The organism is Paenibacillus sp. UASWS1643 (genome assembly GCF_008693195.1).
Classification (GTDB): domain Bacteria; phylum Bacillota; class Bacilli; order Paenibacillales; family Paenibacillaceae; genus Paenibacillus; species Paenibacillus amylolyticus_B.
The window spans coordinates 1-57,671 of the sequence record NZ_VXKZ01000111.1 but is presented as its reverse complement, the minus strand read 5'-3'; the positions used below and the strand labels follow the sequence as shown (position 1 = coordinate 57,671).

The window sequence follows — 57,671 nt, the reverse complement described above, 5'->3', positions numbered from 1 at the left end:
TTTATGCTGTTGTATCGCGTCGAACATGTCATGAATATCACGCTGGTCAGCAATGATCACAAGTGCTGCACCCGTCGCAAGTGCACCGAAAATATCATAGACTGACAGATCAAAGCACATTGAAGAGATACCAAGCATCCGATCTTGATCCGTCACTTCAAACTTCATATTGATATCCCGAATGGTATTCATTGCCGGGCCATGGGCAGTAGCTACCCCTTTTGGAGTTCCCGTGCTGCCAGACGTATAAATAATGTAGGCAAGATCGTCAGGTGCTGCGTTATTTTCCAGTGGCTCCACCGGAAATTCAGCCAGTCCCTCAAACGTATAAAGTTCGGGTAATAACATCATTTTGCAGTTACTATTTTGTAAAATGTATTGCTGACGATCTTCAGGATAATCGGGATCAACAGGCACGTATACCGCTCCTGCTTTGAGAATGCCGATGGTATTCACAATTGTCTCCATACCACGTTTGGCTAACAACCCCACCCGGTCTCCCCGTGTTATTCCTTGTTGCGTCAAGTAATGAGCGAGCTGATTGGAACGTTCATCCAGCTGTTGATAAGTCAATTGCTGATTACCGTAAATCAATGCTGTCTGATAAGGAGTCTTGGTCGCCTGCTCCATAAAAGACCCATGCAGTGTAGATATAGGAAATGATTGTGCTGTTGCATTAAATGCATTCCAGATGGCCTTATCCTGTTCAGGCAATTCTGGTAAAAACTCGATATTCTCTTGCTCACACAGATGAGTAATTATCGCTGTATAATCATCGAACATGGCGGAAAGTGTATCGTAATGAAAAAGATCCTGAATATAGTCCCAGTTAATGGTCAGTCTCCCGTCAGTCTCCATTACCTGATTATCAAGGTAGACTTGGGAGGTCTGACTGATACCCATTTTCAGATCTCCGATATGCTGCCAGCTTCCGATGGCATCCACAAATAATGTGCTGGTATATACAATCGGCATAATGGCGGAAGTACCCGCTTCTCGATGACGGGCCAGTTCTCGAATGAATTCCACGCCGTCATAATGTCGATATTCCAACATATTGAGCATGCCACTCTGCACGTCTCTTGCTTGTTCCCAAAAAGGTTTGTTTTTTTGTTCGTTAATTTCGAGCAACATGATGGATGTAAAATCACCGATAATTTGATTGGTTTCTTCATGAAATGGAAAGCGGTTGAACGCCGCCAGATTGATGGCAAGTCGATCCTGATTGCTCCAACGGGCCAAAACTCGAGCAAAGGCAGTACATAGAAGCGCGGAAGGTGTTACATTTTTTTGCTGCGCCTTCTGCTTTAATTGCTCCCACGGATCTTGTTCCAATATCCAGCTTAGCCGTGAAAATTGCGGTTTCTTGATATGTCTGGGCTCCTGCTTCAGCGGAAGTGCTGGAGCGGAAGGGAATGTGTCCAACTGATCCATCCAGTACTTCCTGTCACGTGCGTACATCTCACCCTTTTTCAGTTCTCCGTATGCCATCATATAATCCTTGAACGAAAACTTGAGTGCAGGAAGTTCCTTTTCCGGCTCACGGCAATAATGCACCAGGTCCTCTCCAAGGATCTGGATACTCGCACTGTCACAGATCAACAGATCATAACCGAATAACAGGTAATGCCGTGTATCATCTATTTTAAAAGCTTTGAATTCAAACAGCGGCCATTGGCTCGGCTCAAACACATGATGGGACATTCGATCCCGTTCCACCTCAATGTGTTTCCACTTTTCCTGCTCATTCAGATGGCACACGTCAACGATTTCCAGTTGATAGTCTGGTACCTGTGGCAATATTCGTTGTATGCCCTCCGGCAATATGACCGCTCGCAGCATTGGATGACGCTGAATCACTTTTTGCAATGCAGTCTGGAAATGCGTCATGTTCAATTTGGTTTCCAATTCCAGATAATAGTGAGTGGATGTTCCCCCCATCTCAAACCGCTCGTCTCGACCTAACAGATAAGCCATCTGTACTTCTGTCAAAGGGAAGTCCTCATACAGGGTCCCCGGTTCCGGCTCTTGCTGGGGATACTCAGATATCGCACCAGCTTCCTTGAGTGCACCAATCAGATGAATTGCAAGCTTCGCCAGATTCATACCTTCAAAGAACGTGTGATAGTTTAAGTGAACATGGTAGCGTACCCGTATTTCAGTAATAATGCGCATCATTGATATTGAATCAACGCCGAGTTCAAACAAATTGTCGTATACATCTAACAAGGTAAACCCGAGAACATGTCCCACCAGTTGGGCAAGTTCCTTCTCCGTAGTTGTATATATACCGTTATCTCGTCCAAGTAGTTCAACCTTTTGTTCATATTCAGTTCTCGTCAGCTGGTTGTTATGATAATTCAAATGATTACGTTCCTGTTGAATTCGAGCTGTCATGGCTTCCGAAAATCGAATAACCCTTGACGACTCTAACAACGGTAGGAGTTCACTCGCATAATTGGGCTCACCGATCAACACTCGGCGTATACGACGGCTCAATACCATGTCAAAAGCACTGATCGCTTGATGAGTCGCTAACGTCTTGAATGCTGTATCCACATTCAGACCAAATCTGGCAGCCATCCCGGTTTCCTTCCAGGCAGGCCAGTTAATGGTTAGCGTTCGGCCCGACCCGTTTGCACGGTAAGACGCAAAGCTATCCAGAAAACAGTTTGCAGCAACATAATCGCTCTGTCCCGGTTCTCCTAACATGGATATGCCAGAAGAAAACATAACGAAGAAATCCAGTGGTTCCTGTGCTGTTACTTGATTCAGAACCCAGGTTCCCTGAACCTTCGGTCTCAGAACCTCTTGGAATACAGTCTCTTCCTTACGGATAATCAAGCCATCATTGGCAACACCAGCGCTATTAATTACCCCATAGATTTGCCCATATTTTGTTCTCAACCTCTGCACAACCTGAGTCATCTGCTCCAGATCGGAGATGTCTGCACTGATTAATTCAACACTTGACCCTCCGGCTTCAAGCTCCATAATGGTTTTCATTCGTTCAATCATTTCCATGGATATTATCTTTGGATCTTCTTCTTGAATAAGCTTGTCCCACACAGTGCGATCAGGCATCGCCGTACGACTGATTAGTGCCAGACGAATGCAGCGTTCATCAGCCAGATGCTTCGCGAATTGCAAGCCAATTCCGCCTGTTCCACCAGCAATAAGATATAAACCGTTCTCACGAATAGTCACTTCCTCATGACTGGCTTCCAGAATGTTGGCAATATCCAATTCTTCAACGTATGACTGATTATGGCGATACGCTACTTGGAAACGGTCATGGGAGCTATTTAATTCTGCATAGATCGTATCCGCATCGGTATCTGAATCCACATCAATGAATCGGCAGGATATTTCCGGATACTCCTGTTCAATGACTTTTGCGAATCCGTTAAGCGTTGCATTTTCCGGTCTTACCTGACTTTCATAACCCGTAACTGCATTCGCTAGAGAGGATATGAATTGAAGCTGAAGTCCCTCTGTCATATGATGATGTAGAAGGGCACGAGTCAAGTAGAATGCACTCTGAATTCCACGGTCCTGGCTTAACTTTAATTGTTCCTCGCTTTGTAAATAATTATCTGAGTCTTTCTCTGCCAGAGTAAACCCGTGAATGATACGGGTTAGCCCCTGACCTTTCATATCATCCAATAACTGAATGTAATCACTTTCATCACCACGAATCACATAGTGCGCATCATCATACTTCTCGTAACGATCCCCCCAAGCTACCTGAATGACTCGTGCTTCGGACTCACGTTCCAATCGGACCGTCAAGGCAGCACTGACTTGATCGTTTCCGCGGAAGAGAAGTACGGTGCCTTTCGTTTTTGAGACGACAGAATCTCGAGATACGGGCGTGTATCGTTGCCATACAGCTTGATAAAACATGCCCTCTGCCTGTACCTTTTCTGATCTTCTGTTACGTTTTGGAATGTCGATCCAACATCTGTGCGTCTGAAATGCGTAGGATGGCAAACTGACCTTGAATACACTCTGATTCGCATAAAGCGCTTCCCAGTCAGCATCGCCCCCAGAGACATAGAATGAAGCAGCCTGATGTAACGCATTGACGTCTTGCTGCTCACTGTTCATGAATCTTCCAAGAGCTTGTCCCAGCGATACGCTCATCTCATGCCTGGATGAGAGCGACATTCTGAATTCCTGATCCGCTGCCTCCTCATCTTGAACCAGCTTGTGAAAACCGGTATAGATGTGCGAACCATGTGAAGTACCAAATAGCTGCTTTGAACGCTCCAGCTGGGTAAGTTTCTGATGCAAATCGATGTTGCTGTTCATTATGATTGCTACCCGATATGGGAATTTCCCTCTTCCCGTGTTGGCGGTATAACATATATCTTGTAATGTTGGCAGTTCATCTTTTTCAAGAAAATAGATATACTTACTGATCATCTGACGCAGCGATTCCTCAGACTTGGCGGACAACGTCAGAATGGATGGATCTGTTACAGAAGTGTTCGCTTTATGCTCTGCATTTGCCCGATCAGGCGCTTCCTCAAGCACAAGATGACAGTTGGTTCCCCCAATTCCAAAAGAACTGATACCACACCGTCTTGGAGTTGTTCCATCCGTGGTCCACTCTCGCAGTGTAGTATTCACGTAAACGGGTGATCCACTGAAGTCAATCGCTCTATTTGGCTTTTCAAAGTTCAAGGTTGGAGGGAGTTTTTTATTTTTCAGCGCCAGAATTGCTTTAATTAAGCCAGCAGTTCCAGCCGCTTCGTACAGATGACCGATATTGGTTTTAACCGAACCGATCGCACAAAATTGTTTCTTGGAAGTATATTTCTTAAACGCGTTCTGAATTCCCTTAATCTCAATGGGATCTCCCAATTCTGTCCCCGTACCATGCGGTTCGAAGTACGAGATCGTTTCGGGATCGATGTTACCGTCCTCCCACGCTTTTACAATCAACTCAGCCTGAGTGGACGGATTTGGTACAGTCAATCCGCCAGAACTTCCATCCTGATTGACGGCCAAACCTTTAATTACCGCATAGATCTGATCACCATCACGCATTGCAGCGTCTAGTGGTTTCAGCAATAAAGCAGTGACCCCTTCGCCCATTCCCGCCCCATTTGCAGAATCATCAAATGTTTTGGTCCGATAGTCTGGAGATTCCATCCCGATTTTCTCATTCTGATTCTCGCGTGTCATGAGATGAAGTTTCACACCGCCCGCAATTGCCATATCACATTCCTTGTTCCGTATGGCCTGACATGCCATGGCGACAGCTACGAGTGAAGAGGAACACGCTGTATCAACAACAATACTGGGTCCCTTCAGATTCAGAAGATACGAGATTCGATTGGATAATATGGAAGCCAAATTCCCGACAATGGACAGTGCACTTGTCTGCATCGTTTCGGTAATATATCGCATATACATATCTTTGATATTGTTGGAGAAGCCTACATAGACACCTGTATTGGTGCCCGATAATTTATCGTTACCGTATCCTGCATCCTCCATGGCATCCCATGCCGTCTCCATAAACAAACGCTGATTAACATCCGTTAAACTGGCTTCTTTGGGAGGCAAACGAAAGAATTCATGGTCGAATTGGTCAATATTGTCCAGGTACGCCGCTTCGTAATATTGAATATCTCCCTCAGGTATATCCATATAAGAGAGAATAGCGTCCATATCCGATTTTCGTGCCTTGGGAATGGGACGTATGCAATCTACACCACTCTGGATATTATCCCAGTAGTCATCCAGTGTTTCCATATTGGGCAACTTGGCTGAAATACCGATGATGGCGATATCCTTGACGGGTTTCTTTTCCCCTTCTTTTAGCATTTTCACGATCTGAGCCGCCGTTGTTTTGTTCATCTTCTGGTCCTTGACACTCTCTACCAGGAGCTTCAGAATTTTCTCCACGCTTCACGTCCCCCTACATCTTTTGAAGGTTGATGATTGCTTCATCCAGATCCATTGCTCCACGTTCGATCTCATCGAACAGATTCTCAAGATCTGTATCCCGTTCCTCTTCGAAAGTTTCCTTTTGAGGAGACTGGTGAGGCTTCTGCTTTTCTGTGGTGCTCATATAAGTAGTTAGTCTGGAGATACTTGGATATTCAAACAGATCGGTCAGTATGAGTTTTCCAGGGTAAGTTTTGTCCAATTTCAAGAAAATTTGCTTAATCATAATAGAGTCTGCACCGAGTTCGAAAAAGCTGTCATGTACATTCATCTCTTTAATGCCTAAATATGGTCCAACTATATTCGCAATAGTCCTGTCCATCTCCACGGAAGGTTCCAATTCAAGTTCATACTCTTCCGCTCGGATCTGAACAGTAGAAGCGGATTCCTTCTTCATTGATGTTTGCTTTGTCCTCTCAGGCATTCTCATCAATTTTTGTAACCTTTGTCCGATGTTGGCATCAAGATGAAAGTGGTAGTTATTCAAAATGTTTAAATAGGGTGAATTCCAGTTCATTTCCCCCACCAGCAGACGGTCGGTCCGTTTTCCCATTATTTCGAACAATCGATCCAATGCCCACTCTTTGGACATCGTTTTGAATAAGGTGTCAAAATCAAACCCGGCTCTGGAAGCCATGCCTACCTCTTTCCAGGTAGTCCAATTCAGCGTTATTGTACGCATCCCTTTGCGGTTCCGCATCGGGGCATAGGCATCCTGATATGCATTCGCGGCGGCATAAGCAGCCTGTCCAGTAGAACCAAATAACGTAGCGACGGACGAGAACATGACTAGAAAATCTGGCTGATCTTCGGCTGTTAACTGATCCAGCAGAGGAGTCCCCTTCACTTTCGGAGCCAGCATTGCTGTAAACTCTTCCTCAGTCATCTGGTCAGCTTGTTGTGTACTCCCAACGCCTGCTGCATGGATGATGCCACGTATACATCCAAATCGACTTCTTAATTGTTCAATGGCATGACTTAACTGATCTGCATCGGCAACATCAGCTCCAAGATACATCATCTGTCCGGCCCGTTTCTCCATATCAAGCAACCGAAGAAGCTTACTTTTTAGATCTGGTGAAGTATTTTTTGCATTTAGAATGATGTCCCAATTGTGACGTTTGGGCAGTGGCGTTCTTGCAATCAAAGCCAGATTCATACGTCCTAATGACAGTAAGCGTTCAGCAATCTCCATCCCCAGACCACCAAGTCCACCTGTAATAATATATACGCCGTCTTCTTTCCAGTTCATCTCAGCATCAGGCATGGAACAGACATCAGCAGGTGCGAATTCAGCTTGATATGCTTGTCCTTTTCTAATCGCCAAAGACTTCTTCTCCAACGGCCCCAAAATGTAACGCATATACTGAGAGGTATCCCAATCTTGGTCAACATCTATACAGAAGCATTCGAGATTCTGAATCTCACGCTGTACCGTATGTCCGAAAGCCAGCATCGCCGAATTATCCGGATACAGAACTTCCTCGTCACCCGTCACTTCATTAGCAAAGCTTGTCACCAAAATCATCTCAACTGGCTCTGCAATGACGTGTGAGCATGCCTTGGTAAGTCTCCATACAGACATAAGACCATTGTCCAGCCTGTTTTCCTTAGTTTCTACATGGTCAAGTGACGCTATATGCACGATCCGATAGGGACCTCCAAAGGACACTTCCTGCAAAAGTTTGATATAATCACTCTCGTAATTTCGAATTACATATGTCTGTGCATCCTGTTGAAGGTAAGATGTTCCCAATATCACTTCGATAACTGCTACTCCAGCTTCACGAATTTGGTTCACCAACTGGGTTGCATGTAGCTGTGTATCATCTCGTATTAATAAAACACGTTCAACATTATGGATGATGGATGAGTTAGTCTTGCCGATCTCGCTCCAAGGCTTCCATAACAATGAATAATACATCGCTTCTTCCTGAGTCTGTACCGAATTATCAGGGTTAATATCAATCCAGCACTTACTCTCCTCAAATGAATATGTGGGCAAGCTCAACTTGTTATAGGTCACATCTGGATAGATTCTTGACCAATTGATTTGAGCACCGCCTTGATAATGTGAGCACAACTCCTCTAGCACGGTTACTCTATCGCATCCTTCGATATGCCAGTTCGAGATAAGTTCTTCTGTAGTGGATAACTGATTCCTTTTCCTGAATGTATCTTGTTCATATTTACCGGTCTTGGGTTCTGCAAGAAAGTCGTTTAAATGCTGCCGCAATTGATCTAACGAATTGACCACCCACACCGCTCGGTGTGCATGATGCTGTCTTCCAGTAGCTGCTGTGCAGCATACATCCCTCACATCGGCCTTCGGGTTCTCATTGATCCACTTCACATACGATTGCACCTGACGGGAGAGATTTCCGGATGATACACTTGAGATCAAAAAGGGATAATGGTCATCGCGCCCCAATTCCACTGATATGTTCGGAGCTTCTTCCAGTACGACATGGCAATTGGTGCCGCTTAACCCAAATGAACTGACTCCACATCTTCGAGGAGTGGCCGCTCCTTCCCACTCTCTTGAAATGACATTGACATAGACTGGTGATTTATCAAATTCAAATTTTGGGTTTGGCTTATTAAAATGAAGTGTAGAGGGAATACGTTTGGATCTGAGTGCCATAATCGCCTTCAGCAGACCCGCTAATCCTGCACTGTCGTACAAATGGCCCACATTGGACTTAACCGATCCTATCGCACAGAATTGTTTTTTGTCCGTAAATCTGCGAAAAGCTGATTGGATTCCTTCAAGTTCAATCGGGTCCCCAATGAGCGTACCTGTTCCATGTGCTTCCAGATAGGAAAGACTCTCTGGATGAATTCCAGCATCACGCCAAGCATGCGTCAGTACTTTTTCATGAGCTACCGCATTGGGCGTTGTGATCCCTGCCGAATACCCATTCTGATTCACGGCTGTGCCTTTTATGACTGCATACACATGATCATGATCCCGCAATGCCTGTTCCACAGGTTTTAGTACAACACTTACTACACCCTCACCCATTCCTGACCCATCCGCATCTTCATCAAAGGTTCTTGTTGTCCCATCACTGGATTCAATACCGATTTTGTAATACTCTTTATCCAGTGGAATCATATTCAGCCTGATCCCTCCAGCGATAGCCATATCACAACTTCCTTCACGTAATGCACGTACTGCCATATCCAGAGCAACCAGCGAAGAGGAACATGCTGTGTCTACAACCATAGCCGGTCCCGTCAGATTAAGTAGATAAGCAATTCTTGCAGGAATGATGGACGAAAGATTACCTACGGTGGCGATTGGTAACATGTCCGGACTTAATTCCTCGACCATCTGTTTGTACTTGTAACCTTCTTGATCTCCGATTACACCCACGTACACCCCTGTTGAACTTCCAGCCAAACGGTCACCACCATAACCTGCATCCTCAACCGCACGCCATACCGTTTGCAAAAACAATCGTTGGACCGGACTCATCAGCTTGGCTTCCTGTGCACTCATACGGAAGAAGGAATAATCAAATTCATCGATTTCGTCCAAATAAGCTCCGTTCAAATAACGTACATGCTCCAATGAACCTTGCTTGTGAAGCAAGTATTGATCCAACTGGCCCTTTCGACGATTGGGCAATTCACGTATGCAATCAATTCCATAATCAAGCATCTTCCAAAATTCATCCATCGACTCTCCGGTCGGCAACTTCGCACCGATACCTATAACAGCTATATCATGTCTATTATCCGTTGTTATATCCAGTTCAATAGCAGTGTCCTGGTCATCTTCTTCTTCCCATTGCTCTCTGTCGAACAACTGATCAAGCATGGCCGTCCCCCTATGAAATTTCATTTCAATTCCGGTTGTACCAATAGTTGAAGTCCTCTCACATAATTGGCAATAAGACGTTTCACACGGCTCTGTTTTAATTTACGTCCATTAAAACGACAATTGCACTGCAGAATATCACCTTCGTCAGACACTAGGATAATCAGATCGTAATAGTTCAGTATATCGTCCGATGCCTTGAACAGATGCTGTTCACCATATAAAGGAATAATTGCCCACTCCGTGGTGCTTGTTCTGATCTGGCTCATCTGCTCGACAGGAAACGCTCGATCCGAAGGCACGGTTATGATCTGTTGATGAACATTTTGAAAGAGCTCTTTCATTGTCTTGTATTGATCGAAATTCAATCGTACAGGTGTGATCATTCTCGCTGTACCATAGGATACGTGCATATCAATAGAGGGTTGGTCTGACAAGGTGTGTAACAAGTAAGCATACATAGCTGATGCCAATACATGAATACTGATCGCTTCAGATTGTGCAATCAGTCGCATATCCTGTACCAATGAAGCCGGGAGAGTGAATTGATACGACAAGGCCTCGTAACCTCGATCCGCATGGAAGAAGCTCCGATCCATCCGTACAGGCTCCGGTTCCACTCTGTCTTGTCTGATCAGATTCCCCCATGAGACAATAGAGGTATGTGAATACAAGCTGGAAATTGCCATTTTGCCTGGAAATGCTTCATCGATTGCCTGATGAATCTGCGTTACTTTTAGCGAATCGAATCCAGCTTCAGCCAGGTTGTCCGTTACTCCGACATTCCTAAGTCCCGCTACGGACTCAACAATCTCAATCAGCTTTTGTTCGATATGATCACGAGCTGGTTGTACTTCTTTGATCTCATGCTTATGGCTTAACATGCTCTGAATGGATTGTTCCATTTCACTAAATTCTCCTGCTTGGTACCGCTCCTGAAGCCTGTAACGTTGAAATTTCCCACTCGTCGTTTTAGGAATTTGCTTAATGGGTAGCACGGACTTGAGTTCAATCCCCATCCGCTGTTGAATATGTGCTTTTGCTTCTCCAACTCTTGGAACAAAAGATGGCAAGTCCTTTTTATACAGTACAAACATTACAACGCTTTCCGATCCTGTAAGTGGATTGTAGACACCACATACAGCGACTTTCCCCAGATCAAATTGCTCCAGTTCCTCCGTTACACGTTCAATATCATGCGGATATACGTTTTGACCATTTATGAAGATAATGTCCTTGGTTCTGCCCGTAATGACTATTGCGCCATCATTCATAAATCCAATATCTCCAGTACGAATCCATCCATCGGCTGTACTTGCTTTTTCCGTAGCTGCCGCATTGTTATAATAACCGCTTGTTACACTCAATCCTTTAATTTGAATACTGCCCAGCACCAATTCCTCGACCGGCTTATCATCATCATCACATATTCGTACATCACAGTATTGAACCGGCTTGCCTACTTCGACAAAAGAAACAGCATGTTCCGAGCCCGGTTCAACTTCTATGAAGGGTTTCCCGGTCTCCAAATATCGTCTGTCCAGTACATAACAAGTCAAATCACCGACGTTACCAAAGGAAACACCAACGGTTGCTTCGGCCAAACCGTACGCCGTCAGCATTGTATTGGAGGCCAGTCCATAAGGACTCATCGCCTCCAAAAAATTGAAACATAGTGCCGGAGATATCGGCTCAGCACCGTTCATAATAAAACGTACCGAAGACAAATCCGTTGATGAAAAGGTTAGTGGATTATATGAATCCAGAAAATATTTATAAGCAAAATTTGGAGCATATAGTTGGGTGACACGGTGTTCAGAAGTTTTGGTTAACCATAATGTAGGGTGACGGATGAATAAGGAAGTCGGCATAATAAACTGTTGCAAACCTTGGAAGGTACTTGTAAGATGAAACGCAATCAGACCCATATCATGGGTCAGGGGTAACCAACTCAAAGAACGGTCATTAGAGGAGATTTGGGTTGCTATATTCATAGCTTGTATATTTATCATGACATTGCGGTGTGTAATTACTACACCCTTGGTTTGTCCTGTAGAACCTGAAGAAAATTGGATAAAGGCTATGTCATCCGGCTGGATGTTAGCTTCAATTCCCTCAACAATAGGTTCTTCTCGCACGTTCGAGATGTCCTCTACTATAAAGATTCGGGCATGCATTTCGCGGACAACCTCTTCCAATCCATTCTTCCGGGCAAACTTGTCCAAGCTTTCCGTGAGATCCTGATCAGCAGCAATAAACGGATGGTTCAACGTTTTCCACACATTGTAAAGCTTCATTCTTTGCTCCTGATTTCCGCCTACGGTTATCGGAACCGGTATGATTTTTCCAAGCGTGCAAGCCCAAAAGGTGACAATAAACTCTTCTTCCGAATTCAGTTGAAAGATCAATTCATTACCCGGCTGCATCCCAAATGCCTGAAGTTCCCCTAACCGGATTTTGGCTGATTGCAGAAGGGATTGGTACGATACAACCTTCTCTTCTTTGCTGCCATTCAGAAAAGTAATACCTCTGTCTGTGACTGAACCAAGGGAGTTAAATAATTGAGCCAAGTTATCCATGCTCATAACTGGAACACACTCCTTGTCAACTAGATTACGTAAGGTTGCAGTTTTTCATTTATAATTCTCGTTGTTTCCTGAATATTTTCCTGGATATAGAAGTGTCCTCCATCCAATTTGACAATGTCACATTGTGAACCAGCGTACTTTTTCCATCCGATCAGATCGCTAGATTTCACTCGAGTATCGCTTCGGCCAGTTAACACGGTAATATCACTCTGAACCTTGAAAAGCTTAGGTTGAAAACGATAGAGTTCGACAATCCTGAAATCGGCTCTAAGTACAGGGGCAAATAACAAAAAGAGCTCTTTATTGGTAAAGACCTCATCCGACGTTCCACCCATGTTCTGAATCGTCTCTCTGAACTCTTCGTCTGGTAATGCGTGAATATTCTCATCCTTGAAAATATGGGGTGCACGATTGCCTGAAAGCATCATATGTTCAGGCAATTGTTTCGTTGACTGTGCAAGTCGGTAATATAGTTCGAGCGCCATCCAGCTTCCCATGCTATGTCCGAAAATAGCATAAGGCCCATGAATTAGCGAGGAAACCGCAGGGTAGATATCTTCAATCGCTTCTTCAAAGCTTTCATAGAACGGTTCTCCCACTCGAGCGCCTCTTCCTTTTAATTCGATCGGTATTACGTCAATAAAAGGGCTTAAAGATGATTTCCAGCGATGAAAAATCATGGCTGATCCACCTGCATGAGGCAAACAAAAAAGTTGAATTTTCTTCATTAGCCCTATCATTCCTCGTATTCTTATTTTTATCGTAATTTATCATTTTACGTAAAAAAATACAATATTTTCTGTGTTATTGAATACATTATGTAGATTGAATAGATAGGGGGAAATCTCCCTTGTTGCTTCTGAATTGATTGCGATGTTCGGTTGGACTTTTGCCCACTTTTTTCTTGTACATTGCACTAAATTGTGTACTAGAACTGTACCCTAACTTCGTCGTAATTTCAGAGATTGGAAGATCCGTCTTGGTTACGTACTCCTGTGCCTTATCCACCCGAATCTGCTGTAGGTACTTCAGTGGCGAAACATTGAAAACCTTAGAAAACAGATTACACAGATACACTGGATTATAACCAACCATATCCGCCAGAAATTGCAGAGTAATTGGCTGCTCATAATTGTTTTGGATATACTTGCATATCATGACTAAGTTCCGTTTGACCGAGTCCTCCCGATCCGTTTCCGGTCGCATCAAATTAGCCAGATTCGTCTGATAGTAACTGGAGTATACTTCAAGAAAATCTCTTTCAGCTATTTCGATGTCTTCTCTACTCTCTACCGTTCGGTTCAACAGACTTACAGCAAGATCATAGTGTTTACTACCATTCTCACTTAATATGTGACAGCTTGGCAGTCGCTCAAGCAGATCCGATCCAAAAATAATACCTCTCATTTTCAGAACAGGTTTATCGTAGTTTTGCAGTCTTATTTTATTTGCCAGCAGCACAGCCCCTGCCTTAACCTGCACCGTTTTGCTAAACACACTGATTTCCAAGGCATCCATAACCTCAAATATGGCAATCTGTCTTCTGAGAGACAAGTCAAATAGATGTTTTTTTTCACGGACGACCATATCATAAGAAACAACAGAACGTAGTTGGAAATCCATTATCGTTAACCTCCTGATTGTTTTTCGGACGGTTTTGACAAGTACGGTGCTATACATTCATTCCTAATCTTGATCTAAGTTGTGTTGAATTTTTTAAGCTGATTACGAATGTAATCCAATAAATCTTTTTTTTCCTCAGGTGGTATCCACTCCGTTAGTCTGGCTGCAGCAATGGGAAGAACCCATCGATGTATCTCGCGAATGTCCATGCCCGAGAGAGACAAGTAATACTCGATATACGCTTTACTCATCCTGCTTTTGATTATCTTCAGCAGAACTTTCATCATCAATGGAGCGCCCTTGGGCAAATTTCCGTATTTTAATAACACTAGCGTCCTTGCCACATCTGCTGCTGGACAGCCCGATGCGCCTGTCATCCAGTCTATGATCCAGGATTCTTTGCCTGTAATCACATTATTGGGATGGAAATCCCCATGACATAGAGATCTGCCTTCCGGCAAACTATGTACATAGTCCATAATCTGTTGTTTCTCAATGTCCGATAGATCGCTTGCGTTTGATATATTCTTCTCTAATACAGTCTTATGCTTTTGTTGAATCTGTTCACCCGATTGCTGGTGTATTTGATGATGAAGTGCTGCCATCTGCCTTGCTCTGCGCTCAATAGACCATGGTTTAATAATCATCTCTTCCAAAAGTGTTCTTCCACTGGCCAACTCAAATATGATACCTTTACGATTATTGATCGTCACCATATCGATTGTTTGTGGGCATTTAACTCCAAGTTCCAAAACGATTCGAGTATTATCAAACTCATGCTGAATTGCTTCCGCAGAGAAATCTTCTCTGAAAAGTTTTAAAATTGAAGTTTCACCATGTCTGAATATTTCCGCTGTCTGTCCCTGCCCAATCCGTTTCAATCCTAATCAACTCCGTATCTTTCCTAAATCAATTATGGTAAAACATCAAAGAACCTAATGATCAAGCCCTTTTTTCATAGCATAATGAATGATCCTGCCTAATGCAAAAAAAGGGCTCTTCCTTAGGTCCTGCAATGCAAAATCTAAACGTTTCGATTCGCGCTATCCTTAACTTTTTCTGCTTTATTTGAACGTCTCATTTCACGGCGGTGTGTTACAACCTCCTGTGTTGCGATTAAAATCTCATGCATTTGAGTCGTGCCTTCAATAATTTCATTAATCCGGGCATCCCGATAATATCTCTCTACGGGATAGTCTCGATGGCAACCATTGGCACCATGAATCTGCACCGCATCACTGGCAACTTTATTCACCATGGTTGAAGCAAAGTATTTGGCAGTCCAAGTTTCCATAATGCTCTCTGGATCACCCACATCTCTTAAATATCCTGCTCTGTAACACAGCATCCGTGCCGCTTTCATATTCACTGACATTTCAGTGATCATTTTTTGTATCATTTGATTCTCGCGTATAGCTCTTCCGAATTGGATTCTGGAATTGGCATAATGAACCGATGCATCCAGACATGCCTTGGCTAAACCGACACAGCCACATGCAATCGTGTATCTTCCATAATCCAGACAAGGTAAAGCAACATGTGATAACCCTGTACCAACTTGACCCAGGAGGTTTTCCTTCGGAATACGACAAGAATCCATTTTCAGTTCAGCAATCATCGATGCTCTCGCTCCAAGCAACCCGCTCATAGGTTCAACGCTGAACCCAATGGAATCTCTCTCCACGATAAACGCTGTCGGCTTGTTCTCACATTGGGCAAGAATCAAAAATACGTCTGCAAGCTGCCCCATGGTAATCCATTTTTTATGACCGTTAAGTATGTATTCGTCTCCGTCTAATACGGCCGTTGTTTCAATGCTTTTGGCATCGCTTCCAACACTCGGTTCTGTCAATCCGAATGAACCCAAAGTTGTCCCCGTAGCTAATGCAGGTAACCAGTACTGTCTTTGTTGCTCCGTTCCCCAACGCAAGATCGCTAAACCCACCATCCCCTGAACGGTTAACAAACTTCTGACAGAGGAGCACCCACGTCCAACCTCTTCGTTAAGAATCCCGATAGTGATATTGTCCAGTTCCATCCCGCCATATTCTTTTGGCAACATGGAGCCCAGATAACCAGCCTCAGTTATTTTCGCAAGGAGTTCCGGGTGAATTCGTTCTTCGCTGTCATTTAAACTAGCATATGGAATAATCTCGCTGTCTACAAAATCCTTGAATTGTTCCTGCCACATCAATTGCTCCGCATTCAGTTCAACTTTCATCACATATCACTCCTGATTTTGAGGTTATAAGTCCAATAAACGGAACTCGATGCTGTGATTGTCTGATATGAGCTTGTGTCGTCATTTTCCTTTTATGACTCATTGGGAATCTCATAATTGATGCACTTACGCAAACTGTCTTTCAAATGTTGCAATGTTGTGAAGTTCTCCAATTCAAGATACTCATCGTCCATCTCAATATTGAATTCGTTCTCCAAGGCAATGATCAGTTTGATAAATGAAATGGAGTTTAATCCAAGAACTCTTAAATCCTCATCTAACGCACCTACATCCAGCTTTTGTTCAGAAAACATTTCCACGACCTGATAGAAGTGAATATCAAACTGATCATAAGCCACAGGATATTCTTGCAAAAAAGATTCCTCCTCCATATGAGACATGTAATCTTTGAAAATCCATTTTTGTGACACCATTTCTGTGATCAGATGCTGTTCGAACGTTTGCCTAAGAGTATAGGAATCGGAACAAGAAAAGTCCTACATTTTGTAAATATTCCATATATTCTCTGACTTCGATACTATCATAATCTTCCTGAGTCAAGCAATGACTATTGCCATGTATTCACAAATATTTAATAGGTTTCCACCTTCGAGATGATATCCCTATCTTGCAACAAGGATTCATTCTCTCAAAGGTGCTTTGACATAAACACATCAACCTCATCTTCACTGTCCAATATAAATCCAAATCGTTCATACAATCGCCGAGCAGGGCTTCCCTGCAAAACATTTAAAATAACCCGTTTCCCCTGAACTTCATCCTGTTCCAACAGCAATTTCAGTACCTGAGTTCCTATTCTCTGGCCTTGATAATCGGGATGTATGTAGAAGTGTTCCAATAGAAATTCCTCAGACTTGGGCTTCAACGCTACACAACCTACCATTGAACCCTCCACTTCAATAATCTGTGTCTGGGCAGAATTGAATGTATTCCGGAAACGCTCACGCACCTTCACATCATCGTACCTTCCCAGCCTGGTTAGATCATCGTACAGTACCAAGGCTCGCAAATCAGCGAGTTGCTCTTGGTCTGCCTGTACAGCTTGACGCATTGTTATTGGGTTCATTTGTTGGTTTCCTTTCCATTGGAGACACGTTAATTTTTGAATATCTTATCGCACTTTTTAGGGGTAGAACACTAAAAATCATACCTTTGGCAGCTCACTTGAGCAATATCGGATTTTAGAACGCACTATTTTTTCAAACATATTAAACTCCTCAAAAAATAAAAAAGCCCACAAAGGACGGTGCAGTCTCGCTTATACAAATAAGCGAACCCGCAGCCATCCCTTCTGGGATGTAGCTTATTATAGAAAACTAGGAAACATGTGAAGCGTGTGCTGCATGTTGCAATGCTTCCAGTCCCAATGCTAGCGCACCACACAAACCTGCATGCTGGCCCAATCCGGGCTGGACGATATATTGGTCAATATGTTGCGTGATTGGGGCTGCATTCACATAACCATTGAGATTCCGCACTACCTGCTCCCGGATCATAGGAAACAGATGATCTTGCTGCATCACACCACCACCCAAGATGATTTTCTGCGGCGAATGAAGCAAGATGGCCGTTGTAATCGACTCCGCAATGTAAAAGGATTCGATCTCCCACGCCGGATGATCTGCCGGCAGTTCACTGCCAGGGATCTGCCAGCGAGCTTCAATGGCTGGACCCGCTGCCATTCCCTCCAGGCAATCGCCATGATACGGGCATAATCCGGCAAAGTGGTCGTCTGGATGGCGTCTTGTGCGAATATGTCCACCCTCGGGATGTAACAATCCGTGTACTCGTTGGCCCCCTGCCACAAGTCCGACACCAACTCCTGTGCCAATCGTGTAATATACACAGTTATCCAGCCCTTGCGCCGCTCCCCACGTCACTTCACCGAGCGCGGCAGCATTCACATCCGTATCCCATCCAGAAGGAACCGGAAATTCATGCTTCAAGGTTCCAATCACATTACAGTTTCCCCACCCAGGCTTAGGTGTGGTCGTAATATAACCATAGGTGGGACTATCCGGTTGCAGATCAATCGGACCAAAGGAGCCAATCCCCATAGCTTCCACATCTTTATCCCTGAAATAGTCGATTACCTTGGCAAGAGTGGTCTCCGGATGTTCTGTTGGAAAGCTGATCCGATCTTCAATCTGTCCATGCTCATTACCTACACCACATACAAACTTCGTTCCGCCCGCTTCTATAGCTCCAATACGCATCGTTTTGGGCTCCTTTCCTTCATTACAATTAACCTTTAGCCTTGGTTGATGATATCTCATAGATATGAAGTGAAGAGAAGACCAGATCGGTATTTTCCGCATGAGCAGAGATGCCCTTGGAATCCACATCCGGATAGATCAGATCCGTGATAACCGCCTGACCATCATTTGCAAATACCTCCACAGATGAATGATCTACAAAGATACGCATACTTTGATTCCCATTTACATCTTTTAACTCAGCTGTATGGCGGCTCAGGAAATGTTCATGAAAATCGCCTATACCCGATCCACTACGATCGATATATACTTCCCCTCGGTTGGCGTCTACGCCAACGAGCGTTTCGTTACCAGCTCCGCTTCTTAAGGCAAAATGGAACGACTGATCTGGAGTCCACTCTGCATGGATCTCATAGTTCACTAGTTGCAAAGTGTTCAACTGCTCACTCACTTGCTGAATCGAAGCATCCTGTAGGGACAATACTGGCGTACGGGCTTGCTCAAGTTCACGTGCAGGACGTTGAATCAGTATTACTTCTCCGGCTCTTGTCTCCAGTGTCAACTCCCGTGCAATGGTCATTGCTCCACGATAATCATTGGTTGGCGTCTGATTGGCATACATCCAGTTGCTCATCCACCCCATGAACAAGCGTCTGCCGTCTTCAGCCGGAATGTCAGACCAACTAACTCCCGCGTAGTTATCCCGGCCATGATCAATCCAGCGAATCGTATGGGATGCTTCATCTGGGACAAATGTACTCCCATCAAAATCTCCGGTAAAATATTGTGTTCTGGACCCTTCTATGAATGCAGGATCTGCACCGATGCTAACGAGCATCACCCATTTCACCTGTCCTGAGCTTCCTTCCACTGCAAGCGGGAACAGGTCGGGGCATTCCCACACGCCATCGTGTGAACCGATCCCTTCGCCAAATTCACTTCCAAGTTTCCAATCCTTCAGATTGGGAGATCGGTACAGACATACCGTTTGACCACAAGCGATTATCATAACCCATTCCTTGGTCTGCTCATGCCAGAACACTTTGGGATCACGGAAATCTACAAAGGACTCATGCGTTAATACCGGATTACCCTCGTATTTAGTCCAGGTTCTGCCATTGTCTTTGCTATACGCCAGACTCTGACGCTGAACAGGATGCCCATTTGGTACTTCCAGATGATGTGTAAAAATGGCTACCAACCCCGGCTCCTCTTCAAAAAATCCGGAAGTATTGTTCCAGTCCACCACCGCACTGCCGGAGAAGATCATGCCATGTTCGTCCGGTGCCAGAGCTACAGGAAGTTCCTCCCAAGTGACGAGATCTCGGGTTACCGCGTGACCCCAATGCATTGGCCCCCATGTCGTACCAAACGGATGATACTGATAGAACAAGTGATACTCCCCATTGAAAAACACCATGCCGTTCGGGTCGTTCATCCATTTCTCTTTCGGTGAAAAATGGTATTCATTTCTGTAATCTTGTTTAAGAATTGTCGACATTATGGTTTCTCCTCCGTACTTTTCTTTATTTGTTATTACGGTCATATCCCGCTTGCTTAATTTGTAGCCATTCTTGCAATCCAAGGCGATCCAGCTCTTTCAAGTAAGCATCCCATTCCTGATCTATTTTCCCGTTCTGATACCATTCTGTACGCAGACGTAACACGTAGGCGAAGAGATCGGTCTCAATCGTGGACAATCGATCCAGTTCATCAATGGAGAAGAACACACTTGGATATACGTTCTCCGCTTTCATATGCGGAACCATAACCTTGTCGAGAAGTTCCATCCGCCAAGCCGCATCTTCCGGTTTGGTTGTGTATTTGTCATAATAACTGTCGAGAATGGCCAGTGGTCCTGCGATACTGGTTTTTTGTCTGAGTTCCACAGGTGCAGATCCTTCCAGTGGAAGATGCTTCAGCATGCCTTTGGCTTCATCGAATTCAAAAATATTTTGCTGACTCTCGTCTCCATAGGTACCCCAGTTGTTCTGCACAGATTGGAGCGGATCGTACAGTTGGTCTACCCACTTCGCTGTGGATTCCAGGTTTTTATTGCTGCTGGTAATGACCATGCGACCACGATCAAGTCCTATTCCGTTTGTTCTTGTGACATTGACCTCTCCGTTAGGCCCGGCAACCGGAGGCAGAACATCATACGTATCATTCATGCCTGTAATGTTAGCCTTATCCCATGTGAAGTACATGCCGTACTTATTATCCTTGCCTTTCGCCAGGTAAGTGTTCCAATCCTGCTGGTACGATTCGACATCCACGAGACCTTCCTGAACCAATTCATGAATGTATTTAACCGCTTCCTTGTAGCCTTCATCAGCTGCCGTGAAGACCACTTTCCCATCATTGGTTACTACGGTATGATCCCAGTTCTCTCCGAGTCCAAATGCCGCAAAGAGAAATGTCAGATCTTCTCCGCCCGGTTTGTTAATGAAAGATAACGGAATTTCGTCTGCCTTACCGTTGCCATTTGGATCTTGAGTTTTGAACGCGATCAATACTTCTTTCAGTTCTTCGGTTGTCGTTGGCATCTTCAGTCCAAGCTTGTTCAACCATTCCACATTAATCCAGGGTAAGTTATCCACTGCCTGAATCCGTTGTTTGCCACTTCCGAGTTCTTCAATCCATGGGAATGAATAGATATGTCCGTCTGGAGCCGTGATCATGCTCTTGTATTCGGGAGCTTCCTCCAGCACCTTTTTCAGATTGGGCATGTGTTGTTCAATCATGTCCTCAAGTGGAATGATCGCCCCGTCCTTCGCCAGTTTCAGGAGATCATAATCCCCGTAACCTGCATCAAAAATGGCATCCGGCAAATCACCGCTGGCCACCGCCAGATTTCTTTTTTCTGCAAACACATCACTCGTATAGTTCTTCCAGTTGATATGCACATTGGTTTTCTCTTCGAGTCGCTTGTTAATCAACTTGTCGTTTGGATCAGCGGGAGCCAGCGGAGAGCTCTGTGTTATAAAATTCAATGTCACCTTGCCATCAGGGGATTGCGCCTCACTCGCCGCGCCGCCTCCCCCCCCCCCGCCACAGGCGGTTAGAAAGAGCATTGCAGATAACATGGAAATGGATGCCGTTGTAACGGCTTTTCTCGACTTGTTCACTTTTTTCATAATAATGACCTCCATGAGTTGGATTGGATCAACTTACTGTATCGCAGGCTGTTCACTATTTGAGGGAACCGACCATGACACCTTTTTCGAAATACTTCTGGAAGAACGGGTACATGATGATGAGTGGCAGACTCGAAATGACAATCGCTGAGTATTTAATCATCTCGGAGAGCCGTTTCAGTTCTGCCATCGCGAGCTGATCACTGATCATGCCCGGTGCAGCCTGATTCTGAATCAGAATGGAACGCAGAACGAGCTGTAACGGATGCAGGTTCGGATTATCGAGATAGATCATTGCATCAAAATAGGAATTCCATTGCCCAACGAACGCATAAAGTGCGAGTACAAAAATGATAGGTTTCGACAACGGAATGACGATCTGGAAGAAAATCTTCATCTCAGAGGCGCCATCCACGTTTGCGGCTTCTTTCAGTTCTCGAGGGACTCCTTTGAAAAAGGTTCTGGAGAGAATGATGTTCCAGACGTTAACGGCTCCAGGGATAATGATTGCCCACACCGTATCGAGCATGCCGAGATTACGTATGAGTAGATAAGTAGGGATTAATCCCCCGCCGAAGAACATGGTAATGATAAAGATAATCATGAAAAATCCACGTCCCGCGAGTCTATCATCTGACAATGCATAACCTGCAAATATGGATACGGTCACAGTGATCAGTGCAAAAGAAACCGAGTACAATACCGCATTTGCAAACCCCCGGATCATGGCTGGATTGGACAAAATCATCTGATATCCGTCCAAACTCCAGTCCGATACATTAAAGGACAGTCCACGATTCAGTAGAACTGTAGGGTCCATGAATGAGGCGATAACAATATAAATCAGGGGAACAACCACAACCAGTACAGCACAGGTGAGAAAGATGGCATTAAGTGTGAGGATCAATCGATCCATTCCCGTGTGTTTAACAACCATGGATAATACTCCTTTCCTAATAGAGGCCTTCGCCTTCATTCAATTTCTTCACAATCAGATTCACCGTCACCAGCAAAATCACATTGATAACCGAGTTGAACAATCCCACAGCCGCAGAATAAGCGTAGTCTCCAGACTGTAGCCCCACCTTGTAGACATACGTGGCAATAATCTCGGAGGAAGGCAGGTTCATGGACGTCTGCATCAGATAGGCCTTCTCAAATCCAATGGACATAATGCCCCCAGCTGCCAGGATAAAGACGATGGCCATAATCGGGCGAATCGTTGGAAGGTCGATGTGTCGAATGCGTTGAAGGAGATTGGCTCCATCCAGATTGGCCGCATTGTGAAGCTCCGGATCAACATTGGCCAAAGCCGCAACGTATATGATGGAAGCCCAACCGGCTCCGGTCCAGATATCGGACAAAATGTAGATCCAGCGGAAATATTCCGGTTCAGACATGAACATGATCGGCTGACCTGTAATCCATGTGGCTAATTGATTAATTGGCCCTGTCGGTGAGAGGAAGATGAACAACATACCCACAACAACAACAACCGAGATGAAATTGGGTGCGTACAGAAACAATTGAATATTTTTCTTGATGCCAGCTTTGCGTACCTGATTCAACATGAGTGCCAGTAAAATGGGCACCGGGAAACTGAATATCAATCCCAAAAAGCTGAGTTTAAGCGTATTCATTAAAATGATATCGAAATTGGGTGAAGCTATAAATTTCTCAAAATGCTTCAGTCCTACCCAATCACTTCCCATGATGCCTTTGATCGGACTGAAATCCTTAAACGCAATGATGGCTCCGTACATCGGAATGTACTTGAAGATAAGAGTCAAAATTAAGGCTGGTGCAAGCAACATATATAAAAAGTAATTTTTTTTGAGCTGCTGCAACCTATGACCGCTTGTCGTCCTCACTTTCAGTACCCTTCCTTCGCCCTTTTTGCTGTCGGCTATGTTATCCAACACGATACCCCCGTTCATTCTAGAAGTTGACAATTGTTTTCAGTAAGGGCTTTCAATATTTACAATTGCCTATTTAATAATTTACAATTTATCAGGTTTCAACGGATTTAGTCAATACGTTTTGTAAAAAAATATTTGTGCATTTGATCATTTCATCTTTGCATTAATGTAACTAAAGAGGATTAAATTTGCATATATAAAGCATTTAATCATTAATAGCAGCATAGATATTCAAACATTATGACTATAATAGATCATCATTGTTACACTAGTTAACGAAACTTCTGGAACAATGATGAAAATAGAATTCGCCTATCTAAATGTAAATGCAATTGTGCATTTGTAAAACAGAGATTGCTATTTGTCCCGTTCTATTATACATTTGACTTAGAGAAGAATATGGATGACTATTGATGATTAGAGGTGAAGCATTAGATGGCAAAGGAAAAAGTCACGATACAAGACATCGCTGATGCTTTGGGAATCTCCAGGAATACGGCTTCCAAAGCATTAAACGATAGCGGAAACATCCCGGATGAGACCCGAAATCGTGTAATTAAAAAAGCAATTGAACTTAAATATAAACAGTTTGCCTATATGGACAATGAGCATGTTCTAACCAAGCCTCCGGGCAATATCGCCCTGTTAACTGAAAACCTGCCGAATACATCTCACTTTGGTTCGTTGTTAATCAGCGGTTTGGAGAAAAGAATCAGTGCGGAGGGATACAATCTCTCGATTCATATCGTACGTGAAGACGATCAAGATACACTTACACTTCCCAACAATTTTGATATAGCCAAAGTAGACGGCATTATTTGCATTGAATTATTTGATCTGGAATATACAAAGCTGATTACCGATCTGGGCATTCCCACGATCTTTATCGATTGCGCTTCCAACATATGTTATCCCGAATTCCAAGCAGATTTGCTACTCATGGAGAATGAACATAGCATCTACCAGTTAACCACAAAATTAATTGAGAGCGGCTACACAAGTATCGGATTCGTTGGGGATTACAATCACTGCAAGAGCTTTAATGAACGATGGGTTGGATATCACCGTGCGATGCTGGAGGCGGGGTTGCAGGTCGACCTGTCCCATTGCATCCTAGATAATGATCGCCTGTGTTTCTCCAAGCCAGGTTGGTTGAACCAGCGAGTGGCAGAGCTGGCATCCCTACCTTCCGCTTACGTATGCGCTAATGACTTTATAGCAGTCGATCTGATCAGGGCGTTAAAAGATAGAAATGTCGCTGTGCCACAGGATATTGCGATATGCGGATTCGATAATGCACCCCAATCTCGAATTATTGAGCCAGCATTAACGACGGTTCATATTTATAGCAATGAGATGGGCATTAAGACTGCGGAGATGCTGTTATCCCGGATTAATAGTCCGACACAGCCGTATCAGGTCTCCCACATTGTGACCAAACCCATCATCAGGGAGTCCACACCAGCAATCATGGCCGATCATTCTCAGATGGTTCATAGTTCTGCAAAATAAAAAAAACGTATGTCTCACGAGTAACAACTCGTGAAACATACGTTTTTTTGTGGTTTCAATTTGGTTGGATGAAAACTCTATCCTATCCATCGTGGCCTGGATAAAAAATCATCTCGCGATTAGATCTCTTTCAAAATGCCTTTTACAAGTCCGATAAAGGCTGTTTTCACTTGGGCAGCCACTTCAATGACTTCATCATGACTTAACGGCTGATCCAAAATGCCACAGGCCATGTTGGTCAGACAGGAAATACCCAGCACCTTCATACCGCCATGAATGGCAACAATGGCTTCAGGTACCGTGGACATCCCCACTGCATCCGCACCCATCGTACGAATCATGCGAATCTCCGCTGGTGTCTCATATGCCGGGCCACTCCACCATGCATAGACACCTTGCTGCAGGCCAACATTCTGCTCTTCTGCAACCTTAAGGGCAATGCTGCGCAGTTCGCGATTGTATACCTGTGATACGTCTGGGAAGCGCACACCCAGTTCGGCGTTATTCGGTCCCATCAACGGGTTATTGCCTACCAGGTTAATATGATCTGTAATGAGCATCAGTTGACCCGGCTCAAAGCTTGTGTTGATGGCTCCGCAGGCATTGGTGATAAGCAATTGCTCGACACCCAGCGCCTTCATGATCCGAACGGGGAAAGTCACTTCGTCCAATGTAAAACCTTCATAATAATGAAGGCGGCCTTTCATCGCTACAACCGTTTTGCCCATGAGTTCACCAATAACCAATTCATTGGCATGACCGATAGCCTCCGATTGAGCGAAATACGGAATATCTGTATACGGGATAACGGTCGCATTTTCAATCTCGTCCGCGAGCGCTCCCAGTCCCGAACCCAGAATCATGCCTACGGCAGGTTTGGTGTGGATTCGGTCTAATATGTAATCTCTTGCTTCCTGAATATGTGCGGATTGATGCATAATGATATCCTCCTGATGATCTGAATTGAGTTAACGAAAACCGAGTTAATGAGGTGCTACTCATCAAGTGTAATGAACAATGGTCTTGATGTAAATGGAAGCTGTTCTATATACAATAAAAAAACGACCCTATGCTCCAGAATCGTTTAAAAACATGGACATCCCCTAATCCAATGTATATTTGTTTCTACTTTTCATGTAATCGATTGTCATAATAAGCAACAGCATGAATGTAGCAAACATCAGCGGTTTGGCAAAAGTACCTTCTTCAAAGATATAATAACTAAATGCAAAATTTCCGGCAAAAGTAATTAAATAGTTTCGGATGCAATCCATCTTCTCATCTCATTTCAGGAAAGAATTTGGTTCACCATTTCTTCAACCCTATCACACAATTCCATTTAATACCATATTTTTATCATCCGCACAAATCAACGCCTCTATCATTCACGAGATAGCCGTACTGTATAATCTATATTGAGTAAAGCAAAAAATCGGCCACATCGTGACCGATTCTCTCCACTTCCCTGATGTTCAGGACATAGGGTTAATGATACGCCAAAATGATTCTTTAGGCTGCAACTGCTGATCAAAAACAAAAGGCCAATTTTTGCGTCCGCGTACCGGGAAATGATCTAACCAAGTATAATTGTCGGCCACTCCCCAGAACGTCACAGAGGTAATGGATGATTTATACTCACGGAACAAATTGAAGATTTCTTCATAACGACGTTCCTGTAGCTCGGCCATTTCCGGAGTGGGTGCAGTAAGATCGGTTCGACGATCCTCATAACGGAACACCGACATATCCAGCTCCGTAACATGCAACTGCACATCCAGTGAAGCATAACGCTCAATAGCCATTCGGATCTCCTCAATCGATGGACCATGAATATTCCAATGTCCCTGCATGCCTATTCCATGTACAGGTGCTCCCTTGTCCAGCAAAGAACGAACCAGATTGTAGATCTTCTCCCGTTTGACCGGATCCGTCTCATTGTAGTCATTATAGAAAAGAAGGGCATTTGGATCAGCTTCATGAGCCATACTGAACGCTTGCAGCAAATAGTCTTCTCCCACTAGCTGTAGCCACTTCGTGTCCCGCATGAACAGGTCGGTCTTATCTTCAACAGCTTCATTAACGACATCCCACGCATATATTTGCCCCTTATACCGACCTACTACCGTGTCAATATGTTGCTTCAAACGAGATAATAGCAGCTCTCTGGAAGCGGGAGCACCTGAGGTATCCTCAAAAACCCATTTCGATGTTTGATTATGCCAGACCAAAGTATGTCCGCGAACCCCAATCCCTTGGGCAACAGCAAAATCAACAATTTTATCCGCCGCCTCAAATGTATAACGATCCTCTTCCGGGTGAATTTCTTCGAATTTCATCTGATTTTCAGCCGTGATGCTATTGAAGTGTTTGGCGATGAAATCCCCTTCGGACTGCAACATTCTGGTATGTACAGCAGCACCTATCTTGAACGTATTGGCGTAAGCAGCATGTAGTGATGGAATTTCGGTTGGCATTTACGATTCCTCCCTGCCATTTTTTATCCATCATATCGTTTGTTGAATACGCTTACAATGAACAAATTATACTTCTTCCCCCTCATATTTAACTATTTATGATTCTGGGCCCTCTTCGCAAAACAAAAACACCTCCACGTTCGTTCCACTGCTCACCGCAACAGAACATTTCTCGGAAGGTGTTTTGTGATCGGGAGGTTCATTTAAATTCAACTCATGTACAAAGAGGGTATGAAGCGTTACAGCTTGTCTACCTGTAACAAGGTCACTTGTTTCACTGTGCATGCCGGGTTAATTTGCTCCTCGGACAGAATGTTCAGCCTGATCAGGCTTTTCAGCTTATGGCTGTCTACCTTGGACAACAATCGCCAGATGTCCGGGTCTGGAAGAGAAGCATACAGCTTCTGATCATCGTATTCCTTCCGGTTCTGAAGCACTGTTTTCACGGTGTAACCACCAACCTGCGTCTCATAGATCCCTTGTTCTGCACAATACGCGACAATCTCATCTCGTAGTACAGACAACTGCTGCTCAATATCTTTTTGCTGCTGCTTCAGGTCAAAGTAGGTTTGTACTTTCTGCTCCATATCGATCACGCTCCTCTACTCTCATAGGTATGCGAGGATCGCTAGTTTAGGACTGGCTGTTTATTTTATTTGAACAGCAGGTGTTCATTCAAATACGGATTATGGACAGCCATGCTGTGAACCCTTTCCATTACATCTGGCCCCATGGGTACATCCCCAACGCGCCTTAACAGAATCCAGCGCAGGCAAGCCACAGCTTCAAAAACCTGCTCCTCTTCCAGCGTGTACACATAACTTGCAGAACGTGCAAATTGAGCGTGATACATCTCGCCGTAACTTTCCCCATTATAGATGGTGATCAGAAAAACAGACCATGCCATATCGTACCTTGGATCACCATACTGCCCATTAGTCCAATCGATGATGGTGTAATGGTTGTCCATCTCAAGAATGTTTCCCAGATTATAATCGCCATGAATCAAGCGGTCCTGTCTGATCTGGACCTGCTGAATCAAGTTTGCCAGAAGATCATTTATATCGTCATGTAATTCAATTTGAGGAAAAAAGTATTGAACAAAATCGTACCTGAATATGTATTCTTCATCTTCTCCAATCTCCACTTCATTCACCGGAAAACGATGGACCTCCATTAATCGCTCAGCCAAATGTGTCAGTTTAGTTTGTGTTAATTGAGTAAACGGCTTTCCATCATAGCTCGTTAACAGCACTTGATTCTCTTGCTCGTCTAATCCCCAACCATAGGGTTTGGAAACACGAATTCCATTTTGATAAAGCTTGGACAATAATCGATATTGTTTGGCGATATCCGGCTTGGAATCCTTGTCCCAGACTTTCAATACGTACCGCTGATCTTCCATTTCAATTCTCATCACACTCGCTTCCAGTCCAGGTGGCAAGGGAATGATCTGAACCTCCTGTTCAATCACCTGCTGGATACGTTCATCCAGTTCGATCCAATTCATCTGGCTAAGTTGAATTGTCATCATTCTCCTCCTTCCATGTTATGACCGCCTCTCCCTGTTAGTCAGGTATAATCAGGCCTTTGCCAATGACATTGGCGGATACAGGCTGCTTACCCAATTCTCTGGCCCATACCGACAGCTGACCCATATGGTGAATCTCATGGGCGATCACATGTCGCATAACTTCTCCCCATGAATCTGTACTGGCCTTGCCAGCTGAGCGATGATCGATATATGCTCTTTTTTCCATACTTGAATCCCATGCTCTAACAAACGCCTCCACATCAGGACGTAACTTGCGATCGAGTCGCCTTACCGCCTCAAGATTCTGGTAGTTTGCAAAATCTTCCGCATCATCCGGTTTGCCTTGAAGCAACTGAAGCCAGCTCCACTCTACATCAATGATATGAAATAATGTTTGTAATATGTTGCCTACTCCGCCCGTGCGAGGCTGAAGCAATTCTTCAAGCGGTACATCTTCACACCACACATACCATTGCTCACGCACCATCCAGTTATAACGAAAGAATGTTTCCATTGGTATATTCCCCTTTATCAGCATATTTTTCAGAGAGATTTGATCAATTCTGTATTGGCAAAGGTATCCTCCGAATGTTGAAGATCACCATAAATTCCGCTAATCTGATTGAATCCGGATTTGATCCAAAAGCGTAATGCAGGCCAATTTTTGAGTGCCACGTTAATTCGAATTTCCTTGTAACCAAGCTCAGAAAAGTGAAGAGTCAGTGCCTGAATTAATTCTTGTCCATATCCCTGCTTCTGGATCTCGCTCTGGATATATAGAAATTCGAGATAGATTGAATCCTCGGAGGGATACCCATGGTATACACTTAACAAACCAATATAGCGGTCATCCTCATTCGTGCGAATGGTTTGAATTCGATAATTTTCCAGCCTGCCTCCCGGTGGAAGGTGGCCTTCTTCAAAACATTCTTTTACATAATTCAGCTCATGCTCTCGTCCATCCCATTGATGTAAGTACCGACTGGTCTCATATATGGACTCAAGTTCAGGAATATCGGATTCTTCCACGTCCGAAATAATGAGTCTATCTGACTTCCATTCTACTGGAAGTTGTTTCATCGTAATCACTCCATCTTTACGTTCTAGTTAATTTCCTTTTTATATACAAGATTACATGAATTCCTGCATAAATAAACAGGACATTGAACAAATATAGAAGTACATTTAAAGAGATGCCAGATATAAACCAGATTGTTCCGTCAGAGTTAGCATAATGATAATCCGTAAAGAATCGGATCGGGAAACCATACTCTGTTCGAAGCGGATCATCTTCAGTATGTAAGGTGCCAGGAATACATATGATGGCTAATACAGCAAGCCAGGCTGATAGATTCATTATTCTTTTGTTAATCGTCAATACCTCTCCCCCTTATTCAACACTAACGGTATCTTTACCAAAATACGTCCCTTTCAACTTTTGATCCATAAAGTCTCTTAAGTCCTTTTGATCAAATATATATTTAGAATCTCTATTAAATCTGCTTTTTGTGGATACTATAATCTGTTTCCGATTGTATTGAATCGTAACTTTAGCGTTATGCTTTAATTTCAAAGCAATTCCTGCACTAATGCTCCCTGTGACATCATCTACTGGTATTTTGGCTGATGCCGGGGCTGCATTCAGCCAGCCGACTATACGGCTAATGTCTTCTTTACTTAACGTAACATTGTCAATGCTAACGTGTGCTCCACCGTCGCCTGTCCTGGTGTACACGACTATGCTCATCTCTGTGCTTATCACTTGATTTCTTGAAATCGGCTTATTTGGATCTGGATTACTCGTGATTAGAAAATACAAAAACATGATTGCCGCACCTATGAAAAACCAGAATCGCCTACGTTTTCCTAGCATTACAGCGCATTCTCCGTATCCACCACGTTGGCAAACAGTCTCAGTACCGTATTGTGATGTGCAATAATCTGCTCTGCTTGAAGCGTCTTTGAATTCCATGTGCTGTGCGCATCTTGAACCAGATTGACCGTGTATCCGAGACTGGACGCTCTGCGGCAAGTCGTGTCTACACATACCTCAGTCTGCATACCCGCGAGAATCAACTTCGTCACGCCATTATCTTGCAATTTCAGATGCAGATCGGTTTTGTGAAACGAATCCGGTGTCTCCTTTTCAATAACGAGGTCACCAGCTATAGGTGCAATGGACGGATGAATGGCCCACCCCGGAGTTCCTCGTTCCAGTGGACTGCCTGCCCCTTCGCTGTGCTGGATATATATGATGGCATGCCCTGCTTCACGGGCCCTAGAAATTAATACCTGGATCTTCTGAAGCAATCGTTCCCCCTGATAGACGGGATCTGCTTCATCAAACATCGCTACCTGTATGTCAATGATTAGAAGTGCACAATGCGTTGTCATTTTGCTTTCCTCCTGGCAAATCAATTTAATTCAAATCTTTCTTCTTCGTATCTTTAACAAAACTTCCAATCCCATATCAATCAGTACAAATAGGATAGCAGCAAGAACGCCAAATAAGGTCAGAACTAACGTCTCTTTGAAATCCAAGATTGCTTCTCCTGCGCCCATGACCACATAATAAATATACATGCCTAAAACTCCAACACATGCATAACTCAATATCCTCGTACTTAGATACAATACATGATTAGGGAATTGTATTCGGCTGAGCAGATAGTCCATCAATATCGATAAAGGTAGCCCGATCAACAGGATCAAGGGAGTCGCGTATACCAGATAAATAAGAATGTAAAAATCAAAACTGTAGGATTCATTCATCGATATGAGACTTGCAGCCAAAGTAAAACAAATGATGGTTAGAACGGTTGTTATCAGCTTTCTTCCCATGTTCATCTCATCACTCCAATACAGTTATCTCTATTCATTGGATGTGCTCATGCGTCAGATTTTGCCGGCTGCCATCCGATTTCTTGAGACCAACTATGTGCTCTCTGTAATATGCTCCACACCATTGGTCCTTTTCCTTCAACATATTTGGGACGCTCATCTTTATACAGTGATATGAGTCTGTGCTTTTCTTCCGCATAGTTCAAACAATCTTCTGGGTGTTCCCTTAAATAGTCTCTGAACAGCAAGGTCATCTGCTCGGAGAAACTGCCTACCTGTCTAACGTGTATATGTATCCTTCTGTTTCCGGGTTCTTCACGAAAGTAACGTTTAGTCTTATCCGAATTTTCTGCTCTGAATACAAATCCGACGATTTCGATCTCACGCTTGTAGTCCAACAGATTCTCAACATTGGAAACAGATAGTTGTATATCGATAATAGGTTTAGCGTCTATTCCCACAATTGAAGTGGACCCAACATGATCAATCCGCACGGCCTTTTCTCCTAACGCTTCTCTTAATTTCGAACCCGTTTCGAGAAACAAATCACGCCATGCCGGATCATACTTTGCAATTCTCCATTGATCCCCCATACAACTCCTCCTTGGTTATCCAATCAAGCTATATAATTAAATAACACGTTCTTTTAACCTTTTGTTACATGTAGATTATTTAGTGATGCCATATTGATATCATGCAAAATCATCATTGTTTATCCCTAGTTCTATTTGTTTTTTGGATTCAATCATGTATTCGTACACATCATCAATTTCTGTTATCCCTTTAATATTCTCTTTTAACAGTTCAATAATTAAATTATAATCACTCTCTCTCATCCTTATATCTTTCAAATAGTTATCGTTATAGTCATTCATAAAATCTAATTTGTTCTTATAAAATCGAAATCTCTCCAAAACATATACTTCCTTAAGATTAATAAATAATGCTACAAAATCCTTAAAGTTTCTGGCCACTAAAGTTACTTGATTACCAAACGCCGTAGGTTGGATAAAGATAACCGGAGCTTCTTCCAAATCACTAATGGATCTGTTAAACGTGAAAAAAGCAAAATGGTCACCATCTGCCCCTGTTCTTCCAAATATAATGGCATCATCTGGCGTACAATAGTATCTATCATCATTGTTAAAACTAATATAAAACCCCACATAATCATGAAGGGTCGTATCATGTTCTTTACGTAATTCCTTATCTATTCGAACAATGCCTTCTAATGATTCCGGCATTTTATAATGTACTCCCAAGTTTGAATACCTCTCTTCTGTTAGCTTTTATTAATATATATATATTTTGACACAAATTCACAAAAAGAGAAGGACCCTGAGGCCCTCCCCTTAACTTCTCAATGATACTCACACTTGAAATTTGTAAACTCAGCTACAGCATTTTCACCCGTCGCGTATAGACCAATAAGTACGCCTGTAAAACCTCCTGCCACCTCCGAGGATAGGTATCTCGTCTGTGCCGTGCCCAGCAGAATCTCTTCACCATCTGCTTGAAACAGGAAACTGTAGCGTTCTTGGCTTGAGCGGATCACCAGCGTTGCATACTGTTTATTTCCCAATTCCACTTCATGTTCTATCGATTTGATATCACCGATATTTAGACGCTCGACCACCTTATAACCGTCCTGCTGCCCACGAATAGCCACTTCATAATGATGATTCTCATCCATGTAGATCGTGATACCGGCTTCTCCACTCGTTACACTGACATCAACTGAAATTGTTGCATTAAAGTCTTTTTGACGTAGCCCGATGAACGTTGGGGATGCCGGAACGTCCAGCGTTACATCGGTTCCTGTTAGCGTAAGCTTATCTGATTCAAGCTGATAATGCTTTGTATTTGGATGACGAAGGTAACACCAGTCGAGGTTCCAGTCTGTATTTTCAAACGTATAATGCTTCTTATCCTGCTGGATCACCGTGTCGGGAATGCGATTCGTCTCAAAACTCGTCAGTGTTGTGCCTTCATGCCCGGCTGTAAACCATCCGTCTTCACCAAACGTAATTGGAGTCAGAAATACTTCTCGACCCAGATGATGGTACGTAGCCCATCTGCCAATCTGTCGGAATCCCAGGTGAAAGAGCCACCAGTTCCCCTGATCATCCTGAACCAGATCACCATGCCCTACTCCCTGCAACTCATAACCTCCCAGATTGCGGTTGGTCAGAACTGGATTGTGCGCATAGGCTTCGAACGGTCCCGAAGAAGAAGTGCCCCGAGCATACGTAACCATATGACCATATTCGGTGCCGCCTTCAGCTGCAAGCAGGTAATAGTAGCCGTTCATTTTATAGAGATGCGGACTTTCCAGATATCGTCCACCTGTTCCGTTCCATATTGAACGACTCGGGGTCAGTTTGCGGCCAGTTTCAATTTCAAGCTCGCACTGGACAATTCCACCAACGCCTTCATCATCCACCCCGTTACTCATAAACAAGGTCTTTCCATCTTCAAAATACAAATCGGGATCAATTCCGCCTTGATCCACATAGATAGGCTCAGACCATTCTCCGTAGATATTATCCGTCCAGACATAGAAATTTTGATGTGTCGTATCATTCGTTGTCACCATATAAAAACGCCCGTCATTGTGCCTGATGGTTGGGGCAAATACACCCCCGGAGCTGTTCACCGTCTCGAGTTGAATCTGGCTTTTACGAGTCAGGCAGTGACCAATCTGCTTCCAATTCAGCAAATCCTTGCTTTCAAAGAGCGGTACGCCCGGAAAATATTGAAAAGAACTACACACCATATAGTAGGTATCGTGCACCTTAATCACACTAGGGTCTGGATAAAAACCTTTTACAACAGGGTTATTGTATTTCATTACTCCACTCCATCTCTTTTATAAAATTCACAAATATAAGAATTCAACTTCGTAACAACTACAAAAATTAAACACCATCGGGCGTAAACTTTCAATGAATCTGGATTGCATCTTGAAGCTAATTTTATTAAATTAATATATATGTGATTTTAGAAGAGTGATGGTAGGGAGTTGTGCAGATGATCAAAGCAAATGGAGAGCCCCAGTTCCTTCCTTTATATGAGGCGTTGGCAAGCGAAGTCAGATGGAGAATCATGGATATGATAGCAGATCGCGAAATGAATGTGAAAGATATTGCCGCAGCATTGGAGCTTAGCCCCTCCATTGTCACGATGCATATTCGCAAACTGGAGGATACGGGTCTAATTGGCAGCAGACGAGTTCGGATCAACGGAGGCACGCACAAATTATGTTACCTCAAGCAAAATCAGATTGAGATCGAGCTGCCATCCGCAAGCCAAACTTCACGAACCAGAGAACAGACGATAGCCGTGGGACACTACACTGCTTTTGATATTCACCCTACCTGTGGGCTAGGAACACTTGAAAAAGAAATCGGCGTATGGGATGATCCGCGTTACTTCCTTGATCCTGAGCGGGTACACGCCGCTATCCTGTGGTTTGGGAAGGGCTATGTTGAATATAAAACACCGAACTTTGTCCTTCCTGACCAGACAACCGATGCGATTGAAATTTCGATGGAACTGGCGTCTGAAGCTCCGGGATTGCGAGATCATTGGCCTTCGGATATTCGCTTCAACTTCAATGGCATTTCACTTGGTACGTGGACAAGCCCTGCCGACTTTGGCAGAGCAGCACGCGGCAAATATACGCCAGAATGGTGGCATCGAAATGTGAATCAGTATGGATTGTTGAAGACTATTCGTATTGATGCCTACGGTACCTATATGGATGGTGAGCGGATGTCAGACGTTACTCTCGCGGATATTAAGCTTAGCGAACCGTTCTGGACGCTTCGTTTTACGGTTGACGAGGAAAGCCCCAATGTAGGGGGATTAACGATCTATGGTGCCGGTTTTGGTAACCATGATCAGGATATTGTTATTCGTGTACTTCAGATCTGAAGTAACCGCATAGGGTAGGTGTGATATCATCCGATCTAGCATTAGAAGAATGACCTGCCTATGTATTAACAATCAGTTTGTGTTTGGAACAACCTTCTCAATTGATTAATATGAGCTTGATGATAACGGTTATGGTCAGCCATGTGCCATAATCCCCAACGTATCGTAGCTTGCTTTTCGTTCTGATGTCCAAAAGTAACGACTCGATCTAGATCAGCATCCGCTAAATGTGCGCATGTCTCTTTTAGAAGGGTTAATACACCCTCATATCGAGAGATAAGTGTGTCACGTGACACACCTTGAACCAGCGGAAGTCTATTATTTTCATCAATCATAGGGCCATACTGCTCTATTAAACGCTGAGGAAGGACAGCTCCCTCTATTCTATAAACCCAATTCATATCAACGAACGTAATATGTCGGATTAATTGAGCTATACTATTAAACTGGTTGTTTTCCCCTTTGTAATCCACCTCTTCTTGCGACATACCTTCTGTAATTGATTTAAGTCGTTGGCTATTTTCTGTTACAGCGGATAATAACATCCCCACAACAGGTGTCATATTGGCTTCTCCCTGTAGGTCGTGAATCATAGTCATCACTCCTCCTTTACCTTCGCTCTTTCTTTCAACAGGTCCTTAATTTCTCTTAGCTCTGATAATATTTCTTTGGTGTGCTGGCTATTTTTTGAGTTATCTATTCCAACTTTCACAACATAAATACCGAGGAACAGATAAACCACCAACATAATGATCATTCCCATGTGCATTTCTCCTTCCCAAAAAACAAAATTCTGTTAGGAGAATCACTCTCCCCCGTACTCTCTTTCCAACTGATTCCCGTGAAATGCCTTCAAAATAAAAGCCCGATCCGGAACGTTCAACCGTTCAAACGATTGCAGATACTCCCTATTGTCATATGGAACGCCAATGAATCTCACATTCAGTTTGCCCTCTTGGAGATCCACGATCCCATATCTGGCAATGGCAAGATCGTTACAGCCTAAAGCTCCCGGATTCATATATACTCTTTGATCTGTTTTATAATAATGAAGAATATGATGATGACCAAAACAAACCAAATCATGGGCTGTCCCCTGATATCTTGCATCCAATTTGGTTCCGGATGGTTCTTTATCGATGACATCCAACTTGTCGTTGTTCATATGATAGTGAGTCAAAAGGAACTGACGTCCTTCTACCTCTTTTTCAACAAATTTCGGTAGAGCTTGTATTCTCTTGATCGATTCCGCACTCAAATGTTGACCAATCCATTCATGATGCTCAGCTATGCCTTTATGCCCTTCTAATGGACCCTTATTTTGGAGCAAACTCAATACGGCCTCTTCGTGATTCCCCGAAATCGCTATCATATTTTTACGACTGTACAACATCTCGATCACTTCATTGGAGTAAGGGCCAATACCGATTATATCCCCCAAACAAAATGTATGTTCAATGTCTTCTCTGGAATCGATATCAGCCAATACCGCTTGCAGCGCAGGAAAATTCCCATGAATATCGGTTAAGATGGCAACCTTCATTGTGATTCCTCCTCTGGAATGTACATCGTCTGAATCTCCTGTACGCCCGGAATAAAGCCTAGATTCAGATACACAGACTCGGCATCATTCCCTTGCATCACATACAATCGCAGAACAGGATACTTACCCTTAAGTTCATTTAATGCTCTCTGTAACATCAGCGTAGCCAGACCTCTGCCTCTATAGGCGGGGAGTACTCCGATACTGTATACAGCAGCCTGATTATCCTGCAAGCACAAGCGACAATTGGCAATAAGCTGTCCCGTTTCCTTATCGTATACAAGCGTTGAAGCATGGGTCAGAATTTCATTCGTATAATTAGGGTCATCGCTGGGTATAAAATCTGACAGAGTGGTATGTTTTCTTCGTGTAGCTTCAAGACTTCCTGCAAAACTCTCCAGGTCACATTGAGCAATCTCATCTTCATTCACATATGTTCTAGTGCCGGTTTCACTTTCAATAATCTCTGGACTCTTCACGGTTACCCTGCTGTCCCATTCGACTTCAAAATGATCTGTAGGCCGCTGCATCCAGCGACATCTGAACTCCACTGGCCAGAATCCAGCTCTTGCGTATAGATCGACTTGGTCTGGAAGAATCTCAAAGGTCAGAATGCGTTTGGTGCGATCCGACCAATGTACTAATGTATGCTTTAGAAGCTTCAATACCTCAAAGCACTGCTGGAATGGCGGAATAAAAAACAAATGATACATCCGGTTAGGCTCCATTCTCACGCCACCTATTTTGCTTTCCCCCTTGTAAATCCAGTACGCACTGATCTTGGAAGAACTGAACTCCTCTTCTCTGAAAAATCCGACATAACGCATATCATAATAAACCGTGCAATATAATCCCCATTCGGCAAAATCAGCTTTGCGAATCGAATATTCATCCGACAGATCATATTGAAGAATATCTGTAGACCATTCCGTTAAACTCATACGTCATTCCTCCTCAATTCTAATTACATGTACTGCAATCAAAGAACCTTTCTATACGCCACCCCGTGAACATGAATTAACACATGCTCCGCTTCCAAACGTTCGAAGAAATCCAACATGTCCTTAAACGGATTCTCGAAATACGAAATCAGGTATGCAAGCTCTGGCGTTGTTTTTATAAAATTGTAAAAAAAGTAGGGGTCCATGTTGCCCGCATCCTCTGGACTACCAAGGAAAACCTCCAATGTCTGCCCTGTTTCCGTATTCTTGAACATACAGTGCTCGCCATGAACATCAAAATACCAGTTTCCTGTTAATTCTTCTTCTCCATGGATTACATCCGCATTGGACAGCAGATGGTACGCCCCTGCGAGAATTGCCGTGCGATCAGGCTGATCGGTTTCCAATATCAGTTGGTCTATCAATTGCCGCGCAATTTTTTGGTACATATCCATTGCCATTAATAATTCTTCCGTGATTTCCTGTGTTATCGATTTCATCATTTCAGATCCTTTGTCCTTTCCAATGAAGATGAACTGCTAGACCTTGCGGTTAGGAAAGAGAAGATAACGTATCCAAAAAGTTGAACCGTAAATACAATGGCGACAAACTCAACCATTATGCTGTTCGCTGCATTAAAATCATTCACAAGATCCACAAAGATCTTCCCCGGTCGGGATAATATATCCCACGAATTCCACCGATTAAATCTGCCAATGTAGACCCCTATACTGCTCAATAGCAAAATAACACCGACAACCATCATACTAATGTACTTATTTATTAATTGGTTTAACATTCCGTGGATTTGATTGATCGAACAAGTCGAGAGCAGCAATCCGATGATCGCTACGGCAAACGTCAGGGTGAGTCCATACCAAAAATCAATATTAACCCAAAATCTAACCTCCCCTTGAGCATCAAAATATCGGAATGAATGCAGAATCTCCGTAAAAAGGTAGACCGCATTGGGCAGAAAAAAGAGCCATACTCCACACATCAGCCCCATACATATCATGCTCGTTGTGGTTAATTTCTTATTGAATATGTATCTAATGCAGGATGAGATGATGAATGGTACCCATGCCAGGAACATATCCCAACTTAAAAATTGATACATATTTGTATCTGTATGGGCACGTAAATACATCACAACACCTAGACAACAACAAGTAGCCACGAGCAAGGTAACGATGAGTCGGAGATCTTGAACCGGATGTTTGTTATCTTTCATTTCTTTGCTTCTACTTCCTTTTCCTTGATGAATGTTATAAGTTATAGATACTTTTTAAATGCCTTGCTGGATTCTCCGTTGTACCCCAATTTCGTATAAAAATCATGTGCTTCGTGTCTGGATGATCCACTGGTAAGAAACACCTTCATACAATTTTTCTGTACACATATGTCTTCCACATATTTCATCAATTCAGAACCATATCCCTTGCTCTGCACATGTTCCGTAATGATAACCCGCTCAACGACGCCGAAGGGTCTATTTTCAACCAAAGCATCCAGACAAATATGTAAATGAGCCGTGCCGATCACCTGATCATCCATTTCATACACAAACAAGAAACTGTTTGGGTTATTTCGAACCTCTTCAATCCGTTCTGCAAGCACCTTTGTGTTTAAGTTGTTCGGCAATAATTCTTGATACAGCCTTTCGATAACCGCTGCATCCCTGGCTTCCGCCTCTCTTATCATTAAGCTCCCTCCCTATTACCTACTTGATAACTTAAAATGATATCACCGTTGTCCTCGAATTCACCCGTGTCCTGAAATCCGCAACGCTTATACAGCGCATCTGCCGCACTGTTATGCGGGACATGGGATACCCTGATTTGCTGGCAGTCCCTTCTATCTTGCAACGTACGAATCACTTCTTGGATGGCCCGTTTACCGTAGCCCTTCCCCTGATGCTTCTCATCAATCATGAAGCGCAGAATCCAGTAATACCCGTCATGATAGACCTCGTTATCAAATAAAATAAAACCGACCATCTGATCCTCTGCGAAAATGCCGTATGGTTTGGACGTAATTTCCTTCGTTGCATGAATCAATGAATCCGCATTGCTTGCGACCAACTCCAGCTGATCTTCCCGTGGTTTAAGGTGGATGCACACAAGTTCATTTTCTTTGGTTATGGGTTGTAGGGTTACTTTCTTCACATCCACAATCCTCTCTCCTTTCAGCTTATTTACTAGATTTTCTTGATCAACATAATCTCCAGAGGTTGTGTATCCAGCAAAAGAGCCCCTGCATCAACATACCCCAGCTTTCGATAGAAATGTTGGGCATGTTCGTCTGATTGCGTTGAAGTCATCACCGTATCAAAGCCTTGTTGCTTCATTAAACTTTCCCAGTGATGCACCACTTTTTTACCATATCCGCCGTTTCGATAGGGTTCATCAATCCAGATCATATTCATAAAAGGAAGGTTGTCCCAAAAGTAACCGTACCTCATCCATCCAACTCTTGATCCCTCGTTCTCGTCCCATAGGATGAATATTTCTTTCTCACTAATCTTCGTTTTCACAAGTGGCTGATGGATATGCCGATCTCTATCAATGATATAGTCGTAGTCAGCTTCCGTTGCATATTCAATCTTCATTCGTATTGCTCCCTTCATTAACTACCTCCATCATAACCCAAAATGTGGTAGTTGCGAACAGTTCTTTCCTCTTTTTCTCCCATGCCAAAAAACCACGGTTTCCCGTGGCTGCACCCACTCTATTTTCCTCAATCAGCTGTTGATCCGCTGACCAATTGCCCCTTGTACCATACGGCCTGCCGCGCAGATCGCCGCGCAACGGCTTCCGCCGAACAACTTGCATGCACCAATACAAAACTTGCGGTGTCACCTACCTTCGGCCAGACTTGTTCCCCTTGTGAATCCAGCGGTGTAATGCCGCCTGTTACCCATGTCAAAGATTGAGACAAGGACAGTTCGTCACTATATCCATACAGTTCTGCGAATCGTCCCGCTTTCTCAAGCAGATCCCCATTGCCAAAAGGAGACCAATGATCTGTCAGGCTGTCTGTGGCCAGCTTCACGTCCACGCCCATACGATGGAGCATGGGAAGTGGCATCATCGTTCTGCCAATGGGCACCGTGGAAGCAATGCTCATCCCGAGCGAGGCCATTCGCTGCGCCATATCTTCTGCTTCCTGCCGCTCTGCGCGGGCGAACCAGAACGCATGACTTACCGTAACTTTACCCTGAAGCCCTGCTGCTTCGGTCAAATTCGCGAGTTCCAGCAGCGTTTGTTTGCCGGCCTGCCCGCCATCATGCAGATGAATATCTATGCCCGCCTGGTGCTGAACGGCCAGTTCAACCATGGCGTTCAGTGATTTCTCGATCTGTTCGTCCACCGTATGAGGATCAAGTCCGCCCACATGCGTTGCACCTTCCTTCATCGCTTGGCCCATAAGCTCCACTGAATGGGAGCGAAGCAGTCCATGCTGCGGGAAAGCCACGATCTCCGAAGAGATTTTGCCCGAAAATGATTCCAGAGCCTGCCGCGTCGCTTCCAGTCTTTTCAAGCCACTGACAGGTTCAATATTGCAATGACTACGTACATGAGTGGAGCCGTATCCCTGGATCGAGGTCAGTATACTCTCCGCTTGACGCTTTGCATCTGGTAGCAACTTGGGCAACAAAACCTTCTCTTCTTCAATGCGATCGAAAATACTGAAGATACGCTTAACGGCTGTCCATGGCCCATCGTAGTAGGTTTTATCCAGATGAATATGTGCCTCCACGAACGAAGGCAACAGCAAAAGTCCCTTGCCATCTACTTGTGGTAGATCGCTAGACAGCCGGTTGTTTCCTTCCACAATCTCCGCGATCACTCCATCTTCAATCCGCAGATGAGCGGGGCTTGTCCGTGTCCCCGTCACCTGTTCTCCCTCCCGAACATACCCCCGCTCCACAGTCACGTTTGTTAACCAATAAGCCTGCTTCATCATATCATCCCTCTTTTCTTACCCGGCATTACGTCCCCCGGATACCGATTGATCTATGATCCATGGTACCATACGGTTTCACCGGGCAAAAATACGTAAAACGTTGGTGTTCCATATGCGGAACGTTTGCATTCGATGATGATGATGATTGACTGACTGACTGAGACTACAAACAAAAAAAGCACACAATTATCCCTTTGTTAGTATAGGATAATCGCGTGCTTCGCAATTTGTAGTTATTCAGTTATGGTAACTTTAACAATAATTATATTATCAATCAACATACTAACACTTACCCATTCAACCGCCAACTCTCCACTCCACTCGTGTACATTTTTGCACTCTCATCATTAAGCAACATGTGTCCCACCATTACTCCGTATAACAATCGTCGTACCACGTACACATATCATAAATTTGACGGATGGTTCTTAAAGGCTTGTCTACTGCAGGACCATTACTATGATTATTGTGGGTTAGTTTATTTGATTGTTATCTTCCCGCTATTTAACATCAAGTGTGATGTACCATCATCTATAAAGGTCTATTCGTTACTACGATACAAGTTCAAAACATTTTTCTAAATGGTACTTGAAAATGAAGAAATAAGCCGCTTGTAAGGGGTACGAGCTGGCTTATTTCTTCATTTATATGTTTTATCACTTTTCGGAATGAATTATGATACCTATCCTCAATTTGAGATTAACAGAAGCAACTTACTTCCAGCCCAAAGTAAATACCCAACTTGGGTGATGATATACATTGAGCGTTCCATACCTGTTAATGGCCTTTGTCTTTTAATTCTTCTTAAGTGTAGGAAGTAGAAAAAGGAACCAACAAGTAAAAAAATCACTCCTAAATCATTAAGTGTGCTTAACATGAGTATCTTAATCATCTCCTTCCCTGTCTTCCTGGTTACATTAGCGATCACCAGGAAATCAACAGCTTTAACAACCCTCATTTTACATTATATACAATTTTTAAGGAAACAGAAAAATCCCTTTTGTATGCCGCAACATACAAAAGGGATTTGGATAGATCCGTTTAGCCGGCTGGTGCCGCTCCACACGTTAAGCCAAATACAAAAATGGCTACGGGACTTAAAATGACACCACCGATTGCTAGAACTCCAGCAGCAGCAGCCCACTGTTTTGCCTCGACATAACCCAAAAATTCATTTAGGAGATCGCCACTAATTCCTACTGCATCTTGCCAGCATCTCTGCCATGCATTGCTTTGAATCGATATGCTGTTCTCACTATTGATGTATTGAATCATAGCGCGTACGCCTTGCTTTTCCTCTTGGTTAAACGTTGATTTCGCCAAAGCTTGCTCATCAATGATATATAGACCACGTGCTTCATCCTTATGAGCAATGTTCTCAAAAATATACTCTAATTCAGCAGCCCATGCACGAAGTTCTTGATTAGAAACGTTCTTCTGTTTTGCTGCTGCATTAGATGCAGGAGCAAGGATAGTTCCTATCGCTAATACAAAGATGAATGTAAATGCATAGAATTTCTTCAACATGTACAAATTCCTCCCTTATGAGTTTTAGGTTTTTTCATTCGATAAAACAGAAAAACTATTAACTCCCTATACGCACCCCCTCCAATATTCATCTAACAACTTATTGAAGTATGTCATAGAAGTCACGATTACAATTATACCAATATTTAACATTAGTGGCAAGAAAAAAATAGAATTATTTATTACTTCTACCTTTCTTTAACATTAATTATCTATCAATCAATGATAGCTCACTTATCATGACAGACCAGAGCGTCGCGGATCCGTCAACACTCTTAGAAGAATAAGATGTATTGATCGATTTTCTCCAGAAAGTCGAGAAATTACTGAATATTCTAACCTCTGAAGAAGTCACAGAAGCAAAGCAAACATTCAAGGACAGTGTCATCGCCTCGTTGCAACATTATGGAGACACTAATCAAGAAACCTTTTCTCTCGCTAGTGATTTACATGCGCTAGGTTTCCTAAGGCGAGATGAATCACGTTCTATTGAGCCGTTAGAATGCCATCAGTTCCTTCAAGGAGCTTCTTTCTTTGTCTTTGGCATCCAAATGGTCGGACATTGAGCATTCTGACTGGCCGTGATAAAGAAGCATATCCTTTAGCAAAAATTTAAGCATCGTAGACCAGATAGAAACCTTGCAGAAGGAAATTGGAGGCATCACTTTCCTTATGATTTAATGGACCTTGAATTCGCTGAAGGAGGGCGTTCAGCCTATATTATTCATAAAAAGTCTCAAGCTTTTGCTCCTTACCAGTTCCTACCTCAATACATGCCAAAAAACAGGCACAATACGTGCCTGCCCTGTCCAATCACCTTCATCTTCTTGATTACGTGAGTCTATTAAAAATGAAACCGCGCATGCCCTCCATCGGTCACGCCTTCAATCTGTTCGATATCCAGCAGTCTACGCTTCATATCCAGGCCTCCACGGAACCCGGTCAGCTTGCGATTAGCCCCGATAATACGGTGGCATGGTAGCAGAACCGGAATTGGATTGGCCCCATTGGCAGCCCCAACTGCTCGCACAGCCGAAGGTCTTCCAATTGCAGCAGCTATATCACCATAGGTCCGAATTTCACCATAAGGCACACGCCCAAGCTCTCTCCATACCTCCTGCTGAAAGTTCGTTCCGATCAAGTCCAGTGGGATCGCATCTGTATAAGCCATGGGCTCTCCTGCAAAATAGGACTGTAACCAGTCCATCATACCTGTTTGTTTCAGAGTGTGTTCGTTCTCTTCCAGTTCCACGCCAGGTGCAACTTTTTGTATCCAGCCGTTCCAATCCTCCAGTGTTTCGTTGGGCATGACCACTCGGCACAATCCCTGTTCCGTAGCGAGCAGCACCCATGGACGACCGTCCAACTGCATCGTGGTGTACATCAACTTTTTTCTCATTCGTTTATCGCCCTCTCCCCGGTGGAATGCTTATTGCTAGGACTAGGAGGTACCTTGCTTCTTCACCTTACGTTTCATACTACGAATCATCTGCTTGCTCTCCGGATCAACGCGATAAGATTCCGTGATTTTCTGAAGTGCCTTATTATACGTAAAATCGTCCAGGGTATTATGGTTCAGATAACGCATGGTCACCTCAGGTTGTTTCACATAAGCCATTGAGATGGCCCAAGCAACTGCCATTTTCACATAATACGCCTCGTGCCTAATCTGATCCAATGCGGATAGAACCTGTTCGATATATCTCTCATTCAGATAAAAATTCAACAGCATGACCACACCAAACCGGATTTCATATTCCTGATCTGATCTCAGATACGGCTGCAAGAACGCCCACATGGGCTCCGAATGGACCTTCGTATATTTCAGTCCCGCACAGAAGCTGTCGCATACCGACCAGTTATCAATCTTCGGTACAAATGTTTCAATAGCCTTTAACAGCTCGTCCAGATCAGCCTGTACATGACCAATGACCATTGCTTGCAACATCACTTCTTCAAAATATTCATCCTCTGCCGTTTCCAGATACGTGCGCCAGTCCCCGGCGGCAAGCTGCTTGGCAATTTTTCGTAAGGCTGGCAACCTTACACCAAGTACATTCGTGATGTTGGGAATAAGTGCAGCCGAGAATTTCTGATATTCCGGCTCGACCATGCTGAGCAATTGTGTTCTTATATCTACTTCCACTAGCGCATGTCCTCCTCGTCTGTTGCTGTACAACAAGTATATCCTTGCAGCGGCTGTTTGTAAGCCCATATCGAATGTTTGAGCAAGATTACAATATCATTTTGGGACTCTCATTTTTTCTCCATTTGTTTAACCGCTAACCCATTTCGTTTAAAAATATGGAGCTGACCGAATAGAAAGGAGTATCGATATGAACGGACCTCATACCAAGAAAGATTTCTCCGTGGAGGAGATCACCGAACAACTCGTGCAACATGTACAATCCCGGAACCTTCCCGATTTTTATAAATTGGTGAAAGAACTGCATCCCTACGATCTCTCACTTGTATATAAAAAGTTCCCTGAAGAAGAAACCAATCGGTTTCTGCTCTTGTTCAAACCCGATGCTCTGGCGGATCTCGCCGAGACCCTGAAGCTGCACGAACAGATTCAACTGTTTGAACGACTCGGGCCGGAACGAACTCTTGAAGTCATGCAGCAGATGGACAAAAGTGATCTGATTCGGTTCATGCACGATTTGCCTGCCAAACGCAGAGAAGAATTGCTGTCCAACATGAACCTGGACCACTCTGCTATTATTCGGTCTGTACTTAATTATCCGCCGGAGACAGCAGGGCGTATCATGACAGATCGGTACCGGACCCTGCTCTCTCACGAGACAGCCAAGGAAGCCTTACGTCAATCGCAAGGTACCATGCACATCTCCGCCTCCAGTTACCTCTATGTGACGGATGATGAAGGCAAACTGGTCGGTGTCGTGAGTTATCGCTCTCTTGCCTTGGCAGACGACAAGACCCAGGTTGAAGAACTGATGACCCGGCGGGTGATCCATGCAACAGTGGATATGGACCAGGAGGAAGCGGCACAGCTTCTGCAACGCTATGAGTTTATTGCACTTCCGGTGGTAGATGAGAATCACAGGTTATGCGGTATTATCCAAATGGATGATGTCATCGATATTATTATGGATGAAGCCAGTGAAGATTTGGCCAAGATGGGTGGTGGCGGTAAAGATATCGACTTTGATACCAAACCACTCGTTGCCGTTAGACGCAGACTCCCCTGGCTCATTCTGCTTCTGCTGATTGGACTAATTTCGGGAAGCATCGTGGATTTTTTCGAGGATACGCTGAATCAGGTTGTGGCGCTGGCATTCTTCATGCCGATGATCGCGGGTATGACCGGTAACACAGGAACGCAGTCTCTGGCTGTTGTGGTACGCGGACTGATCGGACGCAAACTCGACAAAGCCACCGTACTCGCACTGATTGGTCGGGAGATCAAAGTAGGCACAATGATTGGCTTGGTATGCGGATTACTGATCACCGTCATTGCTTATTTCTGGCAAGGGGATTGGCTGCTGGGCGCGATTATTGGGGTATCTCTGTTCCTCACTCTTGTCATTGGTACACTGACCGGTACATGCATCCCGCTTCTGCTTAGTCGTTTCAAAGTCGACCCAGCTGTTGCCTCTGGCCCACTAATCACCACATTGAATGATATCTTGTCCCTGTTTATCTATTTTGGAATCGCCACACGTTTCCTCGATGCCTTGATGTAGATAAAAGTGGTGCATACGGCAAAACAGACCTGATCCTGAGATCAAGGTCTGTTTTTTTGATTGTATCACGTGCTACGCCGATCTTTTATTTTTATTATAGATATCAAATGCTACAGCGAGCAGCAGTACCAATCCTTTAATCCCCTGCTGCCAGTCAATACCGAGACCAATCAGGGACATCCCGTTATTAAGCACACCCATGACCAAACCACCGATGATGGCACCAAATACCGTACCTATGCCGCCTGAAGCGGAAGCACCACCGATGAAGCAGGCCGCAATGGCATCCAGCTCGAAGTTGGTACCCGCCCTTGGCGTTGCAGCATTCAGACGTGCGGCGAAGATCAACCCGGATACTGCGGCAAGTGTACCCATGTTTACGAACACCCAGAAGGTTACCTTTTTCGTTTTGACTCCGGACAGACCTGCGGCCTTCTCATTACCTCCGAGTGCATACACATGACGTCCCATAACGGTACGATTCATCACGAAGGAGTACACAACGATCAGGACAAACAGCAGAACCAGGATATTCGGAATACCCGCATAACTCGCGAGTACAAAGGTAAACAGATTCGTCACGACAGCCACCACAATCAACTTGAGCAGAAACAGTCCTTGTGAAACGACCTCAAATCCATATTTTCGCTGGGAGCGGCGTTCTCGTACTTCATTAACAATGTACCAGACGGTGAGCACAAGACCCACAATGATGGATACCAGGCCGAAACCTGAGAATTGAATGTCTGCCAGGAAGCCCGAGCTTATTTTCTGGAATCCACCCGGGAAAGGAGAGATCGATTGCCCCTCCAGAACGATCATCGTTAAGCCGCGGAACAGCAGCATCCCTGCCAGCGTCACGATAAATGCCGGAATCCGCACATATGCGATCCAGAAGCCTTGCCATGCACCGATCAGAGCGCCAACGAGCAAGGAAGCGATAACCGCAAGCCAAGCCGGAAGCTGCCAATCAACCATCATAATCGCGGCAACCGCACCAACAAAGGCTGCAATGGAACCAACAGACAAGTCAATATGTCCGGTAATGATGACCAGCACCATTCCGATCGCCAGCACCAAAATGTAGCTGTTCTGCAAGATCAGATTCGTTATATTAATCGGCTTGAGTAATAATCCACCCGTCAGTACCTCGAACAAAAGCATAATTACAACCAAGGCAATAATCATGCCATATTGACGAATATTATTTTTAAACAGTTTTGTTATCATTTCCATGCTTGCCGCCTCCAGACTTGGTCATATATCTCATCAATGTTTCCTGCGATGCTTGCTCCCGGCTGACTTCGCCGGTGATTCGCCCGGCATTCATCACATAGATCCGGTCACACAGGCCAAGAACCTCCGGAAGCTCGGATGAGATTACCAGTACACCCTTGCCCTCAGCAGCAAGCCGATGAATAATCGTATAGATTTCGAATTTCGCTCCCACATCAATACCGCGGGTAGGTTCATCCAGGATAAGAATATCCGGCCCGGCAAAAATCCATTTGCTGAGCACCACTTTTTGCTGGTTGCCACCACTCAAATTACCGGTCTTCTGCAAAATACTTGGGGCTTTGATGTTCATGCTTTTTTTCATCTTTTCCGCTACTAGCACTTCTTCGCGCTCGTTCACTACCGCGTTTCGCGTCAGCTTGCTGAGACCCGTCAGTGAAATATTGCGCTTGATGTCATCCATCAGAATGAGTCCGTATTCCTTGCGGTCTTCTGTCACATAAGCAAAACCGTTCTGAATAGCCTCTGTGACGGTATTGTTGTGGATCGGTTTACCATTCTTAATGAGTTGACCCGAAATATTCCGGCCATAGGATTTGCCAAAGATACTCATGGCAAGCTCTGTACGCCCAGCACCCATCAGCCCGGCAATACCGACAATCTCACCACGTCTGATATTCATATGGATCTGATCCAGTACTTTCCGCTCGGCATGATGTTCGTGATATACCGTCCAGTCCTTTACCTCAAGGATAACTTCACCAATGGTGGCATGACGCTCCGGATAACGGCTGGTGAGATCACGTCCTACCATTCCGCTAATAATCCGGTCCTCCGTCACTTTTTCCTTCTTCATATCCAGCGTCTCAATCGTCTTGCCGTCCCGTAAAATGGTTACGGAATCGGATACCTTGGATACTTCATTCAGCTTGTGCGAGATCAGGATACAGGCGATGCCCTGTTTCTTGAATTCCAGCATTAATTGCAGCAGATTTTCACTATCGTCCTCGTTCAGAGCAGCCGTTGGCTCATCCAGAATAAGCAGTCTTACCTTCTTGGAGAGCGCTTTCGCAATTTCGACCAGTTGCTGCTTACCTACCCCGATGCTGGATACCAGCGTGTTCGGATTTTCGCTTAATCCCACTTTCGAGAGCAATTCGCGGGTACCCACAAAAGTTTCCTTCCAGTCGACGATTCCTCTGTTCGCACGCTCATTGCCCAAATAGATATTCTCTGCGATCGAAAGGTAGGGAATTAGGGCCAACTCCTGATGGATAATGACGATTCCCAGATCCTCACTCTGCTTAATATCCTTGAACTCACATTTCTTGCCCTGAAATAAAATGTCGCCTTCGTACGTGCCATGTGGATATACACCACTCAACACCTTCATCAACGTAGATTTACCTGCGCCATTTTCACCACATATGGAATGAATTTCGCCTTCACGAACTTTCAGATTGACATTTTCCAGCGCTTTGACGCCTGGAAAGGTTTTGGTGATGTTCTTCATTTCCAGAATAATTCCGGCCATGGGATGTGCTCCTTTCATTTATTATTTCAGTCCGATCTCTTCCTTCGTGTAGTACTGGGTCCCCACGATATCCTGCTCCACATTTGTACGGTCCACGGAGATGGGATCCAGGAGATACGCCGGAACAACCTTAATACCGTTGTTATATGATTTTGTATCATTCACTTCCGCCTGTTTACCTTGCAAAATGCTGTTGGCCATCTCTACTGTCTTCTCGGCTAGCTTCCGCGTGTCCTTGAATACGGTCTGCGTCTGTTCCCCGGCCACAATCGACTTGATCGAGGCAAGTTCAGCATCCTGTCCTGTTATAACGGGCAGCGGCTTGTTCGATGTACCGTAACCGATCCCTTTCAAGGATGAGATGATACCAATACTGATTCCATCATACGGAGATAACACGGCATCCAGATGATCACCCGAGTAATAGGCACTCAGCAGGTTATCCATTCGTGACTGGGCTAATGCCCCGTCCCAGCGCAAGGTCGCAATCTGGGCCATCGTCATCTGCTTGCTGCGTACCACCAGTTTGCCGGATTCAATGTACGGCTTAAGCACAGACATCGCGCCGTCGAAGAAGAAATAGGCGTTATTATCATCAGGAGAGCCGCCAAACAGCTCAATATTATACGGTCCTTTTCCATCCTTGAGCCCAAGCTTTTGTTCGATGTAGGAGGCTTGAAGCACACCCACTTTGAAATTGTCGAACGTGGCGTAATAGGTCAAGTAAGGCGTATTGCGAATGAGCCGATCATACGAGATCACTTGAATTCCCTCGTCATGCGCTTTCTTGATGACATCCGTTAGTGTGTTGCCATCCACGGAGGCGATGACCATCACATCCACGCCTTTGGTGATCATGTTTTCAATCTGTGAAATCTGATTCTCAACCACGTCCTCAGCGTACTGAAGATCGGTTTTGTACCCCTGCTCCTGAAACAGACGGACCATGTTCTCCCCGTCTCCCACCCATCGCTCTGATGATTTGGTTGGCATCGATATACCGACATATCCCTTTTCCTTACTGCCTGTGCCACTCTCTGCCAGATTGCAGGCCGAGAGCATCAAGGTCATCACCAGAAGCCAGATGAGCATTGCTCCTTTTTTCATATGAAGTTCCCCTTTCCTCACGTTATACGGTTCTGAATGAGTTATTAAGATAACGCTTACAATACATATAGTGCATCATGTTGCTTGCTGTTCCTGTCTGAGACCAATGGTAGCATTCGGGATGCCACAAGGTCTTTGCACGTTTTGAACCTTTTTTATAAAAATTTAACTTTTGATGGAAACGAGAATTGCGAGCACAGTCGACGAAGGATCGTTTCAGAGTCCAAAAAAAAAGGACATGCTCCACTTCGCTTCACACGAAGTAGAACACATCCTTCTCATTCATCGTACATCACCTATTAGTGATCAAGTGTAATTATATTCGATTCGCTGAAGGACGATCAGCTGTCCCTCCATTCTTTCGATACTGCGCAGGCGATATACCCATTGTTTTTTTGAACGCGGTGCTAAAATAATGCTGGGTATCATAACCTACACGCTCAGCTATGGTGTGAATTGGCAATGTTGTTGCGTCTAATAATTGTACAGCCTTGCGAATGCGGGCATGCGTGACAAGTGTGACAAAGGAATCATTCAGCTCTTTCTTCAACACACGACTAAGGTATACGGCAGATACTTGTAGACGGAAAGCGAGCGATTCCAGGGTCAGTTCCCGCTCGGCATACTCTTCGTGAATAAGTTGTCGCGCCCGGCGAACCAGAGGGGACAACTGCACTTCTTCGTATACCCGTTCACGGCAATGGCGGTACGTTTCCGGCGTTTCTTCCAGTGTCCCTGTATGTGTCTCCACATGAGCATGAATGGCAATATTCAGGCAAGAACTGATCTGCTTTTCCAGAAGGGACTCTATTTCTTCGGGAGCTTCCCGCCACAGACACATGCCGATCAACCCGCTTGCGTCCCGGAACAGAACATGCGGCAGGTCTGACAGCAGTTCACCGATTATATTTTCCACTGCATACAGAAACAACTGACGATCATTCTCTCTCAGTATCGTCTGACGCGCTTCAGCGGCAGGCCAGCGTACGACCCCGATCTGCACAGGTGGGACGGCGGGTAACCGCAAAAACACAAGCTGCTCGGTCAGATCTCTCCCTTCAGCCTGCCCCTCCAGCCACTCCAGCATAAATCGCTGGCGAAGCAACGGGATATTACGTTCAATCTGATGAGCTGCCTGTTGTACATATGCCGTCCTCTGGTGCTCTTCAGTAAGTCGCTGATGCAATCGCTCAAGTGCAGCATGTAATTGTTCTGCTTGCACAGGTTTTAAGATGTAATCCTCTACGCCAAGACGAACCGCCTCCTGCGCATATGCAAATTCATCATGTCCCGAGATAATCAGGTAACGACAGCCCGGGCACTTCTGCTGAAGGGCACGGATTAGTTCGATTCCGTTCAGGAATGGCATATTCATATCAACGAGAACAATATCCACACCCAAATCAGCCGCCCGTTCCAGCGCTTCCTCGCCATCTTCCGCTTCACCAACAACCTCCATCCCGAGAGTTGTCCAGTCAATGGCATCCCGAATTCCCTCACGAATGATCGGTTCATCATCAGCGATAAGCACGCGGTATTTCTTCGCCACATGGCTATCCGGCGTAATCTCCATTACTGTAGTCAATGCCGATGTCTCATCTGTTTCAGTGGAAGTTGTCACGGTCGACTTCATGAATTTTCCCATTCACTCTCCTGCCTCTCTTCGTTACTGATTTGCTTGGTTGCCGGGAGCTCTCGCATCAACGGATGAATAATGGTCACATTAGTTCCTTCCCCTTCCTGGCTCTCCAGCACAATACCGTACTCATCGCCAAAGGACAGCCGGAGACGGGCCTGCACATTCAACATTCCATAACTTTTGCCTGTCATCCCAGGCGAAGACGCTTCCAAACTTGCCAAAGGAGCTTCGAGCAGCTGCTGCATCTCGGCAAGCCGTTCGTTGGACATGCCTGCTCCATTATCCTGAACGGTCAGCAGCAGTCTGTTATGTTCCAATCTGGCCTCCACCCGAATGTGTCCCGGCCCACGCCTGCCCTTGATTCCATGATAGATTGCATTCTCTATCAGGGGCTGAAGCAGCAGCTTTAAAACAAAAAGATCCCGCAGTTCCTCTGGAATATTCAATGTATACTGAAGACGATCGCGGTATCGTGTCTGCTGAATTTGCATATAGCTGGTCATATGCTCAATCTCGGAATGCAGCGGAATGTAATCCTGTCCTTTACTAAGCCCTATACGAAATAATCGAGATAACGCACCAACCATGCCGGATACATCTTCTGCACCCTCTTTGCGTGCCATCCAATGAATCGTATCCAAGGTATTGTACAAAAAGTGCGGTTTGATATGCTCCTGCAAACTTCGTATTTCAGCGTCGCGTTTCTGCCGCTCCCTCAATTCATTTAGTGATATCAGTTGTCGAATCTGTACCAGCATTCGGTTATAACTGTTGCCAAGCATGCCAATCTCGTCAGCCCGGTCGCTCCAGCGACCTGGTCTGAGATTGCCGGTCTCCGCCCTGCGCATATAGGACATGAGCCGGAAAATAGGCTGAGCAATGGAACGTGAGAACCATAAAGAGGCGCTCAGGCCAAACAAACACACCACAAATACAAAGCTAACCACGTAAAACTGGATTTGGCGTACTTCGGATATCGAGTCTCTCGTGGGAAATACCCCTACCGTTCTCCAACCCGTAAAGGTAGACGACTGATACATGAATAATAACGTTCCACCTTCTGTATCGGCGGTAAATGTTCCACTCTCACCGGAGGGGAACCAGTCTGTGGGAATGTGTTCTATTAGCGGGTGCTCCGGCTTGTATACACTTTGACCTTCAGCATCCGTCACCATCACATAACCGGATTTCCCCAAGGTTACATTACGGGCAGCCTGAGAGACGGACCTTAGTTTAAGATCAATCATAATAACACCCCGCACACGTCCTGACGCTTCATCCGTTATGGAACGTGCAACCGATACAATCTCATCATCCTTGTACCGTACATGTGTCGTGAGATTACGCTCTTTCGGCTGACCCAGCACCATGAAGATGCCCGGATTGGCCGAAGCTTTTTGATACCAATTTTCCTGAATCAGGCTCTGTTCCGCTCGGGGATACATCTCGTTGCTAATATAGTCACCACTTGCATTGACGAGAACAATCCCGGCGATTTCAGGATACAATGTTGTGAATCCCTGCAAGGTTTGTTTGATGCCATATAACCGATTTTGCTCAGCTTCGGCAATTGTGCCCATGTTCATCGGTTCACTGTCTGCATCATCATCATTCAACGGCATTTTGTCGTTCAAAAAAGCCTCAATATCCGGGTCAAATGCAATCAGATAGGTCATATTCTGCAAATTCTCCATTTTGCTGTTAAGAGCTTCATTCACTTTGCCAATCAGTTGCATGGTATGCCCTTCAACCTGTCGCTCAACTACCCGCTCCACCGTCCAGTTCACAAGCAACCCAAGCCCTACGGAAGGTACAATGGCAAATAGCAGAAAAAGCAGCATCAGCTGGTACCGAAGGGGCATATTACGCAAGCGTAAACGCCGAATCCCATTCTTAAAAGTGGAGAGAATTGCTCTCCTGCTCCAAGGCCTTGGACTCTTGAAATCCTCCTTGTTATTTGGCATAGTAATCATCCACATCCGAGCGTGTCACCACAGAGATCCCTGTGTCCACCATCACGGGAAGCGGTGCATTTTCACCGGATGAGGATGGGGCAGGGACCGTTAATTGGTGATGCAGATGGAACAAATATTGGAGTGACCAATATCCCATATTCCAGGTTCCCTGTGCAATTGTAGCTGAGATCGTACCGTTCTTGATCATATCCAATGTGGCCTTATTTGTATCAAACGAAATAATCTGCAATGGATGTCTGTCCCCGGCAGTTTGAACGGCTTCCCCCGCCCCTGCTCCTCCGGTGGCTTCAGTCACAAAAATACCCGCCAGCTCGGGATGTTCCTTCATCATTCTCTGTGTTTCGTCTCTGGATACCATCGCATCACCGTGTCCGTCTGCAACTTCAACGATCTGCATGGAAGGGTATCTCTCCTTGATCGTATCGCGGAAGCCCTTCGTCCGCTCTTCATGATTTTGTTGCCCAGGCAAGGTTAATACTGCGACCTCTCCCTCACGTCCCAGCAGTTCAGCCATTTTATCGGCAGCCATTACACCTGACTTGTAATTATCTGTCCCTAGAAAAGAATAGGCCTGGCTATCAGGTGCATCCGCGTCGAATAAGACAACAGGGATATCTGCGTCGATTGCCTTGTTGATCGCTGGTACTAACGATTGTGGATCGATTGCAGATATAGCAATGCCTGCGGGCTTACGAGCGATAGCCTGCTCGATTACCATGGTCTGCTCCTTCGCATCATACCGGGTAGCCCCGCGATATTCTACGGTCACGCCAAGGGCATCCGCGGCATCCTCGAATCCTTTGAGTGGGCTCTTCCAATACTCCAGCCCGGACTGGAATGTAATCATGATATACGTCTCTCCGATATCGCCGCGCAGCCCACGGTCCTCCCACGAACTGTTTACCTGACTGGTGTATTCGAATCTCAACACATACAACGCAAATGCTGAGATTAGCAAAATGTAAACAAGCAGCATTTTTTTCATTCCGTCACTTCCTCAAGTTGTCTGATCACCTTGTACTTCGTTTAAATTGTAAACGCAATCATTCAAAAAGAAAACTCCCCCTTATCTTTTTAAAAGGAAGCTCCTGTTGCGAACGGTGTACCTGCTGCAATAATGTACTATATGGTTTCTCCCTCTGGACGTATGATCATGGAACTAAACTACACCAGAGGAGAGCATCATCATTATGAATCTTGCATCTTTTTTAATCTACTGCATCGTCGTTACATTCACCCCTGGCCCCAGCAATATCGTAATTCTTTCTTCTACACAGATCGTTGGCGCACGAAAAACAATGCGCTATGTCTGGGGAGCTACGTTGGCATTTGGTCTGCTGCTTACCGCTTCAGCTTTTCTTAATCAGCTTCTTGCAGGAGTGTTACCCGGAATTCTGAAGGTGATGCAGATTGTCGGCGGCCTGTACATGGTGTATCTGGCTTACCAGATCTATAAGATGGGTACCACCGAGGATGCACCGAAACAAGTGACCGGATTCTGGAACGGTTTCATCATGCAGTTTGTGAATCCAAAGGTGGTCTTGTTTACGTTCACAGTCATCCCAAGTTATGTATTGCCCTTTTATCAAAGTTCATTCTCATCGTTTCTATTCGTGTTGCTCATTACCTTCATTGGTTTTCTGGCCTACTCCAGTTGGGTTGTTTTTGGCACAGTTTTCAGAACGTTGCTGAATCGCCACCAAAAATTACTGAGTATTCTCATGGCCCTTTTTTTGTTATACTCAGCCATTATAGTATCCGGATTGATCTAAGGCTTGGGAGGTGTGCTGCATGGAACGGTTTAACTATAAAAAGTCACAAGACGTGCTGGCACTATCCGCCAGCTTTACTGATTTTGCATATAAAAAACATTGCCACGAAGAGTATGCGGTTGGCGTAACCCTGCGCGGCATTCAACAATACAACCTGGACGGACAATATCAGGCGTCTCACCAAAATGGTGTCATGTTGTTTAACCGTGAACAGTCCCATGATGGTAGCTCCTATGATAGAGAGGGCATTGATTACGTGATGCTGTATCTGAAGCCGGATTTGGTAGATGAGATTATAGGCAAAAAGGAATTGCGTTTTGGAAATCCCATCGTCTATGATCCCGAGCTTGCACGGAAGATCCTGATGCTGAACGATGCCGTTCAGCACAGACAGGACGAAGCCGAGTGCAGCGAACGGGTCTTCGATCTGGTTCACCTTCTGGCTCAGAAGGAGATGCATCCCAAGCTCTGGTTGCCTCAGGACAGTCTGGTTCGAAAAGCCAAGGAAATGATGTTTTGCAGCACCGAAGATGTGCTTAGGCTGGACAATCTGAGTTCCGAATTCGGCATGTCCAAGTTTCAGTTTATCCGTGAATTCAAGGCACAAGCCGGCATATCCCCCTACCAGTTTTTCTTGAACTGCAAGGTCGAGCGTGCCCGTCAGTCCATCGAAATGCAGAAGGACGTCTACGCTGCTGTTGCCGATTGCGGATTCGTTGATCTGACCCATCTGAACCGGCATTTCAAACGGGTATTTGGCGTCACAGCTTATGAATACATGTTGCAATTGAATTAGATCTATCGGATCGATAGTCTCACTCCAATTGGATACAGTTTTGACGTCACTCCTGAAAATCCCCGTATAGAACGTCAAAGTTTTCTTAACGCTCTGTACGGGGATTAGTTTTTTT

The 57,671-nt window shown here is 44.6% G+C and carries 52 protein-coding genes (1 of these 52 running past the window's edge); 6 read left to right on the top strand and 46 right to left on the bottom strand.

What is annotated here, in order from left to right; all coding sequences use genetic code 11:
• From FE296_RS18325 to FE296_RS18260, 14 genes are all read right to left on the bottom strand, one after another.
• Window positions 1-5,919 carry the 5' portion of a non-ribosomal peptide synthetase gene (locus FE296_RS18325; protein ID WP_150365906.1) on the bottom strand. The gene continues 1,233 nt to the left of window position 1, outside the view, so only the first 5,919 of its 7,152 coding nucleotides appear in the window; the start codon lies at window positions 5,917-5,919; its stop codon lies off the left edge, out of view.
• A gap of 13 nt (window positions 5,920-5,932) precedes the next feature.
• Window positions 5,933-9,787 (bottom strand): SDR family NAD(P)-dependent oxidoreductase, encoded by a 3,855-nt coding sequence (locus tag FE296_RS18320; protein ID WP_190945329.1) that lies wholly within the window; start codon window positions 9,785-9,787, stop codon window positions 5,933-5,935.
• Window positions 9,788-9,807: 20 nt separating this feature from the next.
• Window positions 9,808-12,372 carry a non-ribosomal peptide synthetase gene (locus tag FE296_RS18315; protein ID WP_150365904.1) on the bottom strand — a complete coding sequence of 855 codons (2,565 nt, stop codon included), beginning with the start codon at window positions 12,370-12,372 and terminating at the stop codon, window positions 9,808-9,810.
• 23 nt (window positions 12,373-12,395) lie between these two features.
• Window positions 12,396-13,103 carry a thioesterase II family protein gene (locus FE296_RS18310; protein ID WP_190945327.1) on the bottom strand — a complete coding sequence of 236 codons (708 nt, stop codon included), beginning with the start codon at window positions 13,101-13,103 and terminating at the stop codon, window positions 12,396-12,398.
• 88 nt (window positions 13,104-13,191) lie between these two features.
• A complete protein-coding gene (locus tag FE296_RS18305; protein WP_181155579.1) occupies window positions 13,192-13,998 on the bottom strand; it encodes a helix-turn-helix domain-containing protein in 807 nt (268 codons plus the stop codon).
• Window positions 13,999-14,072: 74 nt separating this feature from the next.
• Window positions 14,073-14,879 (bottom strand): phosphotransferase family protein, encoded by an 807-nt coding sequence (locus tag FE296_RS18300; protein ID WP_124115721.1) that lies wholly within the window; start codon window positions 14,877-14,879, stop codon window positions 14,073-14,075.
• A gap of 143 nt (window positions 14,880-15,022) precedes the next feature.
• Entirely contained in the window at window positions 15,023-16,219 is a 1,197-nt protein-coding gene (locus FE296_RS18295) for an acyl-CoA dehydrogenase family protein (protein WP_047843977.1), read from the bottom strand.
• Window positions 16,220-16,311: 92 nt separating this feature from the next.
• Complete coding sequence (locus FE296_RS18290) at window positions 16,312-16,593, bottom strand: acyl carrier protein (RefSeq protein ID WP_165790030.1); 282 nt, start codon at window positions 16,591-16,593, stop codon at window positions 16,312-16,314.
• 275 nt (window positions 16,594-16,868) lie between these two features.
• A complete protein-coding gene (locus FE296_RS18285) occupies window positions 16,869-17,306 on the bottom strand; it encodes a GNAT family N-acetyltransferase (protein WP_124115719.1) in 438 nt (145 codons plus the stop codon).
• A 250-nt stretch (window positions 17,307-17,556) separates the two neighbouring features.
• Complete coding sequence (locus FE296_RS18280; RefSeq protein ID WP_150365901.1) at window positions 17,557-18,456, bottom strand: ROK family protein; 900 nt, start codon at window positions 18,454-18,456, stop codon at window positions 17,557-17,559.
• Between the two features lie 28 nt (window positions 18,457-18,484).
• Window positions 18,485-19,957 (bottom strand): glycoside hydrolase family 32 protein, encoded by a 1,473-nt coding sequence (locus FE296_RS18275; protein WP_150365900.1) that lies wholly within the window; start codon window positions 19,955-19,957, stop codon window positions 18,485-18,487.
• A 25-nt stretch (window positions 19,958-19,982) separates the two neighbouring features.
• The gene (locus FE296_RS18270; protein ID WP_150365899.1) at window positions 19,983-21,593 is read right to left on the bottom strand and encodes an ABC transporter substrate-binding protein; all 1,611 of its coding nucleotides are present in this window, start codon (window positions 21,591-21,593) and stop codon (window positions 19,983-19,985) included.
• Window positions 21,594-21,648: 55 nt separating this feature from the next.
• A complete protein-coding gene (locus FE296_RS18265; protein WP_036617174.1) occupies window positions 21,649-22,530 on the bottom strand; it encodes a carbohydrate ABC transporter permease in 882 nt (293 codons plus the stop codon).
• Between the two features lie 16 nt (window positions 22,531-22,546).
• Window positions 22,547-23,407, bottom strand: coding sequence for an ABC transporter permease (locus FE296_RS18260; RefSeq protein WP_223200008.1), 861 nt, complete (start codon window positions 23,405-23,407; stop codon window positions 22,547-22,549).
• A 540-nt stretch (window positions 23,408-23,947) separates the two neighbouring features.
• On the opposite strand from FE296_RS18260, the gene FE296_RS18255 reads away from it, so the two are divergent.
• Window positions 23,948-25,024, top strand: a complete 1,077-nt coding sequence (locus tag FE296_RS18255; RefSeq protein WP_124115715.1) for a LacI family DNA-binding transcriptional regulator — start codon at window positions 23,948-23,950, stop codon at window positions 25,022-25,024.
• 119 nt (window positions 25,025-25,143) lie between these two features.
• On the opposite strand, the gene FE296_RS18250 is transcribed toward FE296_RS18255, so the two are convergent.
• From FE296_RS18250 to FE296_RS18190, 13 genes are all read right to left on the bottom strand, one after another.
• Complete coding sequence (locus tag FE296_RS18250; RefSeq protein ID WP_124115714.1) at window positions 25,144-25,962, bottom strand: purine-nucleoside phosphorylase; 819 nt, start codon at window positions 25,960-25,962, stop codon at window positions 25,144-25,146.
• A gap of 165 nt (window positions 25,963-26,127) precedes the next feature.
• Complete coding sequence (locus FE296_RS32855) at window positions 26,128-26,298, bottom strand: hypothetical protein (protein WP_167483657.1); 171 nt, start codon at window positions 26,296-26,298, stop codon at window positions 26,128-26,130.
• Between the two features lie 198 nt (window positions 26,299-26,496).
• Complete coding sequence (locus FE296_RS18245; protein ID WP_150365898.1) at window positions 26,497-27,498, bottom strand: endo-1,4-beta-xylanase; 1,002 nt, start codon at window positions 27,496-27,498, stop codon at window positions 26,497-26,499.
• Window positions 27,499-27,737: 239 nt separating this feature from the next.
• On the bottom strand, window positions 27,738-28,085 hold the full coding sequence (locus FE296_RS18240; RefSeq protein ID WP_150365897.1) for a hypothetical protein: 348 nt from the start codon (window positions 28,083-28,085) through the stop codon (window positions 27,738-27,740).
• A 65-nt stretch (window positions 28,086-28,150) separates the two neighbouring features.
• Window positions 28,151-29,029: an aminoglycoside phosphotransferase family protein gene (locus FE296_RS18235; protein WP_150366027.1), complete on the bottom strand. Its 879-nt coding sequence runs from the start codon at window positions 29,027-29,029 to the stop codon at window positions 28,151-28,153.
• Between the two features lie 37 nt (window positions 29,030-29,066).
• Window positions 29,067-29,546 carry a DinB family protein gene (locus FE296_RS18230; RefSeq protein WP_124115710.1) on the bottom strand — a complete coding sequence of 160 codons (480 nt, stop codon included), beginning with the start codon at window positions 29,544-29,546 and terminating at the stop codon, window positions 29,067-29,069.
• 29 nt (window positions 29,547-29,575) lie between these two features.
• Entirely contained in the window at window positions 29,576-30,112 is a 537-nt protein-coding gene (locus tag FE296_RS18225) for a GNAT family N-acetyltransferase (RefSeq protein WP_124115709.1), read from the bottom strand.
• A gap of 310 nt (window positions 30,113-30,422) precedes the next feature.
• A complete protein-coding gene (locus tag FE296_RS18215) occupies window positions 30,423-30,905 on the bottom strand; it encodes a hypothetical protein (RefSeq protein ID WP_150365895.1) in 483 nt (160 codons plus the stop codon).
• Entirely contained in the window at window positions 30,905-31,426 is a 522-nt protein-coding gene (locus tag FE296_RS18210) for a cysteine hydrolase family protein (RefSeq protein WP_124115707.1), read from the bottom strand. Before FE296_RS18210 ends, FE296_RS18215 begins: the two co-directional genes overlap by 1 nt.
• A gap of 30 nt (window positions 31,427-31,456) precedes the next feature.
• Entirely contained in the window at window positions 31,457-31,879 is a 423-nt protein-coding gene (locus FE296_RS18205) for a hypothetical protein (protein WP_150365894.1), read from the bottom strand.
• Window positions 31,880-31,920: 41 nt separating this feature from the next.
• The gene (locus FE296_RS18200; protein WP_150365893.1) at window positions 31,921-32,466 is read right to left on the bottom strand and encodes a GrpB family protein; all 546 of its coding nucleotides are present in this window, start codon (window positions 32,464-32,466) and stop codon (window positions 31,921-31,923) included.
• 99 nt (window positions 32,467-32,565) lie between these two features.
• Window positions 32,566-33,117 carry a hypothetical protein gene (locus FE296_RS18195; protein ID WP_150365892.1) on the bottom strand — a complete coding sequence of 184 codons (552 nt, stop codon included), beginning with the start codon at window positions 33,115-33,117 and terminating at the stop codon, window positions 32,566-32,568.
• Between the two features lie 116 nt (window positions 33,118-33,233).
• Entirely contained in the window at window positions 33,234-34,724 is a 1,491-nt protein-coding gene (locus FE296_RS18190; RefSeq protein ID WP_150365891.1) for a glycoside hydrolase family 43 protein, read from the bottom strand.
• A gap of 179 nt (window positions 34,725-34,903) precedes the next feature.
• Here FE296_RS18190 and FE296_RS18185 point away from each other — a divergent pair, with 179 nt between their 5' ends.
• The gene (locus FE296_RS18185) at window positions 34,904-35,809 is read left to right on the top strand and encodes an ArsR/SmtB family transcription factor (protein WP_150365890.1); all 906 of its coding nucleotides are present in this window, start codon (window positions 34,904-34,906) and stop codon (window positions 35,807-35,809) included.
• A gap of 65 nt (window positions 35,810-35,874) precedes the next feature.
• On the opposite strand, the gene FE296_RS18180 is transcribed toward FE296_RS18185, so the two are convergent.
• The 11 genes from FE296_RS18180 to FE296_RS18130 form a co-directional block, all read right to left on the bottom strand.
• Window positions 35,875-36,402: a DinB family protein gene (locus FE296_RS18180; RefSeq protein WP_150365889.1), complete on the bottom strand. Its 528-nt coding sequence runs from the start codon at window positions 36,400-36,402 to the stop codon at window positions 35,875-35,877.
• A gap of 5 nt (window positions 36,403-36,407) precedes the next feature.
• Window positions 36,408-36,572 carry a hypothetical protein gene (locus FE296_RS32850; protein WP_190945325.1) on the bottom strand — a complete coding sequence of 55 codons (165 nt, stop codon included), beginning with the start codon at window positions 36,570-36,572 and terminating at the stop codon, window positions 36,408-36,410.
• Window positions 36,573-36,614: 42 nt separating this feature from the next.
• Window positions 36,615-37,352, bottom strand: coding sequence for a metallophosphoesterase family protein (locus FE296_RS18175; RefSeq protein ID WP_150365888.1), 738 nt, complete (start codon window positions 37,350-37,352; stop codon window positions 36,615-36,617).
• On the bottom strand, window positions 37,349-38,293 hold the full coding sequence (locus FE296_RS18170) for a GNAT family N-acetyltransferase (RefSeq protein ID WP_150365887.1): 945 nt from the start codon (window positions 38,291-38,293) through the stop codon (window positions 37,349-37,351). Before FE296_RS18170 ends, FE296_RS18175 begins: the two co-directional genes overlap by 4 nt.
• Window positions 38,294-38,331: 38 nt before the next feature.
• On the bottom strand, window positions 38,332-38,793 hold the full coding sequence (locus FE296_RS18165; protein WP_150366026.1) for a DUF6896 domain-containing protein: 462 nt from the start codon (window positions 38,791-38,793) through the stop codon (window positions 38,332-38,334).
• A complete protein-coding gene (locus FE296_RS18160) occupies window positions 38,793-39,527 on the bottom strand; it encodes a DUF1361 domain-containing protein (protein ID WP_150365886.1) in 735 nt (244 codons plus the stop codon). The genes FE296_RS18165 and FE296_RS18160 overlap by 1 nt, the downstream gene beginning before the upstream one ends.
• Window positions 39,528-39,568: 41 nt before the next feature.
• Window positions 39,569-39,997, bottom strand: coding sequence for a GNAT family N-acetyltransferase (locus FE296_RS18155; protein WP_150365885.1), 429 nt, complete (start codon window positions 39,995-39,997; stop codon window positions 39,569-39,571).
• The gene (locus FE296_RS18150) at window positions 39,997-40,467 is read right to left on the bottom strand and encodes a GNAT family N-acetyltransferase (protein WP_190945324.1); all 471 of its coding nucleotides are present in this window, start codon (window positions 40,465-40,467) and stop codon (window positions 39,997-39,999) included. The genes FE296_RS18155 and FE296_RS18150 overlap by 1 nt, the downstream gene beginning before the upstream one ends.
• A gap of 26 nt (window positions 40,468-40,493) precedes the next feature.
• Entirely contained in the window at window positions 40,494-40,904 is a 411-nt protein-coding gene (locus FE296_RS18145) for a GNAT family N-acetyltransferase (protein ID WP_150366025.1), read from the bottom strand.
• 128 nt (window positions 40,905-41,032) lie between these two features.
• Window positions 41,033-42,259 (bottom strand): amidohydrolase, encoded by a 1,227-nt coding sequence (locus FE296_RS18140; protein ID WP_150366024.1) that lies wholly within the window; start codon window positions 42,257-42,259, stop codon window positions 41,033-41,035.
• A gap of 1,044 nt (window positions 42,260-43,303) precedes the next feature.
• Window positions 43,304-43,789: a hypothetical protein gene (locus tag FE296_RS18130; protein ID WP_124115693.1), complete on the bottom strand. Its 486-nt coding sequence runs from the start codon at window positions 43,787-43,789 to the stop codon at window positions 43,304-43,306.
• A gap of 293 nt (window positions 43,790-44,082) precedes the next feature.
• On the opposite strand from FE296_RS18130, the gene FE296_RS32845 reads away from it, so the two are divergent.
• The gene (locus FE296_RS32845) at window positions 44,083-44,355 is read left to right on the top strand and encodes a hypothetical protein (RefSeq protein ID WP_124115692.1); all 273 of its coding nucleotides are present in this window, start codon (window positions 44,083-44,085) and stop codon (window positions 44,353-44,355) included.
• Window positions 44,356-44,633: 278 nt separating this feature from the next.
• On the opposite strand, the gene FE296_RS18125 is transcribed toward FE296_RS32845, so the two are convergent.
• Entirely contained in the window at window positions 44,634-45,188 is a 555-nt protein-coding gene (locus FE296_RS18125; protein ID WP_124115691.1) for a methylated-DNA--[protein]-cysteine S-methyltransferase, read from the bottom strand.
• Between the two features lie 42 nt (window positions 45,189-45,230).
• Window positions 45,231-45,935: a DNA alkylation repair protein gene (locus tag FE296_RS18120; protein ID WP_124115690.1), complete on the bottom strand. Its 705-nt coding sequence runs from the start codon at window positions 45,933-45,935 to the stop codon at window positions 45,231-45,233.
• Between the two features lie 190 nt (window positions 45,936-46,125).
• On the opposite strand from FE296_RS18120, the gene mgtE reads away from it, so the two are divergent.
• The gene (gene mgtE, locus FE296_RS18115) at window positions 46,126-47,496 is read left to right on the top strand and encodes a magnesium transporter (RefSeq protein ID WP_124115689.1); all 1,371 of its coding nucleotides are present in this window, start codon (window positions 46,126-46,128) and stop codon (window positions 47,494-47,496) included.
• Window positions 47,497-47,568: 72 nt separating this feature from the next.
• Here the strand turns inward: mgtE and mmsB are convergent, their stop codons facing one another.
• The 6 genes from mmsB to FE296_RS18085 all read right to left on the bottom strand — a co-directional run bounded on the left by mmsB (window position 47,569) and on the right by FE296_RS18085 (window position 55,973).
• The gene (mmsB, locus tag FE296_RS18110) at window positions 47,569-48,732 is read right to left on the bottom strand and encodes a multiple monosaccharide ABC transporter permease (protein WP_150365883.1); all 1,164 of its coding nucleotides are present in this window, start codon (window positions 48,730-48,732) and stop codon (window positions 47,569-47,571) included.
• On the bottom strand, window positions 48,707-50,266 hold the full coding sequence (mmsA, locus tag FE296_RS18105; protein WP_150365882.1) for a multiple monosaccharide ABC transporter ATP-binding protein: 1,560 nt from the start codon (window positions 50,264-50,266) through the stop codon (window positions 48,707-48,709). The genes mmsB and mmsA overlap by 26 nt, the downstream gene beginning before the upstream one ends.
• A gap of 21 nt (window positions 50,267-50,287) precedes the next feature.
• A complete protein-coding gene (chvE, locus tag FE296_RS18100; RefSeq protein WP_150365881.1) occupies window positions 50,288-51,373 on the bottom strand; it encodes a multiple monosaccharide ABC transporter substrate-binding protein in 1,086 nt (361 codons plus the stop codon).
• A 316-nt stretch (window positions 51,374-51,689) separates the two neighbouring features.
• Window positions 51,690-52,994, bottom strand: a complete 1,305-nt coding sequence (locus FE296_RS18095; protein ID WP_411860589.1) for a response regulator — start codon at window positions 52,992-52,994, stop codon at window positions 51,690-51,692.
• An 8-nt stretch (window positions 52,995-53,002) separates the two neighbouring features.
• A complete protein-coding gene (locus tag FE296_RS18090; protein WP_150366023.1) occupies window positions 53,003-54,874 on the bottom strand; it encodes a cache domain-containing sensor histidine kinase in 1,872 nt (623 codons plus the stop codon).
• Window positions 54,875-54,965: 91 nt separating this feature from the next.
• Window positions 54,966-55,973 carry a substrate-binding domain-containing protein gene (locus FE296_RS18085; protein WP_124116413.1) on the bottom strand — a complete coding sequence of 336 codons (1,008 nt, stop codon included), beginning with the start codon at window positions 55,971-55,973 and terminating at the stop codon, window positions 54,966-54,968.
• 205 nt (window positions 55,974-56,178) lie between these two features.
• Here FE296_RS18085 and FE296_RS18080 point away from each other — a divergent pair, with 205 nt between their 5' ends.
• Both FE296_RS18080 and FE296_RS18075 read left to right on the top strand, forming a co-directional pair.
• The gene (locus FE296_RS18080) at window positions 56,179-56,760 is read left to right on the top strand and encodes a LysE family translocator (RefSeq protein ID WP_091020334.1); all 582 of its coding nucleotides are present in this window, start codon (window positions 56,179-56,181) and stop codon (window positions 56,758-56,760) included.
• 19 nt (window positions 56,761-56,779) lie between these two features.
• Window positions 56,780-57,556 carry an AraC family transcriptional regulator gene (locus FE296_RS18075; protein WP_150365880.1) on the top strand — a complete coding sequence of 259 codons (777 nt, stop codon included), beginning with the start codon at window positions 56,780-56,782 and terminating at the stop codon, window positions 57,554-57,556.
• The last annotated feature ends 115 nt before the right edge of the window (window positions 57,557-57,671 follow it).

Coding starts and splice junctions, on each gene's coding strand:
- FE296_RS18320 (WP_190945329.1), bottom strand. CDS start 9,787: ATGCTTGATCAGTTGTTCGACAGAGAGCAATGGGAAGAAGAAGATGAC.
- FE296_RS18315 (WP_150365904.1), bottom strand. CDS start 12,372: ATGAGCATGGATAACTTGGCTCAATTATTTAACTCCCTTGGTTCAGTC.
- FE296_RS18310 (WP_190945327.1), bottom strand. CDS start 13,103: ATGAAGAAAATTCAACTTTTTTGTTTGCCTCATGCAGGTGGATCAGCC.
- FE296_RS18305 (WP_181155579.1), bottom strand. CDS start 13,998: ATGGATTTCCAACTACGTTCTGTTGTTTCTTATGATATGGTCGTCCGT.
- FE296_RS18295 (WP_047843977.1), bottom strand. CDS start 16,219: ATGAAAGTTGAACTGAATGCGGAGCAATTGATGTGGCAGGAACAATTC.
- FE296_RS18285 (WP_124115719.1), bottom strand. CDS start 17,306: ATGAACCCAATAACAATGCGTCAAGCTGTACAGGCAGACCAAGAGCAA.
- FE296_RS18280 (WP_150365901.1), bottom strand. CDS start 18,456: ATGCGTATTGGAGCTATAGAAGCGGGCGGAACGAAGTTTGTATGTGGT.
- FE296_RS18275 (WP_150365900.1), bottom strand. CDS start 19,957: ATGTCGACAATTCTTAAACAAGATTACAGAAATGAATACCATTTTTCA.
- FE296_RS18270 (WP_150365899.1), bottom strand. CDS start 21,593: ATGAAAAAAGTGAACAAGTCGAGAAAAGCCGTTACAACGGCATCCATT.
- FE296_RS18265 (WP_036617174.1), bottom strand. CDS start 22,530: ATGGTTGTTAAACACACGGGAATGGATCGATTGATCCTCACACTTAAT.
- FE296_RS18260 (WP_223200008.1), bottom strand. CDS start 23,407: ATGTTGCTTGCACCAGCCTTAATTTTGACTCTTATCTTCAAGTACATT.
- FE296_RS18255 (WP_124115715.1), top strand. CDS start 23,948: ATGGCAAAGGAAAAAGTCACGATACAAGACATCGCTGATGCTTTGGGA.
- FE296_RS18250 (WP_124115714.1), bottom strand. CDS start 25,962: ATGCATCAATCCGCACATATTCAGGAAGCAAGAGATTACATATTAGAC.
- FE296_RS32855 (WP_167483657.1), bottom strand. CDS start 26,298: ATGGATTGCATCCGAAACTATTTAATTACTTTTGCCGGAAATTTTGCA.
- FE296_RS18245 (WP_150365898.1), bottom strand. CDS start 27,498: ATGCCAACCGAAATTCCATCACTACATGCTGCTTACGCCAATACGTTC.
- FE296_RS18240 (WP_150365897.1), bottom strand. CDS start 28,085: ATGGAGCAGAAAGTACAAACCTACTTTGACCTGAAGCAGCAGCAAAAA.
- FE296_RS18235 (WP_150366027.1), bottom strand. CDS start 29,029: ATGACAATTCAACTTAGCCAGATGAATTGGATCGAACTGGATGAACGT.
- FE296_RS18230 (WP_124115710.1), bottom strand. CDS start 29,546: ATGGAAACATTCTTTCGTTATAACTGGATGGTGCGTGAGCAATGGTAT.
- FE296_RS18225 (WP_124115709.1), bottom strand. CDS start 30,112: ATGAAACAACTTCCAGTAGAATGGAAGTCAGATAGACTCATTATTTCG.
- FE296_RS18215 (WP_150365895.1), bottom strand. CDS start 30,905: ATGCTAGGAAAACGTAGGCGATTCTGGTTTTTCATAGGTGCGGCAATC.
- FE296_RS18210 (WP_124115707.1), bottom strand. CDS start 31,426: ATGACAACGCATTGTGCACTTCTAATCATTGACATACAGGTAGCGATG.
- FE296_RS18205 (WP_150365894.1), bottom strand. CDS start 31,879: ATGAACATGGGAAGAAAGCTGATAACAACCGTTCTAACCATCATTTGT.
- FE296_RS18200 (WP_150365893.1), bottom strand. CDS start 32,466: ATGGGGGATCAATGGAGAATTGCAAAGTATGATCCGGCATGGCGTGAT.
- FE296_RS18195 (WP_150365892.1), bottom strand. CDS start 33,117: ATGCCGGAATCATTAGAAGGCATTGTTCGAATAGATAAGGAATTACGT.
- FE296_RS18190 (WP_150365891.1), bottom strand. CDS start 34,724: ATGAAATACAATAACCCTGTTGTAAAAGGTTTTTATCCAGACCCTAGT.
- FE296_RS18185 (WP_150365890.1), top strand. CDS start 34,904: ATGATCAAAGCAAATGGAGAGCCCCAGTTCCTTCCTTTATATGAGGCG.
- FE296_RS18180 (WP_150365889.1), bottom strand. CDS start 36,402: ATGATTCACGACCTACAGGGAGAAGCCAATATGACACCTGTTGTGGGG.
- FE296_RS32850 (WP_190945325.1), bottom strand. CDS start 36,572: ATGGGAATGATCATTATGTTGGTGGTTTATCTGTTCCTCGGTATTTAT.
- FE296_RS18175 (WP_150365888.1), bottom strand. CDS start 37,352: ATGAAGGTTGCCATCTTAACCGATATTCATGGGAATTTTCCTGCGCTG.
- FE296_RS18170 (WP_150365887.1), bottom strand. CDS start 38,293: ATGAGTTTAACGGAATGGTCTACAGATATTCTTCAATATGATCTGTCG.
- FE296_RS18165 (WP_150366026.1), bottom strand. CDS start 38,793: ATGAAATCGATAACACAGGAAATCACGGAAGAATTATTAATGGCAATG.
- FE296_RS18160 (WP_150365886.1), bottom strand. CDS start 39,527: ATGAAAGATAACAAACATCCGGTTCAAGATCTCCGACTCATCGTTACC.
- FE296_RS18155 (WP_150365885.1), bottom strand. CDS start 39,997: ATGATAAGAGAGGCGGAAGCCAGGGATGCAGCGGTTATCGAAAGGCTG.
- FE296_RS18145 (WP_150366025.1), bottom strand. CDS start 40,904: ATGAAGATTGAATATGCAACGGAAGCTGACTACGACTATATCATTGAT.
- FE296_RS18140 (WP_150366024.1), bottom strand. CDS start 42,259: ATGAAGCAGGCTTATTGGTTAACAAACGTGACTGTGGAGCGGGGGTAT.
- FE296_RS18130 (WP_124115693.1), bottom strand. CDS start 43,789: ATGTTGAAGAAATTCTATGCATTTACATTCATCTTTGTATTAGCGATA.
- FE296_RS18125 (WP_124115691.1), bottom strand. CDS start 45,188: ATGAGAAAAAAGTTGATGTACACCACGATGCAGTTGGACGGTCGTCCA.
- mgtE (WP_124115689.1), top strand. CDS start 46,126: ATGAACGGACCTCATACCAAGAAAGATTTCTCCGTGGAGGAGATCACC.
- mmsB (WP_150365883.1), bottom strand. CDS start 48,732: ATGGAAATGATAACAAAACTGTTTAAAAATAATATTCGTCAATATGGC.
- mmsA (WP_150365882.1), bottom strand. CDS start 50,266: ATGGCCGGAATTATTCTGGAAATGAAGAACATCACCAAAACCTTTCCA.
- chvE (WP_150365881.1), bottom strand. CDS start 51,373: ATGAAAAAAGGAGCAATGCTCATCTGGCTTCTGGTGATGACCTTGATG.
- FE296_RS18090 (WP_150366023.1), bottom strand. CDS start 54,874: ATGCCCCTTCGGTACCAGCTGATGCTGCTTTTTCTGCTATTTGCCATT.
- FE296_RS18085 (WP_124116413.1), bottom strand. CDS start 55,973: ATGAAAAAAATGCTGCTTGTTTACATTTTGCTAATCTCAGCATTTGCG.
- FE296_RS18080 (WP_091020334.1), top strand. CDS start 56,179: ATGAATCTTGCATCTTTTTTAATCTACTGCATCGTCGTTACATTCACC.
- FE296_RS18075 (WP_150365880.1), top strand. CDS start 56,780: ATGGAACGGTTTAACTATAAAAAGTCACAAGACGTGCTGGCACTATCC.